Raw genomic sequence first — 51,705 nt, 5'->3', positions numbered from 1 at the left:
ACGGCCGCGATCTTGGCGTCGTCGATGTTGCTCTTGTCGTACCAGTAGAAGCCGGTATCGATGACCTTGGGCAGCTTCTCGCCCTTGATCGCCTTGACCGCCGCTTCCACCGTCTTGTAGCCGATACCCACCGGGTTCTGGGTGATGGCGCCGGCCATCACGCCTTCACGGATCGCATCCTTCTGCTGCTTGCCGGAGTCATAGCCGATGATGACGATCTTGCGCTTCATTTCCTTGACGCCATTGACCACGCCGATGGCCGAGCCTTCATTGGTGCCGAAGATGCCCTTGATCTTGGGATAGGCCTGCAGGATGGACTTGGTCACTTCGGTGGACTTCAACTGGTCGCCCGCACCATATTGCACGCTGACCACCTTGATCTTGGGATAGTTGGCCTTGATGCGTTCCAGGAAGCCGTCGCGGCGGTCGATGCCGGTGCGGCTGGTCTGGTCGTGGGCGACCACGGCCACTTCGCCTTCTTTGCCGACCAGCTCGGCCATCTTGTCGGCTGCCAGTGCGGCGGCGGCACGGTTGTCGGTGGTGGCGGTGGTGACCGGGATGTCGCTATCCACGCCCGAGTCGAAGGCCACCACCGGGATCTTGGCGGCTTGCGCCTTCTTCAGCAGCGGGATGGCGGCCTTGCTGTCCAGGGCGGCAAAGCCGATGGCCTGCGGCTTCTTGGCCAGCGCGGCGGAGAGCATGTCGATCTGCTTGTCGACCATGGCTTCGGTCTCGGGGCCCTCGAAGGTGACCTTCACCTTCAGGTCCTTGCCGGCCTGGTCGGCACCGGCCTTCACGGCCTGCCAGAACTGGTGCTGGAAGCCCTTGGAAATGAGCGGCACATACACTTCCTGCGCCTGTGCGGCCGAACCGCCGACAGCGAAGGCCAGGCCCAGGGCAGCGCCCAGTAGTTGTTTCTTGAACACGGTAAGTCTCCTTTTGTTATCGATGATGGAGTGCCGGACATTGGCGTTGCCCGGCGGGGCTTGCATTGCTACTGCGAATACTGCTGCGGTGGCTTATGTGGATACCGGTTCAGGCGCGACGACGACGGCGCAGGATGTCGAGGTAGACCGCCAGGATGATGATCACCCCGGTCACCACCGTCTGCCACTCCTGCGCCACCGACATGATGCGCAGACCATTGACCAGCACGCTCATGATGAAGGCGCCGATGATGGTGCCCATGATGGTGCCGGTGCCACCGGAGAGCGAGGTGCCGCCGATCACCACGGCGGCAATGGCATCCAGCTCGTAACCCTGGCCCAGCGCCGGCTGCGCCGAGTTCAGGCGGGACGCGATGATCAGGCCGGCGATGCCGCAGATGGCGCCGGAGAAGGTGTAGACCGCGACCTTCCAGAAATCCACCTTCACGCCCGACAGGCGCAGCGCTTCCTCGTTGCTGCCCAGGGCGAAGGTATAGCGGCCGAACACTGTCTTGTTGAGGATGATGGAAGCGCCGATGGCCACCAGGAACAGGATCAGCACCGCATTGGGAATCGGCAGCGCCGGAATCAGGTCGCCGATCAGCGAATCCTGGGCAATGGCCGAGAAACCCTCGGTATCGTTGAAATAGATCGGCCGGGTACCGGAAATCACCAGCGACAGCCCCTTCAACAACATCATCATGCCCAGCGTGGCGATGAAGGGCGGCACCTTCAGCTTGGCGATCACCATGCCGGAGACCCAGCCCGAGAGCGCACCGAAGAAGATGGCGGCGGCGATGCCCAGCGGCAGCGGCATGCCCCAGTTGGTCAGCACCACCCCGGCCATGACGGCGCAGAAAGTCATCATGGTGCCCACCGACAGGTCGATGCCGGAAGTGATGATGACGTAGGTGCAGGCAATGGCCAGCACGCCGTTGACGGCGGTCGATTGCAGGATGCTGACCAGGTTGTCCACCTCCATGAAATTGGGCGAGGCGACGCTGAAGAACACGATCAGCAAGAGCAGGCTGGCGAAGGCCAGCAGCTTCTGGCGCGCGGCCGGGTTGAACAGGCGGGCGCGCAGGCCCGAGGAGGAAGCGGTATTGGCCATGGTAGATGCGGACGCTGCGGAATGAATGTTGTTTGCCATGATGGTTCTGGTCTCTGATAGGGGTTGGATCGCAGTGCGGCCCGACCGGCTAGTGCGCCACCGCCGGTTCGCGCTGCGTGGCCAGTTGCATGATGTTCTCCTGGGTCGCCTCGGCGCGGGTGAGTTCGCCGGTGATGCGACCTTCGCACATCACCAGTACGCGATGGCTCATGCGCAAGACCTCCGGCAGTTCGGAAGAGATCATCACGATCGCCTTGCCCTGCTCGGCCAGGGCGTCGAGGAGTTTGTAGATTTCGCTCTTGGCGCCGATGTCGATGCCGCGCGTGGGTTCATCGAAGAACAGGATGTCGCAGTCCCGCAGCAGCCACTTGGCAATCACGATCTTCTGCTGATTGCCACCCGAGAGCAGGCGCGCCTGCTGTTCCACCGAAGGCGTCTTGATCGCCAGTTGCCGCACATAGCCCTGCGCCACTTCACGCATGGCACGCTGATTCATGAAACCGGCGCGGGTGAAGCGGCCCATGCTGGAGAGCGCGATGTTGGCCTGCACATCCATGCCCACGGCCAGCCCGAAGTGCTTGCGGTCTTCCGAGAGGTAGCCGATGCCATGCGCCACGGCATCGGCCGGCTGGCGGATCACGGCCTTGCCCCCGTGGATGATGATCTCGCCGGACTCCAGCGGGTCGGCACCGAAGATGGCGCGCGCCACCTCGGTGCGGCCGGCGCCCATGAGGCCGGCAAAGCCGAGGATCTCGCCCTTGCGCAACTGAAAGCTGACATCGCGGATGGCGCGGCCGCGGTTGAGCCCGCGTACTTCCAGCACCACCTCGTTGGCGGAGGTATCCGGCGGGGTACGTTGCTCGCCCTCCAGCGAGCGGCCGACCATCATGGAAATGATGCTGTCCATCGAGGTGCCCTGCATCGGCACGGTGGCGATGTAGCGGCCATCGCGCATGACGCTGACGCGGTCGGCAATCTGACGCAGCTCGTCCATCTTGTGTGAGATGTAGACGATGCCCACGCCCTGCGCCTGCAGGTCGCGGATGATACGGAACAGTTCGGCGATCTCGGCGTTGTTCAGGGCCGCCGTCGGTTCGTCCATGATCAGCACGCGCGAATCGAAGGACAGGGCCTTGGCGATTTCCACCATCTGCTGGCGCGCCACGGTCAGTTCGCCGACCGGTGTGCGCGGGTCCATCTCCAGGCGCATGCGGGCAAAGATGGCAGCGGTCTGGCGATTCAACTGGTCTTCGTCGATGAACAGGCCGAAGCCCTTGCGCGGCTCGCGGCCGATGAAGATGTTCTGCGCCGCCGACAGGTGGTTCATCAGGTTCAGTTCCTGATGGATGATGCCGATGCCCAGCGCCTGCGCCTGGCGCGGCTCACCGATCTGCACCGGTTTGCCGTCGAGGAGGATCTCGCCGCTGTCGCACTGGTAGACGCCGGAAAGGATTTTCATCAGGGTCGACTTGCCAGCGCCGTTCTCGCCCATCAGGGCATGTACCTCGCCGGCGACCAGGTCGAACTGGCAGTTGTCCAGCGCCAGTACGCCGGGGAAGCGCTTGCTGACGTTGCGCAAGGCGATCAGCGGGGGCGCCGACGCGGTGTGTTTCGATGTCTCGTTATGTTGTTGCATGCTCACCTCGGATGCGGATGCATTGGCGGCCATGAATCTCATGGCCGTCGCGTGCGCGACTCTGCGGTCGCTGCCTGCTGCTTGCCCTCTACTGCGTTCGCCCTGTCCATGCCGGTCGGTCCGGCACTGCCGCCGGACCTAGCCGACCTGGGTGGAAAGATCGAAGATGCGCGTCATCGGCACCCATTTCTGTCCGGCCGGCGTCCAGGGCGTGGGCGCCTGGAAACGCCACATCAGTTCTTCCCAGGCGCGCACCCGGGGATCGGTATCGGTCGCCGCTGCCATTGCTGCTGCGTCGAAGACAGCGTCATCGGTCTCCATCACCATCATCATGCGGGTACCGAGACGGTAGATTTCCATGCCGGTCACCCCGTGCTGCTTCAGGTGCTGCGCGATCTCGGGCCAGATGCGTCGGTGATGCTGCTCATACTCGGCGATGAGCGCCGGGTCGTCCTTCAGGTCCAGTGCCAGCACGGTACGCATACGGGCCTCAGCTCAGGGCACGGTCGAGATGGGTGTAACCCCCATCGACGAAAATCCACTGCCCGGTGGTATGCGACGAGCGCCCCGAGAGTAGGAAAACGGCCATGTCCGCCATTTCCTCGGAGGTTGTGAAGCGCTTGCCCAGCGGGATCTTGCTGGTGATGGCGGCGAGCTTTTCCTCGGGGTGATCGAAGGTGGCGATCCAGCGTTCATAGAGGGGCGTCATCACCTCGGCCGGGATCAGCGCATTCACACGCACGCCGTCGGCCAGCAATGCCGCAGCCCATTCCCGGGTGAGTGACAGCTGCGCGCCCTTGGAGGCGCAATAGCCGCTGGTATTGCCCTGGCCGGTGAGCGCGGTCTTGGACGAGACATTGACGATGGCGCCGCGCGTAGCCTTCAGGTGCGGTACGCAGTAATGGGCCATCACGTAGTAATGGATCAGATTGCGTTCCAGCGAAGCGACGAACTGGTCGCGGCCGGCGTCCAGGCCGACGCTGTCGTTGACGCCGGCATTGTTGACCAGACCGTCCAGACGACCGAAGCGCTGCACCGTCTCGGCCACGGCCTGGGCACAGCGGGCTTCGTCCTGCAATTCCAGCTGGAACAGGGTGGCGCGCGGCTGCAGCGCGGTCAGCCGGGTCCAGAATTGCGGCTCCGGTTCGCTACGCGCAAAGACCACCGGAATGGCGCCTTCGGCGGCCAGTTGCATGCTGATCGCCGCACCAATGCCGGAGGCACCGCCGGTCACGATGACGACCTTGTCTTGCAGGTTCAGATCCACTTCAGTCTCCGTAATGTTTTATATTATTTCCTGGTGCCGCCACTTGCCTGCGGCTAGCCGCGAAAGCGGTACTGCTCCAGCGACTCCGGTTTCATCTCGATCGAGAAGCCAGGCAGGCTGGGCGGCATGTAGGCCGCGTTGCGGATCACGCAGGGATCGACGAAATGCTCATGCAGGTGATCCACGTATTCGGTCACGCGTCCTTCCTTGGAACCGGAGATGCACAGATAATCGATCATCGACAGGTGCTGTACGTATTCGCACAGACCCACGCCGCCGGCATGCGGGCAGACCACCTTGCCGTACTTGGCGGCCATCAGCATGACGGCCAGGATTTCGTTGACGCCACCCAGACGGCAGGAGTCGATCTGCACCACGTCGATGGCATCGCGCATGATGAACTGCTTGAACAGCACGCGGTTCTGGCACATCTCGCCGGTGGCGACCTTGACTGCGCCGATGCCTGCACGGATCTTGCGGTGACCTTCCACGTCATCCGGGCTGGTCGGTTCCTCGATGAACCAGGGCTTGGCAAATGCCAGCTGCTTGACCCAATCGATGGCCTGATCCACTTCCCAGACCTGATTGGCGTCGATCATCAGATGACGCTGCGGGCCCAGCACTTCGCGGGCGATGGTGACGCGGCGCTTGTCGTCGGCCAGGTCGCGCCCGACCTTGAGCTTGACATGGTTGAAGCCCTGGTCGATGGCTTCCTGGCACAGGCGGCGCAGCTTGGCATCGTCATAGCCCAGCCAGCCGGCCGAGGTGGTGTAGCAGGGATAGCCTTCCTGCTGCAGGACACGCAGGCGCTCGGCCTTGCCCCCTTCCTTTTCGCGCAGCAGGGCCAGGGCTTCGTCGGGGGTGATGCAATCGGTGATGTAGCGGAAGTCGATGGTGCGTACCAGCTCCTCGGGCGTCATGTCGGCCACCAGCTTCCATACCGGCTTGCCTTCAGCCTTGGCCCACAGGTCCCAGGCGGCATTGACCACCGCACCGGTGGCCAGATGGATGGCGCCCTTGTCCGGACCGATCCAGCGCAGCTGGCTGTCGGAGGTGACATGACGCCAGAAGCGGCCCATGTCGGCAGCGATCCATTCCAGCTCCAGGCCGACCACCAGATGTTCCATGGCGCGGATGGCGGCGCAGCAGATTTCATTGCCGCGACCGATGGTGAAGGTCAGGCCGTGGCCTTTCAGTTGCGGATGGTCGGTATCGAGGATCACATAGGCGGCGGAATAGTCCGGATCCGGATTCATCGCATCCGAGCCATCCAGCGATTGCGAAGTGGGAAAGCGCACGTCCAGCACGCGCATGGCGGTAATCTTGGTCATCGGTCTCTAGCGTAATGCCGCTGCGGTCCGGGTCGCGCCCTGGGCGCTGCCTCTGCTGCCGCTGGCCGGCGGGGCGGAATGGCCACCCATTGTCATCGTCTCCGGGGACAGGCCCCTCTTTTTATTCACAAATAAAATTTAATTTTATCTGTGAGCGACAAAGCATAACCTTGATTATCCTCTTATTGCCGGGCCGGCCCGATGAAGTTTCGGTATCGATCGATATCGATTTGTGGATGTCCTGCCCACAAGGGAAATAGACATATGAAAAATATTTTTACACATAAAATGTGTCCCATCCCGAAAATCCCCTACAATCCGGCCCCAGAACGTCGGGAATCGCGCCCGCTTTCCCCTTCCGCCTCCCGCCCGCCAACATGACCCAGGCCGCCATGCCCAGAACCAGGAAAATCCAGCCCGCCGACGAGCCCGCGATGCAGCCCGCCGCCACCAACGATGACGACAGCAGCAGCGGCAAGACGCGCTATGCGGCGCCGGCGCTGGACAAGGGCCTGGACATCCTGGAACTGCTGAGCCGCTCGGAGCAGATGCTGACGCTGAACCAGATCTCGCGCCAGCTGGGTCGCAGCGTCAACGAAATCTTCCGCATGGTGGTGACGCTGGAGCAGCGCGGCTATCTGATCGCCGACAACGATCATTACCGGCTGTCGCTGAAGCTGTTCGAACTGGCGCACCATCACCAGCCGATCCGCTCGCTGGTCAGCACCGCCCTGCCCCACATGCGCGAGCTGGCCAACCGTTCGATGCAATCGACGCATCTGACGGTCTACGAGGCGGGACGGGTGATCGTGGTGGCTCAGGTGGACAGCCCCGAACGCTGGGCCTTCGGGCTCAAGGTGGGCGCGCTGGTGAGCCTGACGGATACGGCTTCCGGCCATGTGCTGCTGGCCTTCCGCGACCACGCCGAACAGGCCAGCATGCTGGCCGCGCACGTACGCATGGATGGTGAACAGGAGATCGAGACGGCACAGCTGATGCGGCAGATCGAGGACACCCGCAAGCGCGGGCATTCGCGCATGGAGAGCCGGCAGATCCGGGGCGTGATCAACCTGTCCTATCCGGTGATGGGGGCCAACAACCGCATGCTGGCTGCCCTCAACGTGCCCTATATCGAACGCATCGACAAGAAGGTCAATCCCAGCCTGGACGAGGTGCAAGGCATCGTCCAGGAGATTTCGGCGCGGCTGTCGCGCCTGATGGGCGATTCGAGTTTCGGTTCCTGAACCGGCCTCAGCCGGCGAAACGTACTTCCGGCAGGCCGCGCACACCCGTTTCCGGTACTGCGAACAGGGCGCCGGCCAGCGCATCCTGCTCGCGCTGCTCGGCGGTCATGCCTTCGTGGGCGGACGTGACGAACAGCGTATCGAGCGCCGCGCCACCGAAGGCCACGCAGGAAGGCTGGGCGGTCGGCATGTCGATGATGCGATCGATGCGGCCATCGGGCGCGAAGCGTACCACCCGCGCCCCACCCCATTGCGCATTCCAGACATGGCCGTCGGCGTCCACGGTGGAGCCATCGGGTCCGCCCGGCTGCTGCGCCAGGTCAGCGAAGACACGCTGGTTGGCCACGGTACCGGAAGCCGGATCATAGTCGCAGACCATGATCTTGCCTTCCATGGAATCGCAGTGATACATGCGCGTGCCATCGGGACTGAAGCAGATGCTGTTGGAAATGGCAATGCCCGGCAGCGGCAGGCGCTCCAGGCTCAGGTCGGCATTGAGACGATAGAAGCTGGCGATGGGCGCGCGGCCGGCGTCCTCGTTGAGGGTACCGAAGACGAAGCGGCCCTGACGGTCGCAACGACCGTCGTTCAGGCGCGTGGTCGGCAGGTCATCCTCGATGCGACAGATCGGCGTGACGGCACCAGTGGTGAGGTTGAAAAAAGCCAGACGCGAGGCCAGTCCGATCAGCAGGCGGTCGGGATCGGCAGTGAAGGCGAAACAGCACAGCCGCTCCGGCATCGGCCAGCTGCGCGTGGCGCCGCTTTGCGGATCGTGGTTCCACAGCCGTGAAGCGTGGATATCGGTCCAGAAGACCGTTTGCGAGCGTTCGCACCACAGCACACCTTCGCCCAGTTCATGATGTCCGTCGACCAGCAATTGCGCATTCATCGGATTTCCGCCCGCAAATCAAGTAAATGAAATAAACGATATAAAACAATATCAGTGTCCCGGCCACGCCCTTGTGCGCCGGCCACAAGACAAAAAAGGGTGGGCTTGCGCCCACCCTCAACTACATCAAGACCACCTCAGGAAGGATTACAGATACTACTGGATCGTTACATCAGAACGAGTGGGCGATACCGAAGTAGCCGCCGTTCTGCTTCAGGCCCGAAGGACCGACGTTGCCGCCGTTTTCCAGTGCGTGGGTGGCACCAGTGCCGTTACGAACGGTACCGATGTCAACATACAGCAGGGTGCGCTTGGACAGGAAGTAGTTGATACCGGCCATGTACATGTTGGCGGTACCACCACCGTTGCCGTTACCCGCAGCGTCGACGCTGGCATTGTTGGCGTTGACGTGGAACCAGCCACCGACCAGCTGGAATTGCGGAGTCACGTCATAGTTGGCGCCGATCCAGTAGTGGTTCGCGCGGTCCGGTGCACCGGCAGCTGCAGCATTGGCGCGCAGGTTTTCCCAGCCCGCGAACATCTTCAGCTTGTCGAACTTGTAGGTACCGCCGACGATCAGCTCCTTGGAATGGCTCCAGATGTCGCTGTAGTTGCCGTTGGCGTCACGCACGGTGTCATAGATCACGCGCAGTTCCAGGCCGTTCTTCTGGTAGGCCAGCGAGATGCCGTCCTTGCGGCCATCGCTGCTGCCGGCGTTAGGCACGCCACCGCTGAACGAACCCGGCTTTTCGCCCAGGCTGGTCTGCAGGTTGACGGTGAAACCGCCCATATCCGGGCTGTTGTATTCGATGATGTTGCTGGCGCCAGGCCAGTTGCGGCCGTTGACCAGGCTGGCGGTGCCGATGGCCTGCTGGCCGGTCGGATCCAGGAACCAGACATCGTTGTTGATGAACAGGTTCTTACCGAACTTGACGGAGCCGGCGGTGGCCGAAGACAGGCCGACGTAGGAGCGACGATTGAACAGCGCGGTACCGTTGCTGGTATCGGAGCCGTTGAAGCTGCCCTTGGTCGAGTTGAAACCGGATTCCAGCAGGAAGAAGGCATTGGTACCGCCGCCCAGGTCTTCCGTGCCCTTGAAGCCGATCATGCTGGTGCCCCATTGGTTGTTGGCAGCGCTCCAGCGGGTACCCTGGCCATTGCTACCGGCATTGGTCAGAAAATCGACGCCGGCCACGACGCGACCGTAGATGGTGACACTGCTTTGCGCCTGCGCCTGTGCCGAGAACGCTCCCATCAGCGCGAGCGCGCACAGGGTCTTTGCTCCAATAAAGGATGGCTTCACTTGCTTCATGAATAGTCTCCGTGGATATTGCCGTTTAAATTTTTGTCGTCGGTGGGCTTGGTCGTGCAGCGTTGCACTTCAGACCCCTTGAATCCTGACGGACTCCTGACGGTCTCCCAACTTTTTGTTTTGATGCTGCCCGACCTTCTCTTCTTTCATTCCGGCCCTATGGTCGTTGTCCTGTACAGTCCGGAATGTGGCTAGATACTAAGTATTCGGTTCATGTCTTTCCAATGAAATCTTTAGCAATTCCGATATGCGATTTGATATCATGAATTTCTAAGAAAAAAATCATTGAAAAAATTTAGAACACCGTCCCCGGAGACTTATGAAAAACAGTGACCCGAACTGGTTTCTGCGGGCGCGATTGAAGACCCGCCAACTCCTTCTGCTGATCGCCCTCGACGACACCCGCAACATCCATCGCGCCGCCAGCGAGCTCAACATGACGCAGCCGGCCGCCTCCAAGCAGTTGAAGGACCTCGAAGACATGCTCGGCGTGTCGCTGTTCGAGCGCCTGCCTCGCGGCATGCGGCCCACCATCTATGGCGAGGCCATGATCCGCCATGCGCGCATGGCCCTGACCAGCCTGTCCAAGGCGCATGAAGACATCGTGGCGCTGAAGTCCGGCCTGTCCGGCCAGGTCGATGTGGGTGTGATCCTTTCGCCGGGCATGGCCCTGCTGCCGCCGGCCATCGCCCGCGTCAAGGAACAGGCGCCAATGTTGCGCATCGGCGTCGAAGTGGAAAGCAGCAACATTCTGCTCTCGCGCCTGCTGCACGGCGAGCTGGACTTCATCATCGGCCGCATCCTCGACGAGGAAGCCCGCAGCGGCCTGCTCTACGAGGAACTGGCCGACGAGCCGGTGTGCGCCGTGGCGCGCGTGGGACATCCCTTCCACACCCGCGACGACCTGACCCTGGCCGACCTCGCCGGCGAGGCCTGGATCATGGCGCCCAAGGGCAGCATCCTGCGTGCGCGCTGCGACCAGATGTTCCGCGAGCAAGGCCTGGCGCCGCCCTCCAACGTGGTCGACACCACCGCCATCCTGTTCATCACCAGCCTGTTGCAGCAGACCGATTTCCTCTATGCGATGCCAACCGAAGTGGCACGCTATTACACCCAGGCGCGCCTGATGGACATCCTGCCCATCGAACTGCCCTGCCGCATGGCCGGCTTCGGCATCATCACGCGCCAGGACAACCTGCTCTCGCCGGGTGCCAACCTGGTGCTGCAGGCCATCCGCGAAGTGGCCAAAATGATCTACTGAGCCGGCATCTCGCCAACCCGGGCATTATGCGGCGCCGGGGTCGCCGGACTGCGCCGAGTTTTATTAAGAAATGTAAGGAAGAGTAAGCCGATCTGAAAAATCAAAATCAAGGCCTGCTCGAAACAATTTCAGGCGCATCAATTAATTAAAAAATCGCTGTAAAAAAACAACACTTCAATCTCTCAAAAAACTAAGTTTTTCCGAGTTGTATGACAGACCTCTCGACTTTTCAGCGCGACAGGAAACAGACACAAAAAAAGAGTCGCCATTTGGCGACTCTTTTTCATGCTCCCACCGCAAAAGCGGAGGCAGGCCGGCATTAGACCCAACCAGCATCGACAATGAATTCCTGCGCGGTACACATTGCACTGTCGTCAGCGGCCAGGAACAACACCATGCGCGCCAGGTGCCAGGGCAGCAGATCCTCCTGCAGGCACTGGTTGCGGGCGATGGCTTTCTTGCCTTCTTCATCCAGCCATAACTTGATCTGACGCTCGGTCATGACCCAACCCGGCGTGACCGTGTTGACGCGGATCTTGTGCGGACCGAGGTCGCGCGCCAGGCCACGGGTCAGGCCCAGGGTCGAGGCCTTGGCCGTGGTATAGACCGGGAAGCCGCCGCTGGACTGGTGCCAGCTGATGGAACTGAAGTTGATGATGGAGCCACCGCCACGCCGCTTCATGCCGTCCACCACCGCTTGCACGGCGAAGAAGGATGGGCGCTGGTTGATGGCGATGCGGTCGTTCCAGTACTCCAGGGTCACGTCTTCCAGCTTGTGACGTTCGTCATTGGCGGCGTTGTTGACCAGCACATCGAAGTCACCAAGTTCGCCCTGCAGGTCGGCAATGGTCTTCTGGAATGCCGGGATGTCGCGCAGGTCGCAGTGGCGGAACAGCGGCTTGGGATAGCCGGCGCTGGACAGCTCATTGCACAGTGTCTCGCTGGCTTCGCGGGCGATATCGACGAAGGCCACGTGGGCGCCCTGTTGCGCGAAGGCTTCGACGATGGCCGCGCCGATGCCGGTGCCACCGCCGGTGATGAAGACGCGCTTGCCCTTCAGGCTGGGGAAGGTCGCCAGCTGCACGTTCTGGGGAGTGTTGCTCATGAGGTTTCCTTGCTGGCCGGTGTCATGCCGACACCGGCGCTGTCTTGTCGTGATGGATCAGTGCGAGTGCTTGGGAACGGCGGCACCGCGGCAACCGACCAGGAAGTCGAAGTCGCAGCCTTCGTCGGCCTGCAGCACACGGTCCACGTACAGGGACTGGTAGCCGCCGGCCATTTCCGGCTTGCGTTCGGCCAGTACCTTGGCGCGTTCAGCCAGGCGGCGCTGCATCTCCTCCTCGCTGATGTCGAGCTGCAACTTGCCGGCATAGGCGTCCAGTTCGATGAAGTCACCGTCTTGGACGATGCCCAGCGGCCCACCAGCGGCCGCTTCCGGCGCCACGTGCAGGATCACGGTGCCATAGGCGGTGCCGCTCATGCGGGCGTCCGAGATGCGCACCATGTCTTTAACGCCGGTGGCCAGCACCTTGGGCGGCAGGCCCATGTTGCCCACTTCGGCCATGCCGGGGTAACCCTTGGGACCGACATTCTTCATCACCAGCACGCAGGAGGCATCGACATCGAGGTCCGGATCGTTGATGCGTTCCTTGTAGTGCGCGAAGTCTTCGAAGACCACCGCGCGGCCGCGATGCTTCATCAGTTCGGGGGTCGCGGCCGAGGGCTTGAGCACCGCGCCGCGCGGCGCCAGGTTACCGCGCAGGATGCAGATACCGCCATCTTCGATCAACGGCTTGGCCAGCGGCCGCACCACTTCATCGTTATAGATCGGCGCATCCTTGACGTTGTCCCACATGGTCTGGCCGTTCACGGTCAGCGCATCGGGGTGCGGCAACAGGTTCGCTTCGCCCAGGCGACGCAGCACGGCGGGCAGGCCGCCGGCGTAATAGAACTCTTCCATCAGGTAGCGACCCGAGGGCTGCAGGTCCACGATGGTCGGGGTGCCACGGCCGATGCGGGTCCAGTCTTCCAGTTCCAGGTCCACGCCGATGCGGCCGGCGATGGCCTTCAGGTGGATCACGGCATTGGTGGAACCACCAATGGCGGCATTGGTACGGATGGCGTTCTCGAAGGCCTTGCGGGTCAGGATCTTGGACAGCGTCAGACCTTCCCAGACCATGTCGACGATGCGCATGCCGGACAGGTGCGCCAGCACATAGCGGCGCGCATCGACGGCGGGAATCGCTGCATTGTGCGGCAGCGACACGCCCAGCGACTCGGCCATGCAGGCCATGGTGGAAGCGGTGCCCATGGTGTTGCAGGTACCGGCCGAGCGCGACATGCCGGCTTCGGCGGCCATGAAGTCGTGGATGGTGATCTCGCCAGCCTTGACCTGCTCCGACAGTTGCCACACCACGGTACCGGAACCGATGTCACGGCCCTGGTGCTTGCCGTTCAACATCGGGCCGCCGGTCACGACGATGGCCGGCACGTCGCAGCTGGCCGCGCCCATCAGCAGAGCCGGGGTGGTCTTGTCGCAGCCGGTCAGCAGTACCACGCCGTCGATGGGATTGCCACGGATCGATTCCTCCACGTCCATGCTGGCTAGGTTGCGGGTCAGCATGGCGGTCGGGCGCAGGTTGGATTCGCCATTGGAGAACACCGGGAACTCCACCGGGAAGCCACCGGCTTCGATGATGCCGCGACGCACGTGTTCGGCGATCTTGCGGAAGTGCGCATTGCAGGGCGTCAGTTCCGACCAGGTGTTGCAGATGCCGATGACTGGTTTGCCCTGGAATTCGTGATCGGGGATGCCCTGGTTCTTCATCCAGCTGCGGTACATGAAGCCGTTCTTGTCGGCAGTGCCGAACCAGCCGGCCGAGCGCAGGGTGCGGCTCTTGTCTTTTTTGTCGCTACTCATTGTTGAATTCCTGACTGAAGAAAACGAAAGGATCTGGTGGTCCCGAATGCAAAAGGCGGGCAACCCTGCCCGCCCTGCTCATCCGGATTACTTGTTCTTGTTGTAGACGTCGAAGCAAACAGCCATCAGCAGCACGAAGCCCTTGATCATCTGCTGGTAGTCGATGCCGATGCCCATGATGGACATGCCGTTGTTCATCACGCCCATCACGAAGGCGCCAATGACCGCGCCCATCACCTTGCCCACGCCACCGGAGGCGGAAGCGCCGCCGATGAAGCAGGCCGCGATCACGTCCAGCTCGAAGCCCAGACCGGCCTTGGGAGTGGCGGTGTTGAGGCGGGCTGCGAAGATCAGGCCGGCCAGCGCGGCCAGCACGCCCATGTTGACGAAGGTGAAGAAGGACACGCGTTCGGTCTTGATACCGGACAGCTTGGCCGCCTTCTCGTTGCCGCCCACCGCATAGACACGACGGCCCAGGGTGGTGCGGCTGGTGATGAAGGTGTAGAGCACCATCAGCGCGAACATGATGATGAGCACATTGGGCATGCCGCGATAGGTCGACAGCAGGTAGCTGAAGGCCACGATGGCGGCAGCGAAGATACCGTTCTTGAGCAGGAAGAACAGCACCGGTTCATCTTCCATGCCGTGCTTGGTCTGCTTGCGGCGACCGTGCAGCTTGACCAGTACCAGCACCACGGCAGCGACCACGCCCACGATCAGGGAGGTGGTGCGGAAGGTGGTGTTGCCGGTCAGTTCGGGGATGAAGCCGGAAGACAGCATCTGGAAGGTCGGCGGGAACGGGCCCAGGGACTGGCCCTGCAACAGGGCCAGCGCCATGCCCTTGAAGACCAGCATGCCGGCCAGCGTGACGATGAAGGACGGAATCTTGAAATACGCGATCCAGTAGCCCTGCGCCGCACCGATCAGGCCACCGGCGATCAGACAGACGATGGAGGCCGGCACGAAGCCCCAGCCATAGTCCACCATCAGCACCGCCGCCAGCGCGCCGATCAGGCCCACCACCGAACCCACCGAGAGGTCGATGTGACCTGCCACGATCACCATCAGCATGCCCAGCGCCATGATGACGATGTAGCTGTTCTGCAGCACCAGGTTGGTCAGATTCAGCGGACGCATCAGCGTGCCGTCGGTCATGATCTGGAAGAAGGCCATGATGGCCACCAACGACATCAGCATGCCGTATTCACGCATGTTGTTCTTCAGGAAGCTGCCGTAGTCCTTCTTTTCGGCGGCGCCACCGGCGACGGCCGGCTTCTTGCTCACGTCAATGCTTTCCATTGTCTTGCTCCTCTGGTGCTCTCTGGTCTTTATGATAGTTGCCGCCGGTTTGGCTCCGGCTTGGTGTCAGGTATTCAGGCGGCCCGGGACAGGCCAGAATCGTCGATGCGCTTGTTGCGCATGATGGCGCGCATGATGTTTTCCTGGCTGGCCTCGGCCTTGGGCAGATGGCCCACGAACTGGCCTTCGTTCATGACGTAGATGCGGTCGCACATGCCCAGCAGCTCCGGCATTTCCGACGAGATCATGATGATGCACTTGCCCTCGGCAGCCAGCTTGCTGATGATGTTGTAGATCTCGAACTTGGCGCCCACATCGATGCCGCGTGTGGGCTCATCCAGGATCAGCACTTCGGGTTGCGAGAACAGCCACTTCGACAGCACCACCTTCTGCTGGTTGCCGCCGGAGAGGTTGACCACCTTCTGCAGCACGCTGGAACAGCGGATGCGCATCTGCGCCTTGAAGTCGGCGGCAATCTTGTACTCGCGCGCCTCGTCGATGACGGTACGCTCGGAAACGCCGCCCAGGTTAGCCAGCGAGATGTTCTTCTTGATGTCCTCTTCCAGCACCAGGCCGTCGCCCTTGCGGTCTTCCGTGACGTAGGCGATGCCCTTGTCGATGGCTTTCTGGATGGTGGACAGGTCTGCTTCCTTGCCATGCAGGAAGACCTTGCCACTGATCTTCTTGCCGTAGGCGCGGCCGAAGATGCTCTTGGCCAGCTCGGTACGGCCAGCACCCATCAGGCCGGCGATGCCGACGATCTCGCCGGCGCGTACCGTCATGTTGACGTCCTTGATGGCCAGGCGGTCGCTGTGCAGCGGATGGTGCACGCGCCAGTCGCGCACTTCGAAGATCACGTCGCCGATCTGCGGATCACGCTGTGGATAGCGGTCGGCCATCTCGCGACCGACCATGTGCTGGATGATGCGGTCTTCGCTGATGGGTTCAGCGCGGCAGTCGAAGGTATCGACCGTGGTGCCGTCGCGCAGCACGGTGATGGAATCGGCCACCTTGGAAATTTCGTTGAGCTTGTGCGAGATCAGGATCGAGGCAATGCCCTGGCGCTTCAGTTCCAGCAGCAATTCCAGCAAGGCGTCCGAGTCGCTTTCGTTGAGGCTGGCGGTGGGCTCGTCGAGGATCAGCAGTTTGACTTCCTTGGAGAGCGCCTTGGCGATCTCGATCAGCTGCTGCTTGCCCACGCCCAGGTCACCGACCTGCGTCTGGGGCGATTCCTTCAGGCCGACCTTGGCCAGCAGTGCCTTGGCGCGCACATAGGACTGCTCCCAGTCGATCACGCCGCCACTGGCCTGCTCGTTGCCGAGGAATAGGTTTTCCATCACCGACAGCAGCGGCACCAGTGCCAGCTCCTGGTGGATGATGATGATGCCCAGGTGTTCGCTGTCGCGGATATCCTTGAAGGCACGCACCTCACCCTTGTAGACGATGTCGCCCGAGTAGCTACCGTGCGGGTACACGCCCGAGAGTACCTTCATCAGCGTGGACTTGCCGGCGCCGTTCTCGCCGACGATGGCATGGATCTCGCCTTCGCGCACCGCCAGGTTGACGTTGTTCAACGCCTTCACACCCGGGAAGCTCTTCTCGATGCCGCGCATTTCCAGAATGTTGCTCATGATGCTGACCTCTCTTCTACCGGTCTTGCGACGCTCTGCCAAGCCGGAGTTTTTATCTCGTGTGCATTGCCGCTATGCAAGCACATCTTCCTGAAAGTATTAGTCCCGCACAGGGCGGGACTATGCTGATCTTGTGTGTATGCGTATTGCGAAAGATTCAGCGGGCGGCGCGGAGCAGATGCCATCGACGCCGCCCGGATGGTGCTTACTTCAGCTGGGCTTCGGTGTAGTAACCGCTGCCGACCAGGATTTCCTTCCAGTTCGACTTGTCGACCACGACCGGCTTCAACAGGTAGGACGGAACGACCTTCACACCGTTGTTGTAGGTCTTGGTATCGTTGATCTGGGGCTGCTTGCCACCCAGGACGGCATCAACCATGCCGACCGTGACCTTGGCCAGTTCGCGGGTGTCCTTGAAGATGGTGGAGTACTGCTCGCCACGGATGATGGACTTGACCGAAGGCACTTCCGCATCCTGACCCGAGACATACGGGAACGGCTGTTGCGGGGTACCGTAGCCCACGCCGCGCAGCGAGGACAGGATGCCGATGGACAGGCCGTCATACGGCGACAGCACGGCATTGACCTTGGCATTGGTGTAGAAGGCCGACAGCAGGTTATCCATACGGGCCTGGGCGGTAGCCGGGTCCCAGCGCAGGGTCGCGACCTTGTCCATGCCCATCTGCTTGGAGCGCACCACCAGCTTGCCGCTGTCGATGTAGGGCTTCAGGACCGACATGGCGCCGTTGTAGAAGAAGAAGGCGTTGTTGTCGTCCGAGGAGCCGCCGAACAGTTCGATGTTGAACGGACCCTTGCCTTCCTTCAGGCCCAGGGCCTTTTCCAGCGACTGCGCCTGCAGCACGCCGACCTGGAAGTTGTCGAAGGTGGCGTAGTAGTCGACGTTCTTGGAACCACGGATCAGGCGGTCATAGGCGATGACCTTGACGCCCTTGTCGGCAGCCTTCTGCAGCACGTCGGTCAGGGTGGTGCCGTCGATGGCGGCAATCACCAGCACCTTGGCGCCCTTGGTCAGCATGTTCTCGATCTGGGACAGCTGGTTGGGGATGTCGTCTTCGGCGTATTGCAGGTCGGTCTGGTAACCCTTTTCCTTGAGGACCTTGACCATGTTGTTGCCGTCGGCGATCCAGCGTGCCGAGGACTTGGTGGGCATGGCCACGCCGACCAGGGCCTTGCTCTGTGCGCTCACCTGTGCGCTGATGGACATGAGGGTGACGCCCAGGCCGAGTGCGATCCCGGTCAATACCGATTTGATTTTCATGCTTCGAGTCTCCAGTCTCTATTTATGGAATGGCGTGTTGTAGTTATCTCTAAAACAGCGCCGCGATTTCTGATGAATGTCATGCAGAGCAACTGTTTTGCGGGCTCTACATTAATTGCTTTACCAATACATTTCTAATGATTTTTTGAGCGTAATGGATATATTTTTCGGTATAACTCCCTCTATGTAAAGTTATCTTAATTAAGCTTAAAAAATCCCGCAGAAGCCCCGACTGGCGCGGCTTTCGCCGATCCGGCCGGTTTGCCGCGCAGGGCACCCAGGGAAATGACACGTTGCGCCACGCAAAAGACGAACAACAGCGCGCCGATGAAGATCTTGGTCCACCAGGAACTGAGGCTGCCATCGAAGGCAATGAGGGTCTGGATCACGCCCAGGATGAGCACGCCGGTGAGCGTGCCGGCCACATAACCATAGCCGCCGGTGAGCAGGGTGCCACCGATGACCACGGCCGCAATCGCGTCCAGTTCCACACCCTGCGCATGCAGTCCGTAGCCGGACAGCATGTAGAAGGAGAACAGCAGGCCGGCCACCGAGGCGCAGAAACCGCTGAAGGCATACACCAAGACCTTGGTGCGCGCCACCGGCAGGCCCATCAGCATGGCCGAGCTTTCGCTGCCACCGATGGCATAGACGGCGCGCCCGAAGCGTGTGCCATGCGCCATCCAGATGGCCACGGCCAGCACGATCAGTGCGATCACCACGCTGGGCGAGATGAACAGGCCGGCGAACTCGATGCGCGTCTGTGACATGGCCGTGAAGAAGGGATCGTCGATGGTGATGGAATCGATACTGATGAGGTAGCACAGGCCGCGCGCCAGGAACATGCCGGCCAGCGTGACGATGAAAGCCTGCAGCTTGAAGTAGTGGATCATGGCGCCCATGGCGGCGCCGAAACCGGCCCCCATCAGCAGCACCGTGGCGATCACCAGCAGCGGCGGCCAGTGCCAGTGCTGCAGCAGAAAGGCCGCCACCATGGTGGTCAGCGCCAGCACCGAACCGACCGACAGATCGATGCCGCCGGACAGGATGACGAAGCTCATGCCGATGGCCACCACCAGCAGGAAGGCATTGTCGATGAGCAGGTTCAGCATCACCTGCGGCGCCAGGAAACCGTCGTACCCTGCTGCTCCTGCAAGCAGCATGATCACCAGCAACACCACGGTTACCATGGAGGTAAACCACGGCGCATGGGAAGCGCGCCGCAAGGAAGAAACGAGCATCATGATTTTGACATCCTCAACATGCGACGGAATTGCGGCGACTGCGACAGGCAGACCAGGAACACCACGATGGACTTGACCACCATATTGACCTCGGGCGGCACCCCCAGCGAATAGATCGTATAGGTCAGGGTCTGGATGATGAGCGCGCCGATGACGCTGCCCACCAGGCTGAACTTGCCACCGGCCAGCGAGGTACCACCCAGGGTGACGGCCAGGATGGCATCGAGTTCCAGCAGCAGGCCGGCGTTGTTGGCGTCGGCGCTCTTGATGTTGGACGCGATCATCAGGCCCGCCAGCCCGGCACAGGCGCTGCAGAACATGTAGACGAAGAAGATCAGGGCCGCCGTGCGGATACCGGCCAGGCGCGAGGCCACCGGGTTGATGCCGACCGATTCGATGAACAGGCCCAGGGCAGTCTTCTTCATCAGCAGCGCCAGCAGCAGGAACATCCCCACGGCGATGTAGAGCGAAAACGGCAGGCCGAACAGATAACCACCGCCGAGGAAGAAGAAGGGCTTGTAGTAGACCGTCACGATCTGGCCATCGGTGAGCAACTGCGCCAATCCGCGCCCGGCCACCATCAGGATCAGCGTGGCGATGATGGGCTGCAGTCCCAGCCCGGCCACCAGTACGCCGTTCCAGGCGCCGCACAGCAACGCCGCCCCCATCGCTGCGACCAGCGCCCAGACCATCGGCACATTGCTGACGTATTCCGGCACACCGTTGACCACCACCATCTTGCCGCCGATCAGGATCGCCGCCACCGCGCCGGAGATGGCGACCACCGCACCCACCGAGATGTCCACGCCACGCGTGGCGATGACCAGGGTCATGCCCAGCGCCGCCAGCATCAGCGGCGCGGCACGGTTGACGATATCGATCAGCGCGCCATACAGGTGGCCGTCCTTGATCTCCAGCTTGAAGAAGCCTGGCACCAGCAGGAAATCGATCAGCAGCAGCAAGGCCAGCGCCGCCAGCGGGCGCACCAGCGGATGGCGCAGCAGCACCCCCAGCACCGGCACGCTACCGGTGGTGGCGCTGTCGGGAATCAGTTTGGAATCCATGGAAGCACTCATGCGGCCTCTCCCGCGATGACCTGCAGGACCGTCTGCTCGTCGAGTTCACCGCGACGGTATTCTCCACAGGCGCGACGGTCGCGCAGCACCAGCATACGGTCGCTGCAGCGCAGGACCTCGGGAATCTCCGAGGAAATGAAAAGAATGGCCATGCCCTTGCGGCACATGGCGATGACGAAATCCATGATCTCCTGCTTGGCCCGCACGTCGATACCGCGCGTGGGTTCATCCAGGATCAGCATGCCCGGGTCGGTCGCCAGCCAGCGCGCCAGCAAGGCCTTCTGCTGGTTGCCGCCGGACAGCAGGCCGATCGGGGTTTCCAGGTCGGCAGTCTTGATGCCCAGCCATTTCACGTAATCGCTGGCAATCTGGTTCTGGCGCTTGCGCGGCAGTACGCGGAACAGACCCTGCCTTGCCTGCAGCGCCAGGATGATGTTTTCGCGCACCGACAATTCCAGGATCGCGCCTTCCTTCTTGCGGTCTTCGGAACAGAAGCCGATGCCGGCCGCAATCGCATCGCGTGGCACATTGAGTTTGACGGCGCGACCTTCGATGCGCAGTTGCCCACTGTCGGCACGGTCGGCGCCAAACAGCAGACGCGCCATCTCGGTCCGTCCCGAGCCCAGCAGGCCGCACAGGCCATACACTTCGCCGCGCCGCAATTCCAGGTCCTGCGGCGCCAATACGCCACGCCGACCGAACCCGTCGGCCTGCAGGAAGACTTCGCCCTGCTCTGCCGTATCGGCCGACAGCCCCGCGGCCAGGGCCTCGGCACCGGCTTCGACCTTGCGATGATCGACTGCGGTCACGCCCACCATCTTGTTGACCAGCTCCAGGCGCGACAGGTCGGCGACCAGGTATTCGCCTTCGCGTACGCCATTGCGCAATACCGTGATGCGGTCCGAAATCTCGTAAGTCTGGTCCAGGAAATGGGTCACGAAGAGAATCGCCATGCCCTGCTCGCGCAGGCGCCGCAGCACCTTGAACAGTTGTTGCACCTCGGCCTCGTCCAGGCTGGAGGTGGGCTCATCCAGGATCAGCACCTTGGCCGATACCGACAGGGCACGCGAGATCGCCACCATCTGCTGGATCGCCAGCGGATAGGATGACAGCTGCGCCGCCACATCGATATCGATCTGCAATTGCTGCTGCAGCAGCAGCCTGGCTTGTGCATGGACGCTTTTCCAGTCGATCCGACCGAAGCGCTTGGGATAGCGGCCGATGAAGATATTCTCGGCCACCGACAGATTGGGACACAGATTGACTTCCTGGTAGACCGTGCTGATGCCCAGCGCCTGGGCCTCCAGCGTGGAAGCCGGCGCAATGGCGCGGCCATCCAGTTCGATCTTGCCCTGATCGGGCTCATGCACGCCGGTGAGTACCTTGATCAGCGTGGACTTGCCTGCGCCGTTCTGTCCCATCAGGGTATGCACTTCCCCCGGGAACAGCCGCAAGCCGACATCGGTGAGCGCCTTCACGCCCGCGAATGCCTTGTGTACACCACTCAATTCCAGCATGGGACGCGCCTGCGCCCCGACAGACATCGTCATCGCAACTCCATCAAAACCATCGCAACACCTCATGCGCCAGCGTGCGCACCAGGCCCGGCCGGCAGCACACCCGTCCGCCAGTCCGGGACGGGTGCGCTGCCTTCATGCCGATCTCAATACTTGCGGTTCGGGAATTCCTTGGCCGCCACCTCGGCCGGGAACACCCCTTCCTGGGTGGTGATGCGCTTGGGCACTTCCTTGCCGGCCTTGATGTCCTTGGCGATCTGCATCAGTTGCGGGCCCAGCAGCGGGCTGCACTCGACCGTCACGTTGAGCTTGCTGGCCATCATGGCTTCGAAAGCACCCTTCACGCCGTCGATGGAGATGATGATGATGTCCTTGCCCGGCTTCATGCCGGCCTCTTCGATGGCCTGGATGGCGCCGATGGCCATGTCGTCGTTGTGAGCGTAGAGCACGTTGATCTTCTTGCCCTCGGCCTTGAGGAAGGCTTCCATCACTTCCTTGCCCTTGGCGCGGGTGAAGTCACCGGTCTGCGAGCGGATGATCTTCAGGCGCGGTTCGCTCTTGATGATTTCCTCGAAGCCGTTCTTGCGATCGATGGCCGGAGCCGAACCGACAGTGCCCTGCAGTTCGACGATGTTGATGTCGCCTGCCGGCATGGACTTGGCCTTTTCCAGCAGCCAGCGACCGGCGCGGCGGCCTTCTTCGACGAAGTCCGAACCGATGAAGGTCACGTACAGCGACTTGTCGGTGACATTGACGGCACGGTCGGTCAGGATGACCGGGATCTTGGCGGCCTTGGCTTCACGCAGCACGGTTTCCCAGCCCGATTCCACCACCGGCGAGAAGGCGATCACGTCCACCTTTTGCGCGATGAAGGAGCGGATCGCCTTGACTTGGTTTTCCTGCTTCTGCTGGGCATCGGCGAATTTCAGGTTGACGCCGGCCTGCTTGGCGGCTTCCTTGATCGATACCGTATTGGCGGTGCGCCATTCACTCTCGGCGCCCACCTGGGAGAAGCCCATGGTCAGCGGTTTGTCGGCAGCGAAAGCCGAAAGGCTCATGGCGCTGCTACCCAGGCTCATGCAAATGGCTGCGCCCAGAAGCGCTCTTCTTTTCGAGTTCATTGTCAGTCTCCGTTGGCAGGGAATTGTGGACTTCCCTTTGTTGTATGCGTGGGTTGCGCTGCGCCGGAATGCGTTTGATTTATAAGTATGAAGTCGGGAAGCGGCGCGGTGCGGCTGAAATCCTGGACGACCCTGTACTCCCTGAAGGCCGTGAAGTCCCTGATTCGCGCTCCATATTAGGCAAGCGACCAATAGGTATCCAATGAATTTTTAATGTTTTTCGATACCGTTTCGCACATCGTTGAGCTGAAACCTCGCACAGGCGCGTGTCACCGGCCCAGGCCGGACGGCCCTTGCAGGGCGCTGCGCGGGGCGCGCAATTTTGATATCGTTTGCGATGTTTTTTTCATTATTCCCTATCGGAGGGCGGTGATAGGATCAGCCAGATTTTTTTAGAAGCGCAAGCCTGAAGACCGAGCGCGAATCCACGTGAGCCCACTCCTTCTTCCTGCCGACGACTTCGCTGTCCCCACGACGGGACGCCGCACCACCGCAACGCTGATGCGCGCCGCACTCCATAACAAGATACGAGACACCATGCCATCCCGAGCAACCGATGCCAACCGCGCAGGCTCCAAGGGGCTGCCGGAAATCCATACCCTGCAATCAGGGCGTCAGCGTCTGCACGTGCTCCCCACGCTGGGTGGGGCATTGGCCGGGTGGGAATGGCAGCGCGAGCGCAAGTGGCTGCCGCTGCTGCGCCCCTGGAGCGCCGACCCGGCGGCCCTCTACGCGACGGCCTGCTTCCCGCTGCTGCCCTGGTCCAACCGCATCACCGGCGGCGGTTTCGATTTCGATGGCAAGCATTACCCGCTGCAGCCCAACCGCGCTGGCGAACCGTTTCCCATCCATGGCGACAGCTGGCGCCAGGCCTGGAGCATCGTGGCCCAGAGCGAAGACCGCATGACCCTGGCGCTGGACTCGGCGCGCTGCGACGGCAATCCCTATGTCTATCATGCGCGCCAGGTGCTGACGCTGCGCGAGAATGCACTGGAGATCGAACTGCGGGTGACCAATACCGGCGAAGAGACCCTGCCCTATGGCCTGGGCCTGCATCCCTACTTCCTGCACGACGCTCACACCCGTCTGCAGTTCCGCGCACGCGGCGTATGGCTGTCCGGACCCGATCGCATCCCCACCGGTTTCAGCCGCCAGTTGCCGGCCGGCTGGGACTACAACCGCCCGGCGCTGTTGCAGGGCGGCCTGATCGATAACTGCTTCGAGGGCTGGGACGGCCTGGCCATGATCGAAGACCCCACCCGCGGCCTGCGCCTGCAGATGCACACCACTGACCGCAGCGGTTACGTGCTGATGTTCCGGCCCAATGGCCTGCCGTACTTCTGCCTGGAGCCGGTGACCCATCCCATCGATGCCTTCCACCAGCCCAACCAGCCCGGCCTGATCGCGCTGGCCCCGGGCGAAGACATGGTGCTGCTGACCCGCTTCACGGTCTGCGACATCGCCCAGGAACAGGCGCGCAGCGAAACGAACCATACCAGCCTGGCGCGCTGACGCCCGGCACCGAACATGACGACTCACCAAGACATCCAAACAGACTGCGCCCTGATCGCCCTCGACTGGGGTACTTCCTCGCTGCGCTGCTACCGCTTCGACCGCAACGGCCAGGTGATCGAGCGCCGCGCCCATCCCTGGGGCATCATGAACCTGCCCGCCGTGGAGCATGGCGAGGACGCGCACGCGCCCTATCGCGTCGCGCTGCAAGCCGCCTGTGGCGACTGGCTGGAGGCGGCACCGCAGGCGCCGCTGATTGCCGCCGGCATGGTCGGCAGCAAGCAGGGCTGGCGCGAAGCCGCCTACCTGAACGTGCCGCTCTCGCCCGACCTGATCGGCAGCAAGCTGACCGAGGTCGATACCGGCCTGGGCCGTCCGCTGTGGATCGTGCCGGGCCTGCTGCAGACCTCGACCCTGCCCAACGTGATGCGCGGCGAGGAAACCCAGGTCATCGGCGCCCTGCAGACACGCCATGAACGCGAGCTGCTGATCGGCCTGCCGGGCACCCATTCGAAGTGGGTGCGCGTGGTCGCTGGCCGCATCGAGCATTTCGATACCTTCATGACCGGCGAGGTCTATGGCGCCCTGTGTGCCCACACCATCCTCGGTCGCACCATGCACAAGCCCGATGCCGCCGATGATGCCGCCTTCCTGCGCGGCGCGCGCGTGGCGCTGGCGCCGGAAGGCAAGAGCGGTGTGCTCTCCAACATCTTCAGCAGCCGTACCCTCGGGCTGACCGGCGAACTGGCAGCAGAGGCACAGCCGGATTACCTGTCGGGCCTGTTGATCGGCCATGAACTGGCCGCGCTGAAAACCCTGTACCCGGCCCAAGCGCCGGCCATCGTCCTGATCGGCGACGCCGGTCTGTGCCGCCGCTACCAGCTCGCGCTGGACCTGTTCGGGCTGGGACCGGTCAGCCAGGCCGACGCCGCCACCGAAGTCGGGCTGTGGGTGCTGGCACGCCACGCCGGACTGGTCGCCTGAGGCCAAGGTCGTCACCATCAACCGCATCACGGAAGAAAACATGCAACTCCAGACCCAACGATTCAACGACGCCCTGCGCAACACCGGCATGATCGCCATCCTGCGCGGCGTGCGTAATGCCGAGGCCGAAGCCATCGGCGCGGCCCTCTATGACAGCGGCTTTCGCATCATCGAAGTACCGCTCAATTCGCCCGACCCGCTGGTGAGCATCAGCGCCCTGCGCAAGAGCCTGCCGGCCGACTGCATCGTCGGCGCCGGCACGGTCTTGAAGCCCGCGCAGGTGCAGCAGGTCAAGGATGCCGGTGGCGAACTGATCGTCATGCCCCACAGCGATGGCGCCGTCATCCGCGCAGCCCGTGATGCCGGCCTCTACAGCGCACCGGGTGTAGCCACCGTGACCGAGGCCTTTGCCGCCCTGGACAACGGTGCCGACGTTCTCAAGATGTTCCCGGCCGAACAGCTGGGCCCCCAGGTGGTCAAGGCCTGGCGTGCCGTCATCTCGCGCGACATCGCGCTGCTGCCGGTGGGCGGCATTACGCCCGAGGGCATGGCGGTGTTCCGCGCAGCCGGTGCATCGGGCTTCGGCCTGGGTTCGGCCCTGTACACCCCGGGCCTGTCAGCCGAGGAGGTACGGCAGCGCGCGGTGGCCTTCGTCAGCGCCTGGAAGGCGCTGGCCTGACACCTACACCACGGGATTCATCGTTGCAACAGATCGCATCGCGATCATTTTTCGCCTGAACAGATTAAACGCATAACCGGACAGAACAATGAAAATCACCAAGATCACCACCTTCATCGTGCCGCCGCGCTGGTGCTTCCTCAAGATCGAGACTGACGAAGGCATCGTTGGCTGGGGCGAGCCCATCGTCGAAGGTCGCGCCCATAGCGTCTCGGCCGCCGTGGACGAACTGGCCGACTACCTGATCGGCAAGGACCCGCGCAATATCGAAGACCACTGGACGGTGCTCTATCGCGGTGGTTTCTACCGTGGCGGCGCCATCCACATGAGCGCCCTGGCCGGCATCGACCAGGCCCTGTGGGATATCAAGGGCAAGGCCCTGGGTGTACCGGTACACCAGTTGCTGGGTGGCGCAGTGCGTGACTCCATCCGCGTGTATTCCTGGATCGGCGGCGACCGTCCGGCCGATACGGCTGCGGCGGCCAAGAACGCAGTGGCACGCGGCTTCACCGCCGTGAAGATGAACGGTACAGAAGAACTGCAATTCATCGACAGCCACGACAAGATCGAACTGACCCTGGCCAACGTCCAGGCCGTGCGCGAAGCGGTCGGCCCCAACGTGGGCATCGGCGTGGACTTCCACGGCCGCGTACACAAACCCATGGCCAAGGTATTGATCAAGGAACTGGAGCCGTACAAGCTGATGTTCATCGAAGAGCCGGTGCTGTCGGAGAACTACGAAGCCCTGAAGGAAATCGCCCACCTGACCTCGACCCCGATCGCCCTGGGTGAACGCCTGTATTCGCGCTGGGACTTCAAGCGCATCCTCTCCGAGGGTTACGTGGACATCATTCAGCCCGACGTCTCGCACGCCGGCGGCATCACCGAGACCCGCAAGATCGCCATGATGGCCGAGGCCTACGACGTGGCGCTGGCGCTGCACTGCCCGCTGGGTCCGATCGCCCTGGCCTCCTGCCTGCAGGTGGACGCCGGTAGCTACAACGCCTTCATCCAGGAACAGAGCCTGGGCATCCACTACAACGAAAGCAACGACCTGCTGGATTACATCCGCGACAAGAATGTGTTCGCCTATGAAGACGGCTACGTCAAGATCCCGCAAGGCCCGGGCCTGGGCATCGAGATCAACGAAGAATATGTCCGTCAGCGCGCCGAAGTCGGCCACCGCTGGCGCAACCCGATCTGGCGCCACAAGGATGGCAGCTTTGCCGAGTGGTAATGCAGTAAGCCAAACCATCCTCCTCGGTAGTCCCTCAGCCCGGTCCAGCGCAAGCTGGCCGGGCTTTTTTTCGGTCGTACGGCTGAAGCGACTGGCACGGGCCGGAAGATTCATCTACCAAATCGATGGAGTTGATCTGAATATTCCATTTAACAGATGAATCAAATGCTGGCAAAGTCACGCTTTTTGATTTTTCCTGCAGGTTCTTCATGACGCCCGGCACCTCTCCCCGCTCCACTTCCCCTGCCGAATCCGTCCGCAGCCGTAACGCCACCCGCGCCACGATGGCGCAGTTCTTCGTCAACGGCGCCACCTTCGCCACCTGGGGCGTGCTGATTCCCTCGGTGAAGGAGCGTTTCGCGCTGTCCGACGCGGTACTGTCGCTGGCCATGCTGGCCGTGGCCGGGGGCGCGCTGCTGACCATGGGCCAGTCCGGCAAGTGGATCGCGCGCGTCGGTAGTGCCCGTGCCCTGCGCCAGGTCGGCATCCTGTATGCGGCCACGCTGTTGCTGATCCCGCTGGCACCGCAGTTCTGGATGCTGGTGGCGCTGCTGCTGGTGTTCGGCAGCGCCATGGCCGCCTTCGATGTGGCCATGTCGGTACAGGCCGCACTGGTGGAGGGCCAGCGCACGCGGCCCATCATGTCCACCCTGCACGCCATGTTCAGCATCGGCGGCATCGCCGGCGCGGCGCTGGGCGCCCTGCCCGGGCTGTCGCCGCTGGCCCATGCGGCGCTGGTCGGGGCCGGCACGCTGGCAGTGGCCTTGTCCATCGGCCCCTTCGCCCTGCCCGACGCCACGCATGACGAGACCACGGGCGCTGGCGGGGCCGATGGCCGGGCGCGCCGCATGGTACTGGTGCTGGGTGGCATCGCCTTCCTGGCGCTGGTATGCGAAGGTGGCATGTATGACTGGGCGGCGGTGTACATGCGCGACGTGGCGCAGTCGCCAGCGGCCTGGGTCAGCTACAGCTATGCGGCGTTTTCCACCGGCATGGCGGCCGGACGGCTGACCGGCGACCGCATCCGTGCCCGCATCGGCGGCCTGCGCACCCTGGCCTGGAGCGGCGCGGCCGGTGCCGCCGGCATCGCCCTGGCGGCGGCCTGGCCGGTACCCCTGGCCACCATGGCCGGGCTGCTGCTGGCGGGCCTGGGCATTGCCAACCTGATGCCGATCTTCTTCCTGGCTGCGGCCCGGGTACCGGGCATGGCGGCCGCCGAGAGCATTGCCGCCGTGGCGCGCTTCGCCTATGTGGGCATGCTGCTGGGGCCGGTCTTCATCGGTGGCGTGGCCGAACATCTGGGCTTGCGGGTCAGCTTCGTGGGCGTATCGCTGGTGATGGTGGTGGCGGCACTGTTCGGCGGCAAGGCGGTACGGCGTTTCATCTGAGGGGCTGCCCGGCCGGCATGCTAAGGTGGCGGTCCCTGCCGGCTGACGCGGGGCACCATCGCGATGTGCTGCCCGCCTTACCGGCCTACCCATTGCCACTGAATCAGGATGACGCAAACCATGAGCCCCGCCCCTGCTGCACTAAGAATCGACAACATCGAATTCAACGTCACCGACATCGCCCGCAGCAAGACTTTCTACGGCAGCGTATTCGGCTGGACCTTCACCGACTACGGCCCGACCTACACTGAATTCAGCGACGGCCGCCTCAAGGGTGGCTTCACCACCGGCGAAGCAGTGCGCCCGGGCGGCCCGCTGGTGATCCTCTACGGCGACGACCTGGATGCCATCCAGGGCCGCTTGCTGGCGGCCGGCGCCGCCATCACCCGCCCCACCTTCTCCTTCCCGGGCGGCAGGCGTTTCCATTTCAGTGACCTGGATGGTTATGAGCTGGCGGTCTGGTGCGCCGAATAAATTCCCTGCAGCGGTAGCGGCCAAGTCACGCCCTTCCCTGCTCCCGCGCCTGTTCCATCAGCAATTCGAGAAACGCCGCCGGTGCTGCGTCGAGCACCGGTGCGCCATTGCGGGCAGCACCCTTGTGGGTGACCACCAGCTCCCAGCACAGCTCCACGCCGCGCAGGTTGACCGTGGCCAGCTTGCCCCGGCGCGAGCGCACCACGTCGCGCGGCAACAGGGCCACGCCCAGTCCGTGCACCACCAGGTCCAGCAAGGTCACCAGATCGCTGACCTCGAAGGCCAGGCGGCGCCGCAGGCCGGCTTCGGCAAAGCCGCGATCCACCAGGGCCCGCGTACCCAGGCCAGTCTCGAAATCGACGAAATCCTCGCCGGCCAATTGTTCCAGTGTCACCGAGCGCGCCTTGGCCAGGCGATGGGTCGGGGTGCAGGCCAGCACCAGGTCTTCGCAGGCGATGATATGGCTCTGCAGCCCTTGGCCGCTTTCTTCGATGGGCAGGACGGCCAGGTCCAGCTGGCGCGAAGCCACCTTCTCGTTCAACTCGCCTGCCGCGCCCTGGCACAGCCGGACCTCCACGGCAGGATGACGACGATGGAAGCGTGCCAGAACGGCCGGCAGGTCGACGAAGGAAGGCAGGCTCTGCACCGTGCCGATGGACAGGCGGCCGCGTCGCATGGCATTGACATCGGCCACATCGGTGGCGCCCTGCTCCAGCGCACCCAATGCGCGCCGGGCGCTGTCGAGGAAGGCTTCGCCGGCCGCAGTCAGTTCGACCCGGCGCGTGGTCCGCACGAACAGCGGTGCGGCCAGTTCCTCTTCCAGCAGGCGGATGGAAGACGACAGCGCCGATTGCACGATATGGCAGCGCGAAGCGGCCCGGGTAAAACTCTTTTCTTCCGCCAGCGCCACGAATTGGCGCAGTTGCCTCAGTTCCATACGGCCTCTGGTGAAAATCCTGTTGAGAGAATCTGCTGTTGAGAGAATCTGGTTTATCTGTGAAATGGATGGATCAAGTACAAACTATCGATTTTACCCATAAGTGAATGAGGCCAGGCTGGGGGTCGAAAATACCCATTACTTGTCGAAAAATCCCGACGATCGCGCAAACCCGAGGCGGGCGGCGCACGAGACGGATAAAATACACGGCCGAACGACCGCCACGCAGCGCGTGGCACACCGAGATCAGACAAGCATGAGAAAAGTGAAGCTGCGCAACGCCGCAGAAATCGCCCAGGCCCGCGTGGCCGGGCAACTGGCGGCCGAAGTGCTGCACATCGTGGCCGAGCACGTCCGGGCCGGGGTAAGTACCGACGAACTGGACCGCATCTGCCACGACCATATCGTCAACGTGCAGAAGGCAACGCCGGCCAACGTGGGCTACCACGGTTTCCCCAAGACCATCTGCAGTTCCGTGAACGAAGTGATCTGCCACGGCATTCCCGGTGGCCAGGTGCTGAAGGATGGCGACATCATCAATATCGATGTGGCCGTCATCAAGGACGGCTGGTATGGCGACTGCAGCCGCATGTATTTCGTGGGTTCGCCCAATGCCACGGCGCGCAAGCTGGTCAACACGACCTACGAGGCGATGTGCGCGGGCATCCGCGCGGTGCGCCCGGGTGCCACCCTGGGCGACGTCGGTCACGCGATCCAGACGGTGGCACAGCGGGATGGTTTTTCGGTGGTACGGGAATATTGCGGCCATGGCATCGGCACCGTCTATCACGACGAACCGCAGGTGCTGCACTACGGCCAGCGCAATGCCGGCCTGCCACTCAAGGAAGGCATGATCTTCACCATCGAACCGATGTTGAATGCCGGCAAGCGCCATACACAGCAACTGGACGACGGCTGGACCGTGGTGACCGCCGACGGTTCGCTGTCGGCGCAGTGGGAACACATGGTGGTGGTCACGGCCAAGGGGTATGAAATCCTCACGCCCTGGCCGGAAGGGCCGGGGGCGTATCCGGCCATCGCCACCCGCAGCTGAATCGGGCCGCTCGATGCGGGTGGCCACGCCCGCAGCCGGTACGAAAAAAAATTTGCAGCGGACTGCATCCGTTCGGGTTCCTGGCGGGTAGTACCTGAGTCAGCACGAAAAAGCTGATCGCGGTACCCCCCATTTCAAGAACCTATAGGAGCCCGTCATGCAACAATCCATCTCTTCCCTGCGCGCCATCCGTCCCGCCCTCGGCCTGGCCGCCATCGCCGCCACCTTGACGCTGGCGGCCTGTGCCCCGATGTCACCGATGTTTTCCCAGGACGGCCTTCCCGATGCGGTCAAGGTCCCGGCCGGCAACAAGGTCGTGCTGCAGACGGTGGGCGTGGGCGAAATCCTCTACGAATGCCGTGCCAAGAAGGACATGCCCGGCCAGTTCGAGTGGACCTTCGTCGGCCCCGATGCGGTGCTCAAGGATCGCAGCGGCATGCAGGTCGGCCGCTACTACGGGCCGCCGGCCACCTGGGAAAGCAGCGACGGCTCCAAGGTGACCGGTGCCCAGGTCGCCGTGGCGCCGGCAGGCAACGGCAATATCCCGCACCAGCTGGTCAAGGCCAATCCGGCCACCGGCATGGGCGCCATGACCCAGACCACCTACATCCAGCGCGTGGCCACGCGCGGCGGGGTGGCACCGGCCGCGACTTGCGACATGGGCCAGGCTGGCGCCAAGCAGAAGGTAGGCTACCAGGCCGATTATATTTTCTGGAAAGCCTCCTGATGCCGGACCGGCTATCGCTATAATCGACGCCACCCGGCCGGACGTTCCGGCCGGGCAACCCGCGCCGGAAGCCTTCATGTGACAGACGCCGTTCCCTTCGACCATCAAGCCGCCCTTCTCGCCTGCGCCGCTGGCGAGCGCCGCGCATTGCAGGCGCTGTACGAGCAGGAGGGACGCTATCTGCTGGGCGTGGCACTGCGTATCCTGCGCGACCGGGCACTGGCCGAGGATGTGCTGCACGATGCTTTCCTCAACATCTGGACCCGCGCGGCAAGCTTCGACCCTGCGCGCGGCACCGCGCGCGGCTGGATCTTCACGGTGGTGCGGCACACCGCACTAAACCGTATCCGCGCCATGCAGCATGAAGTCAATGCCGGCGACGACCTGGAGGACCTGGCCGACGCCCAGGAACCCGCCGTCGCGGCCCCCGAATGGCAAGCCGATCTCGGCCCCTTGGAAGACTGCCTGGACCAGCTCAGCGATGCCAAGCGCGCCAGCATCGTCTATGCCTATGTCGACGGCTACACGCACAGCGAGATCGCCGAAAGGCTCAAGGCCCCGCTGGGGTCGGTGAAGGCATGGATCAAGCGCGGCCTGGCCTCGCTGCGGGAGTGTATCGGATGAACGAATCACACGACGAACTGCAAGGGCTGGCGGGCCAGTATGTGCTGGGGACGCTGGACCTGGCGCAGCGCCAGGCGGTGGAGCGACGCCTGCCACAAGAGCCTGCCCTGCGCGCGGCTGTCGATGCATGGGAAGCCAGACTGCATCCACTGACTGCACTGGCGCCGCCTGAACAACCCTCGCCGGGCCTGTGGCAGCGGATCGAACGCGGTCTGCCGATGCCGGCGCCGGTGCGCCGCCAGGGCGGCTGGCGCAGCTGGTGGAACAGCCTGCACTTCTGGCGCTGGAGCACCGTCGGCGCCGTGGCCTGCTCGGCCCTGCTGGCCATGCTGGTGCTGCGCAGCGAGCCGCCGGCCCGTGCGCCGGCCTACATGGTGGTGCTGGTGGCACCGCAGGATAAGGCCCCCGGCTGGGTGGTACAGACCGGCGGCAGCGGCCGCCTGAACCTGATTCCGCTGGGGGTGGTCAGTGTGCCCCAGGAAAAGGCGCTGCAGTTCTGGACCAAGGGTGCCAGCTGGAGCGCGCCGGTCTCGCTGGGCATCGTCAAGCCGGGCAAGGCGCAGGAGGTGGCCCTGGAAAAACTGCCGCCGCTGCAGGCCGACCAGCTCTTCGAGATCACGCTGGAACCGGGCAGCGGCTCGCCCACCGGACGGCCGACCGGCCCCATCCTCTACATCGGACGTGCGGTCAAGATCAGTTCCTGAAAGTGGCGCTGGCACCGGAGGACAGCGCGGGCCTGCCCATGAAGTTTGAGGAGGAATGACGAGGATCGCGGTCGGGCCGTGACAGCCTGGCGACACGCCTGCTATCGCCGGCCGGGAAATCGGAACGAAAAACGATTCAAAACAACAGCAGGTGAAAAAAAAGCGAATAAGCTGCCTCGGTTTTAAATTAAGCTTGCGCCAAATTAGTTATTTTTTAATCAATGAATCGTAAAATCTTCCGTCGCGTCTCGGCATGGAAAATCCTGCTCTGGGCCTGCCTCAGCATGCTCGGCGGGATGCTCCTGGCCCAGCTGGCGCTCACCGTCGCCGAGCTGCGCCACATCGATGCCTCGTCGGTGCAGGCGCTGCAGCGTGCGGAAGATGCGGCGCGGGCCACCGGTCAGGCGCTGCGGCGGGCCGAGGCCAGCCCCTTCGATCATTGTTCGGAAGCCGACCTGACGGTCCTGCGCAATATCACCTATGCCAACAGCTACGTGGCCGACCTGGCCCGGATCGACCAGGGCAAGGTACGTTGCACGGCGCTGTGGGGCAAGCTGGCCCAGCCGTTCCAGCTGCCGGCCCCGCATTACCAGGCTGGTCCCGGCTTCGACATCTGGCTGCGACAGGAAATCGTCCACACCCATTCACCCAGCAACCTGGTCGCGTTGCGTCGCAGCCTGGCGCTGACCGCGCCAACCACCTTCGACCTGAACCGCTTCTATCAGGATGTCTCGCTGCGCATCACCAATGGCGATGGCACACGGGTGTTGGTCGAGCGCGAGGGCATACGCTACAACCCGGCCGGTGCCATCGGCCTGCTGCCGGCCGTCGATGTGACCCATTGCAACTCCGCCATGGCACTGTGCGCGCAGGCCACCGCACGTCTGCACTGGTATCCGGTGCTCTATCCGCTGGGGCTGCTGGCGGTACTGGCCGGCAGCTTCGTGGTGGGTGCCCTGGCCTGCCTGCTGCACCTGCGCAGCCGGCGCCACCATAGCGTGCTGGACCGGCTGCGCCATGGCATCGCCAACGATGAAATCGCACTGATGTACCAGCCCATCGTCTGCATCAGCGACCGCCGCCTGAAGGGCTACGAGGCGCTGGCGCGCTGGCGGCCGGCTGACGAGCCGGAGATCGGACCCGATATCTTCGTTCCGCTGGCGGCCCAGAATCGCCTCAGCAGCGCCCTGGCCAAGGCGGTACTGGCGCGCGCACTGCGCGAGATGCAGGACCTGCTGCAGGCCGATCCGACGCTGATGCTGGCAGTCAATACCGAAGTCGCCGATATTGAAGACCCCGATTTCATCCGTTTCGCGCTCAACCTCACCGCCCCGCTTGCGGCGCTGCGCCCGCAACTGCACCTGGAGGTGACCGAGCGCGCCGATATCCGCTCGACCACCTTTACCCACAATATCGAATTGCTGCGCCGGGCCGGTTTTGCCATCTGGATTGACGACTTCGGCACCGGCAGCGCCAATCTCTCCCACCTGTCGTACGCCCGCTTCGACGGCATCAAGATCGATCGCCTCTTCACCAATGCCCTGAGCACCGGCTCGCCGCTGCGCCAGGTCCTGCCCAACCTGCTGCGCCTGGCCGACGAGCTGGACCTGCAGGTGGTCATCGAAGGCATCGAGAGCGAAGAACAGTTGCAGCTCATTCGCAGCATCGCCCCCGATATCCATGCCCAGGGCTGGCTGTTCAGCAAGGCGCTGGAGCTGGCCGAGGTGCTGCAGCAGCGTCCGTCGTCAGCCAACGATGAACTGGGCCTGGCGGCCTGAGCGTGGCGCTGGCGGCCACGGCTAGCGGTAGGGTGCCAGGGCGCGCGTGACCAGGGTCGCGGCGTCGCCGTCATCGCGCAGTCCCAGTTGTCGCGCGATGCGGTCATCGAGCACCGGATATCGCCCGAAGACCGCTTCCACGCCCTCCTGCGGCGCATAGCGCACCAGCGCATGGCCATCCACGCCATACAGCGTCGAGAGCGTCCCCACCAGTTCTTGCATGGCGAGCCGCAGCACCGGCAAGGCCCAGCAGCGCTCGCGATGACCTTCGGTATCGCGCATCGGGTCCATGGTGGCGGCATGCAGCAGATTCTCCGCGCAGCACTGCGCCGACATCCACCAGGCGGTGGCCTGGGGGCCGACCGGCAGCGTCACCGGGGCGCCGCCAGCCAGCGCATGCAGCAGTTCGCTCATGAAGGCCGAGACCAGTCCAGAGGCGGCGCGGGGGCGTGCCACGATGCCCGGCAGCCGCAAGGAACGACCATCGAGCTGGCCGCGACGCGTGGCGTCAGCCAGCAGGATTTCGCAGGCGCGCTTGTGGGCGCCATAGACCAGTGCCGGCTGCGTGGGCGTGGACGGGGTGACCGGGTCGGGCAAGGGTGTGCCATAGACGGCGATGGTGCTGGCATATACCACCACCGGCGCAGCGGCAGCTGGCGGCCTGGTTGCCAGCACCTCGAACAGGTCGAGGGTGGCATCCAGGTTGACGCGACGGCTCAATGCGGGATCCGCTTCGGCCGCCCCGCCGGGCACAGCGGCCAGGTGAAAGCAGAGATCGGCGCCGAAGCGGGCGATGCGCTCCAGCACCGCAGCATCCTGCAGTTCGCCTTCGATGCGCACGATGTCAGCCGATGTCGGCGGCAAGTGCCGATCCATGGCGGCCAGCTGCGTGATGCGCTGCGCCCCGACCTGCCCCGCCTGCTGCAGCAGTTGCATCAGGGTCGCGCCGATGAAGCCGCCGGCACCGGTCACCAGCACCTTCATGGCGCCTGCACCACGCGTTGCTGCAGGACGCCGAAGGGACCTTCGCGGCCGTCGGCGTAGCGGGCCTGCATGCGCACCTCGTCACCGAAACGCATGAAACCGGTGCGGATCTCGCCCAGGTCGATCTTTTCGATCACGCGGCGCTCGGCGATGCAGGCGGAACCAGCGGCGCGCGCCACATTGGAGACAGTCCCGGAACCAATGATGCAGCCAGCGGTGAGACGGCGGCTGTGCGCGGCATGCGCGATCAGCTCGCCGAAGGAGAAATTCATCTCGCCGCCATGTGGCTGGCCGAAGTCCACGCCGTTCCATTGCACCTGCAAATGCATCTGTACCCGGCCGTCGCGCCATGCCTCGCCCAGTTCGTCGGGGGTGACCGCGATGGGCGCGAAGGCGGTGGAAGGCTTGGCCTGCAGGAAGCCGAAGCCGGTCTTCATCTCATGCGGGCCGAGCGCGCGCAGGCTCCAGTCGTTGAGCTGCAGCACCAGGCGCACGGCCTGCTGCGCCTGTTCCGGGCTGGCGCCCATGGCCACCGGACCGACCACCACACCGAACTCGCCTTCGAAATCGATGCCTTCGGATTCCGAACACAGGGGCACATCCTGATGCGGGCCAAGGAAGTCATCGCTGGCGCCCTGGTACATCACCGGCACCGTATCAAAATGCGGGATCGGGGGTGTCTTGAAGGCTTCTTCCATCAGCCTGCCGTGATTGAGGAAGGCCGAGGCATCCAGCCATTGCGGCGCGCGCGGCAGCGGTGCCATGCACTGCCGGGGGTCGAAGGCGACCACGCCCTCGGCGCGGCCTTCGTTGAGTACCCGGTAGTGTTCTTCCAGCGGCGCGCGGACCTCGTCCCAGCGCGCCACGGCGTCGATCAAGGTGGGAGCGATGTGCGGCACCGGCAGGGCGCTGCGCGCTTCCCGCGCCACCAGGACCAGGGTGCCATCGGCGCTGCCGTCATGCAGGGTGGCAAACTTCATGGCTTATCCCCCCGAGCGAGTTGCGCGGCGATGGCCGGGTCATACCGGCCATCCACCAGAATGAAAAGCATGCGGCAAGGCTTGCCCGAGCGATTGGCCCAGGCATGGTTGGTGCCACGCTGAACGACCACGCTGCCGGGCCTGAGGTCGACTTCGCCACGCTCCAGCACCAGGGTCATCTCTCCTTCGATGACGATGCCATAGTCCACCGATTCGGTGCGGTGCATCAGCGGGTGCGGGGAGTCGGCCTGCACCGTGGAGGCGGCGGCTTCGCCGATCTGGCTGAAGGCCTCGTGCATCCTGCTGCTGGTACTGGCCAGGAATTCCTCGGTGTCGGGCGGGATGTCGACGAAACGCATGCGCGTGCCGTGCGCCGGCGGCGACAGCACCAGTGCACCCAGGGTGGGATCGGGGCCGTTGTCTACCGGCGCCGGCGTGGCAACGGTACTCCATACTTCGTGAAACAGCGTGCCGGGGATGGCGGCCACTTCCACGACCGTGGGCAGCGCGCCCTCGCTGGTGACGACGGAACGGCCTTGCGCATCGTGGCCGGTGACGATACGGTGAATGGGAGGGAAGGACATCTCGGTTTCCTTTAGGGTGCGTCAAAGATCGCCACCGCCCTCGTCCAGCCGGCACTGGCGCCGCGGATCTTGTGCGGGAAGCAGCTGATGGTGAAACCGTGTGGCGGCAGGGCTTCCAGGTTGTGGAGCTTTTCCAGATGGCAGTAGCCGATGTCGCGACCGGCCTTGTGACCTTCCCAGATCAGGGACTTGTCGCCGGTCTCGGCCACCCGCTGGGCGGTATAGGAAAACGGTGCATCCCAGCTCCAGGCATCGGTGCCGGTCAGGCGCACGCCACGTTCGAGCAGGTACATGGTGGCTTCATAGCCCATGCCGCAACCGGCGCCGAGATAGTCGCGCTGACCATAGCGCGATCCGGCGCGGGTGTTGACCACCACGATGTCCAGCGGCTGCAGCACATGACCGATGCGCTTGAGTTCGGCTTCCACATCGGCGGCGCTGGCGACGTAGCCATCCGGGAAATGGCGGAAGTCCAGCTTCACACCGGGCTGAAAACACCATTCCAGCGGCACTTCATCGATGGTGATGGAAGGACGTGCACCGCCATTCTTGGCATCCTGGGTGGAATGGAAGTGCCAGGGTGCATCCAGGTGGGTACCGTTGTGGGTGGTCAGGGTGACCCATTCGGCAGCGGCAGCCTCGCCGTCGGGATAATCCTCGGGCCGGGTACCGGGCAGCATGGCCATGAATTCGGGCAAGGTGTCGGCATGCTTCTGGTAGGTGATCTTGGGCGCCAGCGGCGGCGGATCGGAGAGCACGTCGTTTTCGAGATAGATGGACAGGTCGACGAAACGATGTCGGCGACGCGTCTGCAGGGATGCGGTCATGCCAGGGCCTCCTGGGGTTGGATGGCAGCTGCGCGCGGCAGCCGCGAGAAACAGAACGATGCGACCACGCCCAGCACTACCGCAACCGGGCCCAGGCTGGCGTAGCTCCAGCCTTGCACCAGCGTGCCACCGAGGATGGGGCCGATGGCCGCGCCCGTCATCAGCATGGCGGGGGTGGCGGCCATGGCGCGGCCACTGCGGTCCAGCCGGGCCATGAGGCCGAAGGCGAAGGTATGGGTAAAGATCATCACGGCGGCAAATACCGAGGCGGCAGCGGCATAGGGCAGGAAGTGCGCCGACGACATGATCACCACCACCAGCAGCGCCTGGACCAGTGGGCCGGCCATCAGCACGCTGCGGGCGGGCAGGCGTTTTTCCAGCAGGGCCGCCAGCGGTGCCGGCAAGAGATTGACGAAGCCCAGTGCGATGAGTACGCCGGTCACCGCCTGCAGGCCGAAGCCACGATCACTGCCGACACGTTCCAGGAAACTGAAGGTCATCGATTGCACCAGCCCCATGCAGGCGATGCCGGCGATACCAAACCAGACCTGGCGTGGCACCGGCTGCCGGGGAGCGGCGACGCGTGCCGTGCCATCGGTCTCGGCACGCGGAAAGGCCAGGGCACAGGCCAGCGCGCCCACGGCCATCACGCCGGCGAACAGATAGAACAGCGCAGGACCACCCAGGCTGGCGATGATCGGCGGCGCACTGCCCAGGAACAGGATGGCGAACATGCCCAGCGCGATGCCCACCAGCGCAAAGCCGCGATGTGGGTTGCTGCCGCGGGCGATGGTGCCATGCGTGACACTCAGGGATAGCCCGGTCGTGATGCCGCACACCGCATGCAGCAAGGCCAGCAGCAGATAGTGCTGGGTCTGCGCGGCCACGGTGAACAGCAGTGCCGAGAGCGCGAAGCCGATGGCCGCCTTCCAGCGCGCGGTATCCGGATCGAAGCGTGGCGCCAGCCAGGCGCTGGCCAACACGGCGCCACCCAGGAACAACGAGGCCAGCAGGCCGGCCTGGCGGGGATCGAAGTGGTAATGCGCCACCAGGGTGCCGACCCAGACCGGCAGCGCGACCAGGTCGATCATGCCGGCGCAGTGCGCCAGCATCAGCGCAGCCAGGGCGCGCTTGGAATAGGTCGTGATCATCTTGTCTCCTCGCGTCGTACGCGGATTGCAAAGCCGTTCATGGTTTCTATTTTTTATGGTGATGGTGGCATTCAGATGGGTTGCACCAGTGCCGCGTGTGATTCGCGCATGATGCGGGAGTGCTCGTCCTTGTCGCCGCCCTCCACCTCGATCTCGCCCAGCCGCGCCGAGTTCTCCACCACCATGCGGCAGCGCTCCCAGCGACGCTCTTCGAAGGCCGACAAGGCCAGCGGTACGCTATCGTTGCGTGCCAGCTCGTCGGCCAGCACCAGGGCATCCTCGATGCCGATGCAGGCCCCCGAGGCCAGGTGGGGCGTGGTGGCATGTACGGCATCGCCGATCAGCACCACGCGTCCCTGATACCAGGGACGCGGCAGCAGCAAGCCTTCCAGCGGACGGAAGATGATGCGGGCGCGGTCGTCGAGCTGGTCGCGGATGGTCTTGAGCGCCGGGGCGCTGAAGTCTTCCAGCAAGCCGCGCAGGCGCGCCACGAAGGTGGATGGATCGATGTGGTCGTTGACCGGACGTGGCTCGGTCACGAAGAGGTACATCTCGTCCCGGGAGACCGGATTGACGCCGGGCTTGATACGCGGGCCCATCCACATGGTGCAGGTATCGATCTCGGCCGGGCGCGGCAGGATGGCGCGCCACACGGCCTGGCCGCTGTAGCGCGGCTTGGGCGCGTCGGGAAAGAGCTGGGCGCGCAGTTTGGAGTACAGGCCATCGGCGCCGATCACCAGGTCGTAGCGGCGGGTCTGGCCATCGGTGAACTCCACCTCGACCTGGTCGCCCTGCTCACGCAGGGCGGTGAAGGTGCAACCCAGGCGGACATCGGCACCCGCCGCGCGGGTGGCATCGGCCAGGATGCGCGCCAGTACCGGGCGCAGGATGGCACCGCCACCCGGTACATCGGGTGCTGCCAGGCGCGGCGTGGGCAGCTCGGCGATCTGCGGGCCGTGCGGCAGGCACAGGCGTACGCCGTCACCGGCCGCGCCTTCGCGCAGGAAGGCTTCCAGTACGCCCAATTGCTTGAGTGCACGCAGGGTGGCCGGGCCCAGACTGATGCCGGCGCCATAGTTGCGCCACTGGGCATCGAGCTCCACCAGATCGACCTGGGCGCCACGGCGGCACAGATCGATGGCGGCGGACATGCCGGAAAAGCCGCCGCCGATGATGAGAATGCGTTGGGCTGCGAGTGTCATGGTGTCTCCTGAATCTTTTTCTTGATGGGTTAAACGTGATCGTCGCCGGCCAGGTGCAGGCCACCGTCGTCATCGATGCGCAGCGCGACCGGCGTGAGCGTGTCGCCCAGGCAGGGACCGAGCGTGCACAGTCCGGTGAGCGGATCGAACAGGGCGCCATGGGCGGCACAGACCACGTGCTGCCCGCTGGCGTCGAGATAGGCGTCGCGCCGCCACGGCAACGGTGTGCCGTGGTGCGGACAGCGGTCGCGCCAGGCGCGCACCTGCTCGCCCCGGCGCAGCAGGAAGATGGTCGCCTGCCCTGCCCCGTCGGTATCGAAACCGCGTGCGCCGTCCTCGGGCAATTGCGTGACGTGACACAGGTACATGGCCGTCTCTCCCGATGGGGTCAGTGTGCGGCGCCCGGCGGCGGCGGACCGCTGGGTGCCCATTTCTCGCGATACTGGAACAGGAACAGTTGCGAGGCATCCGCGCCCATCGGCACTTCGCGGGCGGCCCAGGCCTCATCATGCAGGTCCATGTCGGCGTCGTATTCGACGTGGCAGCCCAGCGGCGAATTGAAATACCAGAACCAGTTGCTGCCGAAACGATGGCGGCCAGGTCCCCAGAAGCTCTGGTAACCCTTTTCGACGAAGCGGGTGCCGGCCAGCAGCACTTCGGTCGGGCCGCCCATGTGGAAGGTGAAGTGTTCGCAGCCTTTCATGAAGGGCGGGGTCTGGATCATGAAGAGGGTATGGTGGTCCTGCGTGCCGGCCGGGCGCAGGAAGGGCCCCACGCCGGTGAAGCGGTCGGTGCAGACGAAGCCCAGCCGCTGGTAGAAGGCCTCGGCCCGGGCGGCGTCCGGCACGAAATACACCACGTGCGAGAGCGTACGCGGCAGGGCCGGCAGTTCCGGTGGCAGGCCCAGCTGATTGGGCGCACGCTGCGGGTCGCCCGGACCGTTGACGCGTTCGGCGGGCATGACCAGGGGGCGGCGCACGGTCAGCTGGAAGGCCAGCGCAAAGCCCATGTCGTCCACGCTGCGCACCACGCCGTCACGACGACTGACTTCGCGGTCGCGGCACAATTCGGTTTCGATGGCGTCCAGAGAGGCGGCATCGGCCACCCCGTAGACGGTTTCGCGCAACAGGCTGGCGGTGCCCATGGCCGGCGGGAGCCTGGCATGGTCGCGGGCACGCAGCACGATGGCGGTGCCATCCAGGGCTTCGAAACGGTCGCCGCCGGCGTCGCTCAGGCCATAGTCGAGCAGGTACTGGCGGCAGGCGGGCAGATCGTCCACGCCAAAGACCAGGGCATCGGGTCCAATGATGTTCATGCGGATTTCCTTGTGATTCAGTCTGTGTGTCATCGGTGATCGTTCTGCCTCAGCCCCGGGTGCGACCACCCAGGGTCTCGGCCACCCAGTCGGCGATGACGTGGCCGGCATTGATGGAGTTGTCGAAACTGGCGTGCTGCACCCCGCCTTCGCGGTCGGTGAAGATCTTCAATTCGCGCTTGGGGCTGTTGACCAGTTGTTCGTAGGTGCGATGCGCCCACTTGAGCGGAATCTGGCTGTCCTTTTCGCCGTGGGTGACCAGGAAGGGCACGCGGATCTTTTCGACCACGCCATCCAGGTGCACGTCTTCGGCGATGCGCATGAAATCGTCGACGTCCTTGGCGCCCCACACCCAGCACACGTGCTGCCAGTAATGCGGCACGGGGAAATCGCCTTCCTTTTCCAGGCGACGCTTCTGCACGTCGCGCCAGTCATGATTGGCGCCCCACACCACGCCGCAGGCAAAGCGCGGCTCCATGGCCACCACGCGCGGGCAGTAGTAGCCGCCCAGCGAAACGCCTTCGCAACCGATGCGTTTGGGGTCCACGTCATCGCGCTGCTCGAGCCAGTCCACCACGTGAGCCGCCCAGTGCTCGGCATCGAAGCGTGCGGTCATGCCGTGCAGGCGCAGGGCTTCGCCGGTGCCGGGCTGGTCGATCACCAGCGAGGACACGCCGCGCTCGGCCAGCCAGCCGGGCAGGCCGACCAGGTATTTCATTTCCTTGGTCGAATCCAGGCCGTTGAGCTGGACCAGCACCGGCGCCGGTCCCTGCACACCGAGGGCACGGGTATAGAGGCCCGAGATCACCTGGCCTTCATAGGGGATCTCGACGCGCTGGCAGTTGTCGCCGGCCAGGGCGATGCCGCGCTGGAACACTTCGAGGAAACGCCGGTACAGTGCCAGCCGGCCCGGCGCGCCGTGACCCTGCAGGCGTTCGCAGGTCAGCAGATAGCTGGCGGCGCGCTTGTACTTGGCGCCGGCCGAGAGCAGCCGGCCGCGCACTTCGTCCTCGGCGGCCAGGCTGCACAGCTTTTCTGCCATGTCCGCCCAGGTGGCGCGGAAGGCGGCCGTGCCTTCGGCGTCAGGCTGCTTGGCCGCCTCCTGCAGAGGTGCGCACATGGCTTCGATCTCGCCGATGCGCGCCCCCATCTCGATGGCAAGGTCGACGGAAAGATTCCAGACATAATTCGTCGGGAAGTAACGGAACATGGTGAAACTCCTTTGATGATGAGTGATGCTTGGAGATGGCCGGACCCAGGTCCTCAGTGCGGGCCGCCCAGCCACAATGGCATGGCGAAGTTGATCCAGATGGCATCGCTCTTGGCCGTGTTGGCGGCGTACAGACCGCGCTGGACATTCATGTTGATGCTGAAGGGACCGGCGTTATAGGCGACGGTCGGACCCATGGCGAAGCTGCGCATGCGATTGCCGGGGATGTCGCTGCCGTTCTGGCGGTCGTCGGTGAACTGGTTCAGGTAGGAACCGGTCACGCCGACCTTCCACTTCCCGAAGTTCCAGCCGCCAATGAAATCGGCCACGTAGGCGGTGCCGGAGCGGTAATTCGTATCGCTGTTCTTATCGTTGAAGAGCAGGCGGCTGGAGATGCCCAGGTCCAGTCCGTCGGGATCGTTGTGGCGTATCGCCAGCACCGGCTGGTACGAGGTATAGCCCACTGCCACGCTGGGGCGGGCGGGATTGTAGGAGCCGGTCTTGAGTGCGAAGTCGAACCCGAACGTGACATTGGTGTGGGCCGCCACATCCCAGCGCAGCAGCAGCGGCGTGACGGTGACGTTGGACAGGCCATTGTGGTTTTCGCCGTGGCCTGCCACTTCGGTATGCAGCGACACCACCGGCAGCACCAGTTGCGAATACACCTTGGCGCCGAACCATTCGACACCATAGGAGGCCAGCAGACGCGTGGTGGCCGAGAAGGCTTGGGACTTGAAGGGGATGGGCAGCTTGTTGCCCTTGTTGTCATACAGACCGTCGGCACTGCTGTAATTGAATTGCTCCACCGCAAACAGGCCCGGGATGGGTGGCAGCGCAGCGATGTATTCACTGGTGGACCCGGTGGGGAATGGCGAGACGCCCCCTTCAAACGCTTGTGCGGACTGCATGGCCGCCGTGCCCAGCATGCCCAGGACGGCGCATGTGGCCAGCCGCTGGACTGGTACGTATCCTCTCTTCACTTCTGTCTCCTTGTCTCCTACCCTGCCTGGCTTGTTGTCTCGCCATCGCGGCGTCTTTTGGGGGCCAGGCCGAAAGCGGCGCGCAGAGGGCGCCGCCGGCTTGCCGTGCCGGCCCTTTCTTCGATCTGCGAGGGGCCGTGCAGCGGATGAGGGAAGCTTAAGTTCGAGGTTGATATTGATCAAATGGATTGTTTTGATTCATGATATGGGCGACATCAATACATGACCGCGCCCGCACACCCTGTGTACAGAAGGCCGGCACCCCCGAACAACGGAGACACGCCCATGCGCTTCAACAAACTCGACCTCAACCTGCTGGTCGCCCTGGATGCATTGCTGACCGAACTGAGCATCAGCCGCGCCGCCGAGAAGATTCACCTGAGCCAGTCGGCCATGAGCAATGCGCTGGCACGCCTGCGCGACTATTTCGACGATGAATTGCTGATCCAGGTCGGGCGCCGCATGGAGGCCACGCCAAGGGCCGAAGTGCTGCGCGACGCGGTCAATGATGTCCTGCGGCGCATCGAGGGCTCGATCGCCGCCAAGCCTGCCTTTGTGCCGGCGCACTCACAACGGGAATTCCGCATCTCGGTCTCGGACTTCAGTCTGAGTGTGCTGGTGCCGCGGGTGATGGCGCGTGCCTACGCCGAGGGGCCGGGCATCCGCTTTGCGCTGATGCCGCAGGTGCAAGACCCGCCCCGCTCTCTGGACCGTGCCGAGGTCGATCTGCTGATCCTGCCGCAGGAATTCTGCACGCCTGATCACCCCGCCGAAGAAGTCTTTCGCGAACGCCACGTGTGCGTGGTCTGGCGCGACAGCCCGCTGGCCGATGGCGAGCTGACGCTGGCGCGCTACATGGATGCGGGTCACGTCGTAATGGTGCCGCCGGGCGCCAATGCCTCGTCGGTGGAAGCGTGGATGACCAACAAGCTGGGTTTTGCCAGGCGCGTGGAAGTCACCAGTTTCAGCTTTGCCTCTGCGGTGGCGCTGGTGCAGGGCACGGACCGGATTGCCACCGTGCACGGCCGCCTGGCGCGCAAGCTGGCGCCGCAATGGCCGGTGGTGATCAAGGAGAGTCCGTTGCCGCTGGCGGAGATGCATCAGATGATGCAGTGGCACCGCTATCGCACCAATGATCCGGGCATCGAGTGGCTGCGGCGGATATTCCTGGAAAGCGCGCGGGAGATGGATGCTATACCGACCTGAGCGACCTGAGCGACCTGAGCGGCCTGACTCGCTGCAGTGTCAAGCGGCCCTGGTCCCGCAGAAGATGGCGGCGATATAAATCGTATAAAAAATATTTGTCATCGGACCAGAACAGGCTCAACAGGCTCAAGAAAAAAAGCCCTGCCGCCCGAGGGCGACAGAGCTTTTCTGCAGGCTTGGAAACTGCGCCTGACGGCACAAGCGGGTGAGGTCAGAAATCGACCTGCGCCGACAGCACCAGGGTGCGGCCGGACGAGGTGCCCACATAGCCGTTCTGCATCAGCCAGTAGTTCTTGTCGAACAGGTTTTCGATATTGGCGCGGTAGGTCACGACCTGCCCTGCCGCCTTGGTGATGTAGCGGGCACCGATATCGACGCGGGTCCAGCCCGGCACCTTGAGCGTGTTTTCATTGCTGTACCACATCGAACCGGTGCGGGTCACGCGGGTATTGAGCGCCAGGCCTTGCAGCCAGGGCGCGTCCCAGTCCAGCCCGAGGTTGAAGTTGCTGCTGGGGATGGCGCCGACGTCCTTGCCGTCGTTGGTGCCATTGTCGGTGTGGTATTGCTTGGCGTCGAAGAAGGTGCCGCTGGCATTGAAGCGCAGGCCGCGCTGCAGTTCGCCATAGGCCGCCAGTTCCAGGCCGCGCACGCGGTTGCGACCATCTTGGGTGGTGGTGTTGATGCCATTGACGAGGGTGGTGCTGGAATTGGCCTGCTCGATCTGGAACACGGCGGCAGTGGTGGTCACGCGGCCCCAGTCGATCTTGGCACCGGTCTCGATCTGCTTGGATTTGTACGGCGGGAACAGCTGGTTGGGATTGCCGTCGCTGGCCGAGGTGAAGCCGCCGGCGCTGAGGGCTGCCGTGTAGTTGGCGTAGAGGGAGACGCGCTCCATCGGCTTGACCACCACGCCCAGCACCGGGGAAATGGCGGTCTTGTTGGAGGTCTGGGTATCGTCAACCAGGCTGTGCGAATAGACCTGCTGGCGGCGCAGTCCGCCGATCAGGCGCAGGCGGTCATCGGCCAGCGACAGGGTATCGGTCAGGGCCACGCTGGTCAGGCGCACCTGGCTTTGCGGCGTGGGCTGGCCGCGGCTGCCGGTGACGGTGGGCAGGGCCACCGGGTGATACAGGTTGGAGGTGACGCTGCTGGGTTCGGAGAGGTAGAAATAATCGGTCTGCTGGTCCAGCATGTTCACGCCCAGCATCAGGGTGTGCTTGATACCACCGGTATTGAAGCGCGCACGCATGCCGACATCAGCAGAGGTGGAGGTCACCTGCTGGTCGTAATAGCCGTTGTACAGGGTGGCCGTGTCGCCCCGTGCATTGAGGATGGTGGCGCCGGGCCAGCTCTGGGCGGAACTGGCGACGTGGTAGCCGACTGCGCCATAGGCGGTCAGCTGGTCGTTGATGTCGTATTCCAGGCGGGTGGTGGCGGCCTTGTCGTCCGATTGCAGCGTGGTGCCGGGATACAGATTGGTCTTGCCCGAGGGCGCGTCCGGCATGACCAGGCTGCTGATGCTGAATTGCGGGCGGAAGTTGCGGGCATCTTCATGCTGGGTATAGGCGTCCAGGCTCCAGCGCACACGACCGCCGTTGTAGTCCAGTCCGACCGACCCCATGCTCTGCTGTTGATTGCTGCCGGACAGGCCGGTATTGCCGTCGGCATAGAGCGCATTGACGCGTACGCCCCACTCCTGGTTTTCACCGAAGCGACGGCCGAGGTCGGCCTTGAGACCGAACTGCGAATTGGACAGATAGGTGGCCGTCACGCTGGAAATGGGATCTTCATGGGCGCGCTTGGGAATCAGGTTGACCGCGCCGCCGACACCGCCAGCCGGCCCCATGCCATACATCAGGGTGCCCGGGCCTTTGAGCACTTCGATGCGCTCGACCATGGAGATGGGCATGCGGGTCAGCGGCACCATGCCATACAGGCCATTGAAGGCCACATCGTTGGCCGACATGGTGAAGCCACGGATCTGGTAGCTGTCGCCGAAACCACCGTTGCCATTGGTGTTGCGCACCGAGGCGTCGTTGGCGATGACGTCGCCGATGGCGCGCGCCTGCACGTCTTCGATGCCTTGCGACGTGTAGTTGGTGGTGCTGAACGGGGTATCCATGACGCTGGCGGTACCGAGCACGCCCAGACTCCCACCCCGCGCCACCAGGCCGCCGGCATAGGGGGCGGTGGGGTCGGCGCTTTCGGTGATGGTCACGGTGGGCAGGACGGCATTGGCGTTGCTGCCCACCGTGGGCGCCAGCAGCGTGTAGCCGCCATCGGCATTCTTGACAGCCTGCAGGCTGGAGCCGCTCAACAGGGCGGCGAAGCCCTCGTCCACGGTGTAGCGCCCGGACAGGCCGGCACTCTGGCGTTCGCGGGTCACGGCGGGGTCGAACGAGAGCAGCACGCCGGCACGGCGCGCAAAGCTGTTCAAGACCTGGTTCAGCGGGCCGGCGGGCAGATCATAGGCCTGGCGCTGGGCGTCGCTGGCCTGGGCCTGGACGGTGGCCATGGGCGTTGCCAGGGCGGCCAGTACGGCCAGCCTGGAGAGGGTCGGACGGGAGGGGAAACGGGTCGTTGTTTTCATGTCGGTCTACAGTGATGGGCGAGCTTGCTATCAGGTAAACCGAACGAGCTGCAAAAAACTGCAGAGGCTGGCCAAAAAATCTTTACGTCGTGCTGCGTGGGGCGGCTGCCCGTGGACGCAGGGTGATCCAGTAGGAAGTCCAGGTATCGATCTGCACCGGCAAGGTACGCGCGATGGCGGCCAGGATGCGCGCCGGCTGGTCCAGCGGGAACACGCCCGAGATGGGCAGCGACGCAACAGCCGGATCGCAGCGCAGCCTGCCGGGCAGGTAACGGTCCAGCTCGGCCACCAGTTCGCCCAGCGGCATGCGGTCGGCGACGATGACGCCGTCGGTCCAGGCCAGCGCGTGTTCATTGGCGGGTGCCAGATTGCCGACCAGGCCATACCGGTCGAACATGCCCTGCTGCCCGGCATCGATGCGCACGCTGTCGACGCCATCCCCGGCCGTGAAGGCCACCGCACCGGCATAGACAGCCAGTCGCATGCCGGCCTCGCTGTCACGCAACTGGAAGCGGGTGCCCAGGGCACGCGCCTGTCCCAAGCGGGTGTGGACCAGGAACGGGCGATAGGGGCGGCCCGCTTCGCGGGCGGTGGTGATGAGCACTTCGCCGCGATGCAGCTTGATCAGGCGGTGCTGGTCGTCGTAGGCGGTGTCGATGGCCGTGGCGCTGTTGAGTTCGAGCACGGTACCGTCGGCCAGCAGCACACGCCGCCGCTCGCCCACCCGGGTGGAATACTGGGCCATCAGCGCCGGCCAGGGAATGGCCATGCCGGCGCCGGTGGCTACCAGCCCTACTCCTGCGATCAGACACAGGGCCTTGACGGCGAACCGGCGGTTATGACGACTGCGGGCTTCACCATCGCCGATGCTGCCATGCGCCAGTGTGCGCGGTAGCGTGGCAACCCGCTCGCTCAACGACTGCAGACGCTGCCAGGCCAGTTCGTGCTGCGGCTGTTCGGCGCGCCAGCGGCGGCAGGCTTCGTGTTCCTGGGCGGTGGCGGTGCCCGATTGCAGCCGCACCATCCAGTCGATGGCGGTCCTGACGATGTCGTCGGCGGGAGCGGTGATCTCAGCCGCCATACTGGACGCTGTAACAGGCGGTGAAGGCACGCTTCATGTATTGCTGTACCGAACTGAGCGAAACCTGCAGGCGCTCTGCGATCTCGGCATAGCCCAGGCCATCCAGTTGTGACAGCAGGAAGGCACTGCGCACCTTGGCCGGCAATGCGGCCAGCATGGCATCGATTTCGTTGAGGGTTTCCAGCACCAGCAATTGCGCCTCGGGCGAAGGCAGGTGCTCGGGCGGCAGTTGCGCCAGCATCTCCAGGAAGCTGGCTTCCAGCGCGCAGCGACGGAAATGATCAATCACCAGACCGCGTGCGATGGTCGCCAACAGGGCCCGCACTTCTTCCAGATAGAAGCTGCGGCGCGACACCATGACCCGCACGAAGGTGTCCTGGGCCAGGTCGGCCGCCAGATCCGCATCATGGGTGCGACGGCGCAGCCAGCCCAGCAGCCACTGGTGATGACCGGTGTAGAGGCCAGCGATGTCTGGGTGACGCGGAGCGGAATGGACGACGTCGGTCATGACGGCGAAAAATAATGAGAACTGTTCTCATTATAATCCGTAAAGGACGGTGCGCCAACAAAGCTTCATTTACCAATGAAGCCTTGTGAAGTATTCGATGGGAAAAACGACAAAGCCCCGGCACGGGGCCGGGGCTTTGACCAGGTTTGTGCTGCCCTGGCTTCCTGCCCGTCACCATAACAGTGGTCGGCAGGAGCAGAACCGCATTTTGCTGATTACTTGACCACGCTCAGCAGCGAGCGCTTGCCACCCTTGTAGGTGTACAGGGTCAGGGTGCCGTTGAGGATGTCACCCTTGGAGTCGAAGGCGATTTCGCCGGTCACGCCCTTGTGGTGGATCTTGGCCAGTACCGGCAGGTAGACCTTGGGATCGGAAGAACCGGCCTTCTGCATGGCATCGGCCAGGGTCATCAGGGCATCGTAGGTGTACGGAGCGTAGATCACGACGTCCTGGTTGAACTTCTTCTTGTAGGCAGCCTTGAAGTCATCCAGCGCCTTCTTGCCGGCTTCGGTCACGCCACCGGCTTCGGCGCAGACCACTTCGTTGTCCTTCAGGCCGGGGCCGGCCAGGTTGGGCAGTTCGGTGGTGCAGATACCGTCACCGCCCATGAACTTGGCGGACACACCCAGCTGATCCATCTGGCGCAGCATCGGGCCGGCCACGGCATCCATGCCGCCGAAGAAGACCAAGTCAGGCTTCTTGGACTTGACCGAGGTCAGGATGGCGTTGAAGTCAGTGGCCTTGTCGGTGGTGTACTGGGTCGCCACCACGGTGGCACCGGCAGCCAGCGCGCTCTTGCGGAATTCTTCGGCCACGCCCTGACCGTAGGCGGTACGGTCGTCGATGACGGCGACGTTCTTGCCCTTGAGTTCATTGACGGCGTAGCGACCCAGTACGCCACCCAGCTGGCCATCGTTGGCCACCACGCGGAAGGCGGTGTTGAAGCCTTGTTGGGTGTACTTGGGGTTGGTGGCAGACGGCGAGATCTGCGGGATGCCGGCGTCATAGTAAATCTTGGAAGCGGGGATGGTGGTGCCCGAATTCATGTGGCCGACCACGCCCTTGACCTTGGCATCGACCAGGGCCTGGGCCACGGTGGTGGCTTGCTTCGGATCGGAAGCGTCATCCTGCGGGACCAGCTGGAAAGTCACTTTCTTGCCGCCGATCATGAAGCCCTTGGCATTGAGCTCGTCTACGGCCATGCGGGCGCCGTTTTCGTTGTCCTTGCCGATGTGGGCGTTGGGACCGGTCAGGGGAGCGACGTGACCGATCTTGATGACCTCTTGTGCCTGCGCAGCCCCTGCGAATGCGAACGCTGCCACGATGGCGGTGGCGACAGGAATCCCTTTAATTTTTTGCATGAAATGCTCCTATTACTTCCGATAGAGTGATTGAAAACGCAGTTCGTTGTGCCATTTGTTATATGCGCTGACCCATCCTGACATTCGCAGGCGAACGACCGGAGGATCAACACCGCAGCACCCCCAGTTGCTGACTGGATGTTGCTTGCGGACTCTGCTACTGCAAAAAACGAGCCATGCCCCACAGCATCACGACTCGGGAGCTTTCCCCCGGGTGTTTTCCGGTTAAAAAGGGACGGAGCCACCGGAAGCAAGCGGCCCGGACGAAAGGCCAGGCCAGGCGGGGCAGTTCCGGCGATGCGACCTGCCCCCGACGGGGAGAATACACCGTAATGGTGCGGCTGGGAGGGGCTGGCGGCGACCAGTACAGTTCTTCCGTCAGATCGCACGTTTTATGCACTTATTTGATTCATGACGCCCGTACTCGCACCATTTGAGAACGCCAAGCAGAAAAAATCTGCACTTTCGTACAGACGGTCGCGGCGCTCTCGCATTTCTCACCAAGTTCTTCATCCCACACAATGGGAAAATGCACGAAACGAGAAATCCCGCGGCCCGCCCTCT

Annotated in this window: 47 protein-coding genes; 14 read left to right on the top strand and 33 right to left on the bottom strand. The window is 63.7% G+C overall.

Features of this window, described 5'->3' with window-relative positions:
* The 6 genes from VE092_RS17165 to VE092_RS17140 all read right to left on the bottom strand — a co-directional run.
* A partial coding sequence (locus VE092_RS17165; RefSeq protein ID WP_324878828.1) for an ABC transporter substrate-binding protein occupies positions 1-926 on the bottom strand: 926 nt, incomplete at its 3' end.
* A 109-nt stretch (positions 927-1,035) separates the two neighbouring features.
* A complete protein-coding gene (locus tag VE092_RS17160; RefSeq protein ID WP_370460919.1) occupies positions 1,036-2,037 on the bottom strand; it encodes an ABC transporter permease in 1,002 nt (333 codons plus the stop codon).
* 88 nt (positions 2,038-2,125) lie between these two features.
* On the bottom strand, positions 2,126-3,673 hold the full coding sequence (locus VE092_RS17155) for a sugar ABC transporter ATP-binding protein (protein WP_324878825.1): 1,548 nt from the start codon (positions 3,671-3,673) through the stop codon (positions 2,126-2,128).
* A 138-nt stretch (positions 3,674-3,811) separates the two neighbouring features.
* Positions 3,812-4,156, bottom strand: coding sequence for an L-rhamnose mutarotase (locus tag VE092_RS17150; protein ID WP_324878823.1), 345 nt, complete (start codon positions 4,154-4,156; stop codon positions 3,812-3,814).
* 7 nt (positions 4,157-4,163) lie between these two features.
* A complete protein-coding gene (locus tag VE092_RS17145; RefSeq protein WP_324878821.1) occupies positions 4,164-4,940 on the bottom strand; it encodes an SDR family oxidoreductase in 777 nt (258 codons plus the stop codon).
* Positions 4,941-4,993: 53 nt separating this feature from the next.
* Complete coding sequence (locus tag VE092_RS17140; protein WP_324878819.1) at positions 4,994-6,271, bottom strand: L-fuconate dehydratase; 1,278 nt, start codon at positions 6,269-6,271, stop codon at positions 4,994-4,996.
* Positions 6,272-6,663: 392 nt separating this feature from the next.
* Between VE092_RS17140 and VE092_RS17135 the strand changes: the two genes are divergently transcribed.
* Complete coding sequence (locus VE092_RS17135) at positions 6,664-7,515, top strand: IclR family transcriptional regulator (protein WP_324878817.1); 852 nt, start codon at positions 6,664-6,666, stop codon at positions 7,513-7,515.
* 7 nt (positions 7,516-7,522) lie between these two features.
* Here the strand turns inward: VE092_RS17135 and VE092_RS17130 are convergent, their stop codons facing one another.
* Positions 7,523-8,404, bottom strand: a complete 882-nt coding sequence (locus tag VE092_RS17130) for an SMP-30/gluconolactonase/LRE family protein (RefSeq protein WP_324878814.1) — start codon at positions 8,402-8,404, stop codon at positions 7,523-7,525.
* 172 nt (positions 8,405-8,576) lie between these two features.
* On the bottom strand, positions 8,577-9,716 hold the full coding sequence (locus VE092_RS17125) for a porin (protein ID WP_324878812.1): 1,140 nt from the start codon (positions 9,714-9,716) through the stop codon (positions 8,577-8,579).
* 319 nt (positions 9,717-10,035) lie between these two features.
* Here VE092_RS17125 and VE092_RS17120 point away from each other — a divergent pair, with 319 nt between their 5' ends.
* On the top strand, positions 10,036-10,977 hold the full coding sequence (locus tag VE092_RS17120; RefSeq protein ID WP_324878810.1) for a LysR family transcriptional regulator: 942 nt from the start codon (positions 10,036-10,038) through the stop codon (positions 10,975-10,977).
* Positions 10,978-11,296: 319 nt separating this feature from the next.
* Here the strand turns inward: VE092_RS17120 and VE092_RS17115 are convergent, their stop codons facing one another.
* The 9 genes from VE092_RS17115 to VE092_RS17075 all read right to left on the bottom strand — a co-directional run bounded on the left by VE092_RS17115 (position 11,297) and on the right by VE092_RS17075 (position 23,064).
* Positions 11,297-12,082, bottom strand: a complete 786-nt coding sequence (locus tag VE092_RS17115; protein ID WP_324878808.1) for an SDR family oxidoreductase — start codon at positions 12,080-12,082, stop codon at positions 11,297-11,299.
* Between the two features lie 57 nt (positions 12,083-12,139).
* Positions 12,140-13,897, bottom strand: coding sequence for an IlvD/Edd family dehydratase (locus VE092_RS17110; protein WP_324878806.1), 1,758 nt, complete (start codon positions 13,895-13,897; stop codon positions 12,140-12,142).
* Positions 13,898-13,984: 87 nt separating this feature from the next.
* On the bottom strand, positions 13,985-15,196 hold the full coding sequence (gene mmsB / locus VE092_RS17105) for a multiple monosaccharide ABC transporter permease (RefSeq protein ID WP_324878804.1): 1,212 nt from the start codon (positions 15,194-15,196) through the stop codon (positions 13,985-13,987).
* Positions 15,197-15,270: 74 nt separating this feature from the next.
* Entirely contained in the window at positions 15,271-16,827 is a 1,557-nt protein-coding gene (gene mmsA / locus VE092_RS17100; RefSeq protein ID WP_324878802.1) for a multiple monosaccharide ABC transporter ATP-binding protein, read from the bottom strand.
* Between the two features lie 205 nt (positions 16,828-17,032).
* Complete coding sequence (gene chvE / locus VE092_RS17095; protein WP_324878800.1) at positions 17,033-18,106, bottom strand: multiple monosaccharide ABC transporter substrate-binding protein; 1,074 nt, start codon at positions 18,104-18,106, stop codon at positions 17,033-17,035.
* A gap of 197 nt (positions 18,107-18,303) precedes the next feature.
* Positions 18,304-19,350, bottom strand: a complete 1,047-nt coding sequence (gene yjfF / locus VE092_RS17090; RefSeq protein WP_324878798.1) for a galactofuranose ABC transporter, permease protein YjfF — start codon at positions 19,348-19,350, stop codon at positions 18,304-18,306.
* The gene (locus VE092_RS17085; protein ID WP_324878796.1) at positions 19,347-20,426 is read right to left on the bottom strand and encodes an ABC transporter permease; all 1,080 of its coding nucleotides are present in this window, start codon (positions 20,424-20,426) and stop codon (positions 19,347-19,349) included. The genes yjfF and VE092_RS17085 overlap by 4 nt, the downstream gene beginning before the upstream one ends.
* Positions 20,423-21,976, bottom strand: a complete 1,554-nt coding sequence (locus VE092_RS17080) for a sugar ABC transporter ATP-binding protein (protein ID WP_324878794.1) — start codon at positions 21,974-21,976, stop codon at positions 20,423-20,425. The genes VE092_RS17085 and VE092_RS17080 overlap by 4 nt, the downstream gene beginning before the upstream one ends.
* 113 nt (positions 21,977-22,089) lie before the next feature.
* The gene (locus VE092_RS17075) at positions 22,090-23,064 is read right to left on the bottom strand and encodes an ABC transporter substrate-binding protein (RefSeq protein WP_324878792.1); all 975 of its coding nucleotides are present in this window, start codon (positions 23,062-23,064) and stop codon (positions 22,090-22,092) included.
* 537 nt (positions 23,065-23,601) lie between these two features.
* On the opposite strand from VE092_RS17075, the gene VE092_RS17070 reads away from it, so the two are divergent.
* From VE092_RS17070 to dgoD, 4 genes are all read left to right on the top strand, one after another.
* A complete protein-coding gene (locus VE092_RS17070; protein WP_324878790.1) occupies positions 23,602-24,576 on the top strand; it encodes an aldose 1-epimerase in 975 nt (324 codons plus the stop codon).
* A 15-nt stretch (positions 24,577-24,591) separates the two neighbouring features.
* A complete protein-coding gene (locus tag VE092_RS17065; protein ID WP_324878788.1) occupies positions 24,592-25,560 on the top strand; it encodes a 2-dehydro-3-deoxygalactonokinase in 969 nt (322 codons plus the stop codon).
* Between the two features lie 40 nt (positions 25,561-25,600).
* Complete coding sequence (locus VE092_RS17060) at positions 25,601-26,239, top strand: 2-dehydro-3-deoxy-6-phosphogalactonate aldolase (protein ID WP_324878786.1); 639 nt, start codon at positions 25,601-25,603, stop codon at positions 26,237-26,239.
* 88 nt (positions 26,240-26,327) lie between these two features.
* Positions 26,328-27,476, top strand: coding sequence for a galactonate dehydratase (dgoD, locus tag VE092_RS17055; RefSeq protein ID WP_077236655.1), 1,149 nt, complete (start codon positions 26,328-26,330; stop codon positions 27,474-27,476).
* Between the two features lie 34 nt (positions 27,477-27,510).
* Here dgoD and VE092_RS17050 read toward each other — a convergent pair whose 3' ends face one another.
* Positions 27,511-27,687, bottom strand: a complete 177-nt coding sequence (locus VE092_RS17050) for a hypothetical protein (protein ID WP_324878783.1) — start codon at positions 27,685-27,687, stop codon at positions 27,511-27,513.
* Here VE092_RS17050 and VE092_RS17045 point away from each other — a divergent pair.
* Both VE092_RS17045 and VE092_RS17040 read left to right on the top strand, forming a co-directional pair.
* Positions 27,686-28,864, top strand: a complete 1,179-nt coding sequence (locus tag VE092_RS17045) for an MFS transporter (RefSeq protein WP_324878781.1) — start codon at positions 27,686-27,688, stop codon at positions 28,862-28,864. The two genes, VE092_RS17050 and VE092_RS17045, sit on opposite strands and share 2 nt — an antisense overlap.
* A gap of 120 nt (positions 28,865-28,984) precedes the next feature.
* Entirely contained in the window at positions 28,985-29,338 is a 354-nt protein-coding gene (locus tag VE092_RS17040; RefSeq protein WP_324878779.1) for a VOC family protein, read from the top strand.
* A 25-nt stretch (positions 29,339-29,363) separates the two neighbouring features.
* Here VE092_RS17040 and VE092_RS17035 read toward each other — a convergent pair whose 3' ends face one another.
* Entirely contained in the window at positions 29,364-30,275 is a 912-nt protein-coding gene (locus VE092_RS17035) for a LysR family transcriptional regulator (RefSeq protein ID WP_324878777.1), read from the bottom strand.
* Positions 30,276-30,531: 256 nt separating this feature from the next.
* Here VE092_RS17035 and map point away from each other — a divergent pair, with 256 nt between their 5' ends.
* From map to VE092_RS17010, 5 genes are all read left to right on the top strand, one after another.
* Positions 30,532-31,329, top strand: a complete 798-nt coding sequence (map, locus tag VE092_RS17030) for a type I methionyl aminopeptidase (protein WP_324878775.1) — start codon at positions 30,532-30,534, stop codon at positions 31,327-31,329.
* Positions 31,330-31,486: 157 nt separating this feature from the next.
* On the top strand, positions 31,487-32,056 hold the full coding sequence (locus tag VE092_RS17025) for a DUF3455 domain-containing protein (protein WP_324878773.1): 570 nt from the start codon (positions 31,487-31,489) through the stop codon (positions 32,054-32,056).
* A 78-nt stretch (positions 32,057-32,134) separates the two neighbouring features.
* Complete coding sequence (locus VE092_RS17020) at positions 32,135-32,680, top strand: sigma-70 family RNA polymerase sigma factor (protein ID WP_324878771.1); 546 nt, start codon at positions 32,135-32,137, stop codon at positions 32,678-32,680.
* On the top strand, positions 32,677-33,384 hold the full coding sequence (locus VE092_RS17015; protein WP_324878769.1) for an anti-sigma factor: 708 nt from the start codon (positions 32,677-32,679) through the stop codon (positions 33,382-33,384). The genes VE092_RS17020 and VE092_RS17015 overlap by 4 nt, the downstream gene beginning before the upstream one ends.
* A gap of 221 nt (positions 33,385-33,605) precedes the next feature.
* A complete protein-coding gene (locus VE092_RS17010; RefSeq protein WP_324878767.1) occupies positions 33,606-35,162 on the top strand; it encodes an EAL domain-containing protein in 1,557 nt (518 codons plus the stop codon).
* A gap of 21 nt (positions 35,163-35,183) precedes the next feature.
* Here VE092_RS17010 and VE092_RS17005 read toward each other — a convergent pair whose 3' ends face one another.
* The 10 genes from VE092_RS17005 to VE092_RS16960 all read right to left on the bottom strand — a co-directional run bounded on the left by VE092_RS17005 (position 35,184) and on the right by VE092_RS16960 (position 44,341).
* Complete coding sequence (locus tag VE092_RS17005; RefSeq protein ID WP_324878765.1) at positions 35,184-36,146, bottom strand: NAD-dependent epimerase/dehydratase family protein; 963 nt, start codon at positions 36,144-36,146, stop codon at positions 35,184-35,186.
* Positions 36,143-37,126, bottom strand: coding sequence for a fumarylacetoacetate hydrolase family protein (locus VE092_RS17000; protein WP_324878763.1), 984 nt, complete (start codon positions 37,124-37,126; stop codon positions 36,143-36,145). Before VE092_RS17000 ends, VE092_RS17005 begins: the two co-directional genes overlap by 4 nt.
* Complete coding sequence (locus tag VE092_RS16995) at positions 37,123-37,710, bottom strand: cupin domain-containing protein (RefSeq protein WP_324878761.1); 588 nt, start codon at positions 37,708-37,710, stop codon at positions 37,123-37,125. Before VE092_RS16995 ends, VE092_RS17000 begins: the two co-directional genes overlap by 4 nt.
* Positions 37,711-37,721: 11 nt before the next feature.
* On the bottom strand, positions 37,722-38,537 hold the full coding sequence (locus tag VE092_RS16990; RefSeq protein WP_324878759.1) for a cyclase family protein: 816 nt from the start codon (positions 38,535-38,537) through the stop codon (positions 37,722-37,724).
* Positions 38,534-39,688: an MFS transporter gene (locus VE092_RS16985; RefSeq protein WP_324878757.1), complete on the bottom strand. Its 1,155-nt coding sequence runs from the start codon at positions 39,686-39,688 to the stop codon at positions 38,534-38,536. The genes VE092_RS16990 and VE092_RS16985 overlap by 4 nt, the downstream gene beginning before the upstream one ends.
* A gap of 71 nt (positions 39,689-39,759) precedes the next feature.
* Complete coding sequence (locus VE092_RS16980) at positions 39,760-40,890, bottom strand: FAD-dependent oxidoreductase (RefSeq protein ID WP_324878755.1); 1,131 nt, start codon at positions 40,888-40,890, stop codon at positions 39,760-39,762.
* 29 nt (positions 40,891-40,919) lie between these two features.
* Positions 40,920-41,258 (bottom strand): Rieske (2Fe-2S) protein, encoded by a 339-nt coding sequence (locus VE092_RS16975; RefSeq protein WP_180666189.1) that lies wholly within the window; start codon positions 41,256-41,258, stop codon positions 40,920-40,922.
* A gap of 20 nt (positions 41,259-41,278) precedes the next feature.
* Positions 41,279-42,205, bottom strand: coding sequence for a VOC family protein (locus VE092_RS16970; protein WP_324878751.1), 927 nt, complete (start codon positions 42,203-42,205; stop codon positions 41,279-41,281).
* A 49-nt stretch (positions 42,206-42,254) separates the two neighbouring features.
* Complete coding sequence (locus tag VE092_RS16965) at positions 42,255-43,415, bottom strand: alpha/beta hydrolase family protein (protein WP_102663032.1); 1,161 nt, start codon at positions 43,413-43,415, stop codon at positions 42,255-42,257.
* A gap of 53 nt (positions 43,416-43,468) precedes the next feature.
* Positions 43,469-44,341, bottom strand: coding sequence for a SphA family protein (locus tag VE092_RS16960; protein ID WP_324878831.1), 873 nt, complete (start codon positions 44,339-44,341; stop codon positions 43,469-43,471).
* Positions 44,342-44,680: 339 nt separating this feature from the next.
* On the opposite strand from VE092_RS16960, the gene VE092_RS16955 reads away from it, so the two are divergent.
* Positions 44,681-45,601: a LysR family transcriptional regulator gene (locus VE092_RS16955; RefSeq protein WP_324878748.1), complete on the top strand. Its 921-nt coding sequence runs from the start codon at positions 44,681-44,683 to the stop codon at positions 45,599-45,601.
* A 211-nt stretch (positions 45,602-45,812) separates the two neighbouring features.
* On the opposite strand, the gene VE092_RS16950 is transcribed toward VE092_RS16955, so the two are convergent.
* From VE092_RS16950 to VE092_RS16935, 4 genes are all read right to left on the bottom strand, one after another.
* Entirely contained in the window at positions 45,813-48,191 is a 2,379-nt protein-coding gene (locus VE092_RS16950) for a TonB-dependent receptor (protein ID WP_324878746.1), read from the bottom strand.
* An 82-nt stretch (positions 48,192-48,273) separates the two neighbouring features.
* The gene (locus VE092_RS16945) at positions 48,274-49,272 is read right to left on the bottom strand and encodes a FecR domain-containing protein (RefSeq protein WP_324878744.1); all 999 of its coding nucleotides are present in this window, start codon (positions 49,270-49,272) and stop codon (positions 48,274-48,276) included.
* Positions 49,262-49,780, bottom strand: a complete 519-nt coding sequence (locus VE092_RS16940) for a sigma-70 family RNA polymerase sigma factor (RefSeq protein ID WP_324878742.1) — start codon at positions 49,778-49,780, stop codon at positions 49,262-49,264. Before VE092_RS16940 ends, VE092_RS16945 begins: the two co-directional genes overlap by 11 nt.
* Before the next feature lie 215 nt (positions 49,781-49,995).
* A complete protein-coding gene (locus VE092_RS16935) occupies positions 49,996-51,141 on the bottom strand; it encodes a branched-chain amino acid ABC transporter substrate-binding protein (RefSeq protein WP_324878740.1) in 1,146 nt (381 codons plus the stop codon).
* Positions 51,142-51,705: the final 564 nt, after the last annotated feature.

The organism is Herbaspirillum sp. (assembly GCF_035644555.1).
GTDB lineage: Bacteria > Pseudomonadota > Gammaproteobacteria > Burkholderiales > Burkholderiaceae_D > Herbaspirillum.
Note: the sequence above shows the minus strand (reverse complement) of the source record. Positions and strands in the feature narration are given on the sequence as shown.

Coding starts and splice junctions, on each gene's coding strand:
- mmsB (WP_324878804.1), bottom strand. CDS start 15,196: ATGGAAAGCATTGACGTGAGCAAGAAGCCGGCCGTCGCCGGTGGCGCC.
- VE092_RS16990 (WP_324878759.1), bottom strand. CDS start 38,537: ATGACCGCATCCCTGCAGACGCGTCGCCGACATCGTTTCGTCGACCTG.
- VE092_RS16985 (WP_324878757.1), bottom strand. CDS start 39,688: ATGATCACGACCTATTCCAAGCGCGCCCTGGCTGCGCTGATGCTGGCG.
- VE092_RS17005 (WP_324878765.1), bottom strand. CDS start 36,146: ATGAAGGTGCTGGTGACCGGTGCCGGCGGCTTCATCGGCGCGACCCTG.
- VE092_RS16955 (WP_324878748.1), top strand. CDS start 44,681: ATGCGCTTCAACAAACTCGACCTCAACCTGCTGGTCGCCCTGGATGCA.
- VE092_RS16945 (WP_324878744.1), bottom strand. CDS start 49,272: ATGGCGGCTGAGATCACCGCTCCCGCCGACGACATCGTCAGGACCGCC.
- VE092_RS17060 (WP_324878786.1), top strand. CDS start 25,601: ATGCAACTCCAGACCCAACGATTCAACGACGCCCTGCGCAACACCGGC.
- VE092_RS17155 (WP_324878825.1), bottom strand. CDS start 3,673: ATGCAACAACATAACGAGACATCGAAACACACCGCGTCGGCGCCCCCG.
- yjfF (WP_324878798.1), bottom strand. CDS start 19,350: ATGATGCTCGTTTCTTCCTTGCGGCGCGCTTCCCATGCGCCGTGGTTT.
- mmsA (WP_324878802.1), bottom strand. CDS start 16,827: ATGAGCAACATTCTGGAAATGCGCGGCATCGAGAAGAGCTTCCCGGGT.
- VE092_RS16940 (WP_324878742.1), bottom strand. CDS start 49,780: ATGACCGACGTCGTCCATTCCGCTCCGCGTCACCCAGACATCGCTGGC.
- VE092_RS17125 (WP_324878812.1), bottom strand. CDS start 9,716: ATGAAGCAAGTGAAGCCATCCTTTATTGGAGCAAAGACCCTGTGCGCG.
- VE092_RS17015 (WP_324878769.1), top strand. CDS start 32,677: ATGAACGAATCACACGACGAACTGCAAGGGCTGGCGGGCCAGTATGTG.
- VE092_RS17000 (WP_324878763.1), bottom strand. CDS start 37,126: ATGAAGTTTGCCACCCTGCATGACGGCAGCGCCGATGGCACCCTGGTC.
- VE092_RS17115 (WP_324878808.1), bottom strand. CDS start 12,082: ATGAGCAACACTCCCCAGAACGTGCAGCTGGCGACCTTCCCCAGCCTG.
- VE092_RS17135 (WP_324878817.1), top strand. CDS start 6,664: ATGCCCAGAACCAGGAAAATCCAGCCCGCCGACGAGCCCGCGATGCAG.
- VE092_RS16995 (WP_324878761.1), bottom strand. CDS start 37,710: ATGTCCTTCCCTCCCATTCACCGTATCGTCACCGGCCACGATGCGCAA.
- VE092_RS16960 (WP_324878831.1), bottom strand. CDS start 44,341: ATGCTGGGCACGGCGGCCATGCAGTCCGCACAAGCGTTTGAAGGGGGC.
- VE092_RS17035 (WP_324878777.1), bottom strand. CDS start 30,275: ATGGAACTGAGGCAACTGCGCCAATTCGTGGCGCTGGCGGAAGAAAAG.
- dgoD (WP_077236655.1), top strand. CDS start 26,328: ATGAAAATCACCAAGATCACCACCTTCATCGTGCCGCCGCGCTGGTGC.
- VE092_RS17150 (WP_324878823.1), bottom strand. CDS start 4,156: ATGCGTACCGTGCTGGCACTGGACCTGAAGGACGACCCGGCGCTCATC.
- VE092_RS17045 (WP_324878781.1), top strand. CDS start 27,686: ATGACGCCCGGCACCTCTCCCCGCTCCACTTCCCCTGCCGAATCCGTC.
- VE092_RS17025 (WP_324878773.1), top strand. CDS start 31,487: ATGCAACAATCCATCTCTTCCCTGCGCGCCATCCGTCCCGCCCTCGGC.
- VE092_RS17080 (WP_324878794.1), bottom strand. CDS start 21,976: ATGACGATGTCTGTCGGGGCGCAGGCGCGTCCCATGCTGGAATTGAGT.
- VE092_RS16965 (WP_102663032.1), bottom strand. CDS start 43,415: ATGTTCCGTTACTTCCCGACGAATTATGTCTGGAATCTTTCCGTCGAC.
- map (WP_324878775.1), top strand. CDS start 30,532: ATGAGAAAAGTGAAGCTGCGCAACGCCGCAGAAATCGCCCAGGCCCGC.
- VE092_RS16950 (WP_324878746.1), bottom strand. CDS start 48,191: ATGAAAACAACGACCCGTTTCCCCTCCCGTCCGACCCTCTCCAGGCTG.
- VE092_RS17065 (WP_324878788.1), top strand. CDS start 24,592: ATGACGACTCACCAAGACATCCAAACAGACTGCGCCCTGATCGCCCTC.
- VE092_RS17130 (WP_324878814.1), bottom strand. CDS start 8,404: ATGAATGCGCAATTGCTGGTCGACGGACATCATGAACTGGGCGAAGGT.
- VE092_RS17050 (WP_324878783.1), bottom strand. CDS start 27,687: ATGAAGAACCTGCAGGAAAAATCAAAAAGCGTGACTTTGCCAGCATTT.
- VE092_RS16975 (WP_180666189.1), bottom strand. CDS start 41,258: ATGTACCTGTGTCACGTCACGCAATTGCCCGAGGACGGCGCACGCGGT.
- VE092_RS17140 (WP_324878819.1), bottom strand. CDS start 6,271: ATGACCAAGATTACCGCCATGCGCGTGCTGGACGTGCGCTTTCCCACT.
- VE092_RS17110 (WP_324878806.1), bottom strand. CDS start 13,897: ATGAGTAGCGACAAAAAAGACAAGAGCCGCACCCTGCGCTCGGCCGGC.
- VE092_RS17085 (WP_324878796.1), bottom strand. CDS start 20,426: ATGAGTGCTTCCATGGATTCCAAACTGATTCCCGACAGCGCCACCACC.
- VE092_RS16970 (WP_324878751.1), bottom strand. CDS start 42,205: ATGAACATCATTGGACCCGATGCCCTGGTCTTTGGCGTGGACGATCTG.
- VE092_RS17040 (WP_324878779.1), top strand. CDS start 28,985: ATGAGCCCCGCCCCTGCTGCACTAAGAATCGACAACATCGAATTCAAC.
- VE092_RS17160 (WP_370460919.1), bottom strand. CDS start 2,037: ATGGCCAATACCGCTTCCTCCTCGGGCCTGCGCGCCCGCCTGTTCAAC.
- VE092_RS17120 (WP_324878810.1), top strand. CDS start 10,036: ATGAAAAACAGTGACCCGAACTGGTTTCTGCGGGCGCGATTGAAGACC.
- VE092_RS16935 (WP_324878740.1), bottom strand. CDS start 51,141: ATGCAAAAAATTAAAGGGATTCCTGTCGCCACCGCCATCGTGGCAGCG.
- VE092_RS17070 (WP_324878790.1), top strand. CDS start 23,602: ATGCCATCCCGAGCAACCGATGCCAACCGCGCAGGCTCCAAGGGGCTG.
- chvE (WP_324878800.1), bottom strand. CDS start 18,106: ATGAAAATCAAATCGGTATTGACCGGGATCGCACTCGGCCTGGGCGTC.
- VE092_RS17075 (WP_324878792.1), bottom strand. CDS start 23,064: ATGAACTCGAAAAGAAGAGCGCTTCTGGGCGCAGCCATTTGCATGAGC.
- VE092_RS16980 (WP_324878755.1), bottom strand. CDS start 40,890: ATGACACTCGCAGCCCAACGCATTCTCATCATCGGCGGCGGCTTTTCC.
- VE092_RS17010 (WP_324878767.1), top strand. CDS start 33,606: ATGAATCGTAAAATCTTCCGTCGCGTCTCGGCATGGAAAATCCTGCTC.